Origin of the sequence: Frankia sp. Cppng1_Ct_nod (genome assembly GCF_920656135.1) — a bacterium.
GTDB lineage: Bacteria > Actinomycetota > Actinomycetes > Frankiales > Frankiaceae > Protofrankia > Protofrankia meridionalis.
Window position 1 is genome coordinate 1 of the sequence record NZ_CAKKTK010000009.1, and the last position, 57,671, is coordinate 57,671.

Sequence of the window (57,671 nt, forward strand, 5' to 3'; positions counted from 1 at the left end):
CCGTCCTGACCGGATGGCGGGAGGCGGCGCTGCGCCGGGGGGAGGCATGCCTGCACGCGCTGCTACACAACGCCCATGACGTCGTTCTCGCCGTCGAGGCGGACGGGCGCATCAGCTTTGTCAGCTCCGCCGTCGAGGTGATCCTTGGTTGGCGGGCCGCGTCCTGCGTCGGTCGTAAGCTGCCCGACGCGGCCCACCCGGACGAGGCGGTCACCCTTGCGGAGTTCCTGCGTTCGGCCGGGGATGTCGGGACCGCCGGCGTCCGTGACATCCGACTGCGGGCACAGGACGGTAGCTACCGCTGGTTCGACATCGAGGCGACCGACCTGCGTGCCCAGCCGGAGGTGGCCGCCATCCTGCTGACCTGTCACGAGATCGGTGAGCGCAGGGCTTTGCAGGATGAGTTGCACTACCAGGCCCGCCATGATGCTCTCACCGGACTGCCCAACCGGGCAGCGTTCCTGCACCGGCTCAACGCTGTTGCCGCGGATCAGGAAACTTCGACGTTCGCGGTCCTGTTCATTGATCTTGATCGGTTCAAGCCGCTCAACGACACCCACGGTCATGCCGCCGGCGACGAGGTACTACGGATCATCGGTGCCCGTCTCGCCAGGGCGGGCACCGAGACGAACGCCAAGGAGGCGGGCGCCAGGGAGACGGACACCGGGCAGCCGGACATGGTCTGCCGGATCGGTGGCGACGAGTTCGCCGTCGTTCTGCGCGACGCCGACGGTGTCCGGGCCCGCGACGTTGCCGACCGGCTACTCGACGCCATCCGACAGCCGATCTCCGTGGACGGCATGTCCGTCACCGTCGATGCCGCCATCGGAATCGCCATGGCGCAACCGGAGGACGGGCATCCCGAGGTCGTGGTCCGCAACGCGGATCTGGCCATGTACCGGGCCAAGGAAGCCGGCCGGGGCCGTCATGCCGTGTTCGTCCCCAGTGGGAGTGAGACCGGCTGACCTTCACGGACGGTCCGGCCCTAACGGACGGTCCGGCGCCGTCCACCGCGGGCACGCAGGTAGTCGCGGACGACGTACTGGCCCAGCGTGCCCGGATCGGGGGAGAGCACCCGACCACCGTTGCGGCGGGCGACCTCGTCGACGAACTGCACCAGCCGTGGTTCGTCGTCCAGCATGAACACGTTGATCGTCGCCCCGCGGCGGGTGAGTCGGTCCACTTCGGCCAGGGTCAACTCGAGGGTTTCCGGAGTCGGAGGCCAGGAGAAGGCGGGGGCGCCGTTGCGCATCAGATGGGCGGTTGGCTCACCGTCGGTCACCAGGAGCACGACCGGTTCGGAGTCCGGGTACTTCGACAGCAGCCGGCCCGCGATCATCAGCGCGTGCTGCAGGTTCGTGCCCTGCACGACCTCGGAGTCGAGTCCCGCCAGCTCCACCGGACGCAGCTGGCGGGCATAGTCCGAGAAGCCGACCAGATGGATCGTGTCCTGCGGGAACTTCGTGCTGATCAGAGTGTGTAGCGCGAGCGCCGTCGACTTCGCCACGCCCCAGGTGCCACGTAGTGCCATCGAATAGGACAGGTCGACGAGTAGGCAGACCGCGGCCGACGTCCGACGTTCGGTCTCGGCCACTTCGAAGTCGCCGACCTCCAGACTGACGGCACCGCTCGGGCCGACCGGGCCGGCACGCAGCACAGCGTTACGGACCGTGCGGACCACATCGATCGGCTGGGTGTCGCCGAAGTGCCACGGCCGCGACGTGCCGGTGAGCTCACCGGCGGCACCGGCGTCGGTGGAGTCGTGGTCACCGCGTCCACGGGTGTCCAGGCGACGGAAGATACGCGCCAGCGCGGTCTGGCCGATCCGCCGGACCGCCCGTGGGGTCAGCTCCAACCTGCCGGCGCTGCGGGTCAGGAAGCCCTGGCGTTCCAGCTCCTTCTCGATCTGTTGCAGGGTGCGCAGATCGTCCACGGCCTCACGGCCCAGCGCCCGTGCGACCGCGTCCGTGTCGATGTCGTCGAGGGACGCCCCGGCGTAGTCCTGCGACAGGGCGGCCGCCAGCTCGTCGAGCTCGGCCAGCTCCTCCAGCGCGCTGGTGGCATCGCCGAGCCCGAGCGGTGTGTCGCCGGTCATCGCGTCGCGGAACCGGCCGCGTCCGGGCTGGCCCCAGCCGAGGTCCGGACGGGCGGACCGCAGCGCCTGCTGCAGCCGGGACAGCTCGGCCGCCATGCCCATGTCCGCCATGGCGGACGCCATGAGGTCGGTCAGTTCCTGGCGTTGCTGTGGGGACAGTCCCGCCATCAGCCGCGCGGCGGCCGCGGCGCGGCGCGCCAACGAGTCGACCAGCTCTTCCAGCGACTGCGGGTTCTCCGGGAAGAAGTCGCCGAACGAACGCATGAAGTCCTCGAAAGCGGCGTCGGTGTGTTCGCCACGGGCGTCGGCCTCGACCATGTTGTTCAGCGCGTTCAGCATGTCCTTCACCCGGGTCATGTCCTCGGGTGTGGCGTTCTCCAATGCCTGCTTCATGCCGCGGAACTGCGTGTCGAGCACCTCGCGGCGCAGCAGGTCGGAAATCTTCTCGAACGTCTCGCGGGCCTGCGGCGAACGCCACTCGTAGTCGGACAGCGCGTTCACGGCCCGAGCCGGGTCGTTCGGCAGTGAGTCGAGTTCGGCCTCGCGCAGCCGGGCGTCGTCGGACGGGTCGGGGAACAGTTCCGCCCGCTCCTGGCCGACGGCCGTGTCCAGGAGCTCGCGGATCTGCTCCAGGGTGCCGTCCAGCCGACCGCGGGAGCGGGCCTCCCGCCGTCGGCGTTCCACCTGCCGGCGCAGGTCCTCCAGCCCGCGGCGGCTGTGCGTACCGCGGCGCAGCAACGCGTCCAGAGCCTCGCGCGGGGTGCGGCCGTCAAGGATGTGCTCGGACATCTCGTCCAGCGCGTTCGCCACGTCGAACGGGTCGGCGAGGGGGTCGGGGCCATCGTCCCAGGGGCCGTACCGGAAGCCCGCCGACCCGGTTCCGGCACTCATGTGCCGTACACCGTCCGGCCCGGTAGCTCCTCTTTGGCGAGGCGCCGGTTGAGGTGCAGCCCTTCCATCGCCAGCTCCAGCCCGGCCGCGGCGAGGCCCGGTGACTCCGCGCCGTCGATGCCGAGTTTGGTCAGGATCGCGGCCAGCCCCGGTACCGGGCCCACCCGCCGCAGCAGTTCCCCGGCGGGGACGAGGTCACCGGTCTCGACCGGGCCGTCCACTTCAAAACGTCGTTGCAGGCCGGCGAGGTCGGTTCCGGCGAGCCGGGCACGGAACGTCTCGGCGACCGCCCGGCGCAGCAGGTGCGCGAGGATGTCGTCCTCCCGCCCCTCCTCAAGCTGGTCGAACTCGACCTTGCCGCGTACCGCCGGTACGATCGCCGCGAGGTCGACGACCCTGGCCGTCGGGATGTCCTCCCCGGTGAGGGCCGCGCGGCGCACCGCCGAGGCGGCGACGGTCTCCGCGGCGGCCACGGAGAGCCGGGCCGACACACCGGAACGCCGGTCGACCTGAGGAGCGTCGCGGACCAGCCGGGTGAAACGTGCCACCACCTCGAGTAGATGCTCCGGGATGGCGGGGAAGCCCAGCGGCGACCCTGCCCAGTCCAACTCCGCCTCCTGCCCGATCAGGGCCAGCTCGTCATCGAGGCGGAGCGGGTAGTGCGTGCGGACCTCGGCCCCGAAGCGGTCCTTGAGCGGGGTGATGATCCGTCCGCGGTTCGTGTAGTCCTCCGGGTTCGCCGAGGCGACCAGGAACAGGTCAAGCGGGAGCCGCAGGATGTAGCCACGGACCTGGATGTCACGTTCCTCCAGCACGTTCAGGAGCGACACCTGGATGCGTTCGGCCAGGTCGGGTAGCTCGTTCACGCTGAAGATGCCGCGGTTGGTCCGCGGGATCAGGCCGTAGTGGACGGTTTCCGGATCACCGAGGGTGCGGCCCTGTGCGACCTTCACCGGGTCCACATCGCCGATCAGGTCGCCGACGCTGGTGTCCGGGGTGGCGAGCTTCTCGCCGAACCGTTCGGAGCGGTGCTTCCACGTGACCGCGATGTCGTCACCGAACTCGGCGAGCAGTAGCCGGCAGCGGGTGCACACCGGCGCATAGGGATGATCGTTGATCTCGCAGCCGGCGATGACCGGCGTCCATTCGTCCAGCAGACCGACGAGGGTGCGGATCAGGCGGGTCTTCCCCTGGCCGCGTTCGCCGAGGAAGACGATGTCGTGGCCGGCGAGCAGGGCACGCTCGACCTGGGGGAGCACGGTGTCCTCGAAGCCGATGATGCCGGGAAACCGGTCCTGTCCGCCCGTCATGCGGGCGAGGGTGTTATCCCGCAGTTCGGTGCGCACGGACCGGTGTCGGTGGCCGGAACCGCGCAGGACACCCAGAGTTGTCGGTTCGGGGGACTGCGGGGGCTGAGACCCTGACAGATCGAGCACTAGCCGACGGTACGTCCCCGCGCTCTGGCGCGCAGGGAAGTCGCGCAGGGAAGTCGTGGGATTTCCGCGAAAGCCCAGGCCAAACAAAGAGGACTTCTCCCCCTCCCGGCGGGCGTTCGTCGGGGGGAGAAGTCCTCTTGATCCTGGAGCGCCCGAGGGTCGGGCCGTCCCGAAAGGTTCAGTGGGAGTAGGGCTCCACCGCGACGATCCGGACCGTGGCGGGACGACCGTTGGGCAGGTTGTACGTCACGGTGTCACCCGCCTTGTGCCCGGTGACCGCGCCGCCGAGCGGCGACTGCGCGGAGTAGACGTCAAGCGATGTGCTGTGGTCCTCGCGGGATCCGATCAGGAACTTCTCGATGTCGTCGTCGTCGCCGGCGAAGCGGACCTCTACCACGGTGCCCGGACCCGCCGCACCGTTGAACTGCGGCGCCTCACCAACCCGGGCGTCGCGCAGGAGGTCGGTGAGCTGGCGGATGCGCGACTCCATCTTGCCCTGCTCTTCCTTGGCCGCGTGGTAACCGCCGTTCTCCTTGAGGTCGCCCTCCTCGCGAGCAGCTTCGATCTTGTTGGCGATCTCGACACGACCGGTCCCGGTGAGGTGGTCGAGCTCCCCGCGGAGCTGGTCGTACGCCTCCTGGGTCAGCCACGTCTGCTGCGACACGCGTCACGCTCCTAGATTTCTGAGGGTCTCCGGAGGCGCGGGAAGAAGCATGATCGCGCCTCCTTCGGCCGCTGGTACTTCGATGGCCGCACGAATATGGCCCGACCACGGTGAGGTCGGCCATATCCCGATTGGACCCTCATCGGGCCCGTCGTGGGCCCTTCGACGGGGACAGTGGGGTGGGATGCTGGAAATTGTGAGGATGGTGGGGACAGGGGCAAACGCCCAGCCTAACAGTTGACAATTCAAGCCGGAACAACGTCGCGTGGACGAGCGTCGCTGCTCGCCGCGCGAGACGAACCCAGGCACAACAGCTCCCGGGTTACTCGCCAGGGGTCCCGCGCGGCGTCAGCCGGTACGGATGATCTGACAGTCCTCGACCTCGACCACGTTCGCTTCCTGGGACGTGGGCAGCGTGACCGTCAGGGTCATGACCCGTTGGCCGTTCGTAGCCGGACCGACAACGATGTCGGTGCGCCGGCCGACGACCTGGTCGTCTCGGGAGCGTGCGCGGACAGTGCATTGTGCCACGGCGTTGGGTGACTTTTCCACATCGAACGTCAGCTGCGCCTGCGTCGCGCTGATCCGATAGGCGCGGGTCCCGTAGTTCAGACGTCCCGGACGGCTCTGGACCCACCCGGCCCCGACCGCGGCGACCGTCACGATGGTGACCGCCGCCAGCAGGAACCAGGGGGCGACCCGGATGCCGCCGAGCCAGGGGATGTCAAACCACCGTCGCAGGATGCCGGACACACCCGGCATCCCTGGTGGGGCCTTGCCCGGCGTCGCTGTGGACCTGCTTGTCGATGGCATCGGGAACAATGGTGGCATGTCCAAGCCGACCAACGGGGGTGGCCTGCGGCTCATGGCAGTGCACGCCCACCCCGACGACGAGTCCAGCAAGGGCGCGGCCAGCATGGCGCGCTACGTCCGTGAGGGTGTCGACGTCCTCGTCGTGACCTGCACCGGCGGTGAGGCCGGCAGCGTGCTGAACCCCGCGCTGGACCGTCCCGACGTCCACGCGCGCCTGCGGGAACTGCGGAAGGCCGAAATGGACGAGGCGTGCCGCATTCTCGGAGTACGGCAGGTCTGGCTGGGTTTCCTCGACTCCGGCCTGCCCGAGGGCGACCCGCCCCCGCCGCTTCCTGACGGGTGCTTCGCGCTCACGCCGGTCGTCGATGCGGCCAGACCGCTCGTCAGGCTGATCCGGGAGTTTCAGCCACAGGTCATGATCACCTATGACGAGAACGGCGGCTATCCACATCCCGACCACATCATGAACCACAAGATCACAGTCGAGGCGTTCGAGGCCGCGGGCCACCCCGAGCGCTATCGGGAGGTGGGCGAGGACGTCGGGCTGTCGCCCTGGCAGCCGCTCAAGCTCTACTACCATCTGACGTTCCACAAGCTGCGGATGCTCGCCCTGCACGAGGCGATGCTCGCGAGCGGCCGCGAGTCGCCCTACACCGAACTGCTCGCGAAGTGGGCGGATCGCGCGGAGGACTCCGGCCGGGTCACCACCAGGGTGGCGTGCGGTGAGTTCTTCGAGACCCGGGACCGCGCGCTGCTGGCGCACGCCAGTCAGGTCGACCCGAACGGCCCGTGGTTTCGCATCCCGATGGAGATCCAGCGCGAGGCATGGCCCACCGAGGACTACCAGCTCGCCCGGTCGCTGCTCGAGGTCGGGACGCTGCCCGAAAGCGATCTGTTCACCGGTATCCGGTGACAGGCATCTGCTTTGGGCGGACACCCGGTGATCCGGGCACGGTCGCGTCGCATCGGTCGTTGCTGGTGACAGGATGACTGTCACCATGGGCAGCTGAGACTGTGCACGCTTCAACGGTCCGGGTGGCACGTCAACGGGTCGGACACAGGTCAACGGCTGAGGAGATCATGTCATGGCGATCTGGGATCGTCTGCGCACCAGCACAGAGTCGATGCAGCAGCAACTGAACGCCAAGAAGAACGATCTTAAAAGTGGTGCCTTCCGGGACGCGAGCATGGCCATGTGCGCGTTGGTGGCCGCTGCCGACGGCAGCATCGACGCGGACGAACGCCGCAAGGTTGCCGCGCTCATCGCGTCCAACGAGGTGCTGAGCAACTTCCCGGCGGAGCAGCTGCAGCAGAAGTTCAACGACTACTGCTCCAAGCTGCAGGCCGACTTCGACTTCGGCAAGGTCGGCGTCATCCAGGACATCGGCAAGACGAAGAAGAAGCCTGCCGAGGCCCGCGCGGTGATCCAGATCGGGATCGTCATCGGAGGCGCCGACGGCAACTTCGACAAGTCCGAGCAGCAGGTCGTCCGCGACGCCTGTTATGCGGTTGGGCTGGACCCGAACGAATTCGATCTTTAGTCGCCGGGTCCCGGCCGGTGGGCGGCGACGTAGGGTTGGGGCGTGACTTCTGCGGGACAGACCCTGGCGCTCGAGGTCAGCGGGGGTGCTGGCGGGTTCCTTGTGGTGGTGCTGCTGGGCCTTGCCGCCGCTGGCCTCTTCACGATGATGTCGCGCAGCCTCGGCCGGATGCGCAGCAACGTCGCCGGCGGGCGGTTCGGTGAGCGTGCGGCGGCCGGGAAGAGGCAATCCGGGCGTGCGGACGCCGACGGCGACATCCCGTCCCAGGACTCGTCCGGCCGCGATTAGCGCACCCGGGACGGACACGGCCTAATGCTGTGCGAACTGGGCTGACGTCGACTGCACGGTGCCGGGGGTCAAGGTGATCCCGGAACTGATCAGTTGCTCACCGTAGATGTCGGTGAGCCTGACGGTGAAGGGACCTTTGCCGAGACCGGCAGGTGTCGGGAGGAAGTAGTTCCACATCTGCCTCTCCAGGACCTGCCATTTTCCGTTCACGCTGATCTCGAGAGAGGCCACCGGATTACGGTGGTTGCGCGGCTGGATGGCCAGGTACCACTCGGACGAGCCGTTTCTGACGACATACTCGACGTTTCCGATGTCGGCCGGGCTGACGAGATGCCAGGAGATCGGGACCTCGCCGAGCTGCGGGTCCCCGGCGATCCGGGTGAACGCCTGCTTGCTGAAGTCGATCTGTCCGGGTGCGCACGGCAGGGGGCACCGGTCAACGATCTTCACCCGGATGGTGCCCTTCGGCCCGGTCGCCTCGATGTAGGCGCCGCACATCCGCGCGGTCTCGTAGTCGGTTTCGTTCATGGCGGCGAATGCGCCGGACGGATCCTGGAGGGCATTGTCGTAGAGGCAGTTCCCGGTGGGGTTGTCCGGCGTGTACCAGGTGCCCTTGCCGCTGTAGGTGCCACCCGGTCCGATCCGGCCGGGGCACTGGTTGCTGGAGCGGTCACCGATGTCGGTGAAGACGTCGGGGTCAGGGTGGCGTCGGTGGCCTGGCATCCGGTGACGGCACCAAAGGCCACACCGACACCGAGTAGAAGGGCTGCGGTACGCCGGGGCAGCGCCGGCAGCAGGGGCACAACCACCCTGAAAAGCCGTGGGGTCGAGGTACTGGCAGGTGGTGACTCGCTCACGAGCTCTCCACGGTCAGGGACGGGAACGCGAGGCTCTCGCCGTTGTCGATCCCCTCCCAGCGGTACGACCGTAGCTACGGCTGTTTGTCCGTGTCCAGGTATTCGGTCCAGTTTTGTGCGGTTCGTGGGAATTCCGTCGAGGGGTGTTGATCGCGCGGCCCGGAGCCTTCACGCGGCCCGGAGCCTTCGACACCCGCCTACGGGCCTGCGATCAGTCATCAGGGTTGGCGCGGCGCTCGCGCTTGACCTGCGCGCGGTGCTTCTTGCCCGCGATGCGCCGCTGCACCGCGCCGGCGGACGGACGGGTCGGGCGCCGTGCCCGCGGCGGGGGATCGCTCGCCGTCCGCAGGATCGTCACCAGCCGGGCGAGGGCAGCCTCCCGGTTACGAAGCTGTGAGCGGTGCTCGCTGGACGTGACGGTGAGGATGCCGTCGACCAACCGGCCATCCAACCGCTCCAGCGTCCGCCCGCGCAGCCGTTCGGGTAGCGATGCCGACCGGCGGACGTCGAAGGACACCTCGACCCTGCTGTCGGCGGTGTTCACCCCCTGCCCGCCGGGCCCGCTCGACCGGGAGAACCTCCAGGTCAGATCGGACTCACGGAGCATGAAACCCGGGCGGACCTGAAACGGTGGAAACGTCACCGTCCCATGGTGGCCGTTTCCGGTGTCACCGCCAGTGGTTTTTGTGATCGCCCCCGGCACCTCGATGATCAGCCGCTGATCCTGCGACGACCGCATGTGACGGTGCCCTGGGCTAGGTTCACAGCTGTTTGGAAGGGTGTGGTCCGGTGTGGCTGACGTCCGAAGGGGGAGGCGTCGACTGTGAACCGCCCACACCTTGACGATCTACTCGGCGGGCTGCTGGACGTCGGCAGCTGGAGCTCCTGGGATCGCGTCCCGGCGCAGCCGCCGGCGAGCGCCGCCTACCGGCGGGACCTGGCTCGGGCCGCTGAACGAAGTGGCGCGGACGAGTCGGTCCGGACCGGCGAGGGACTCCTCGGCGGCCACGGGGTCGCCGTCGTGGCCAGCGAGTACGCCTTCCTCGGTGGCAGCGTAGGGCTTGCCGCCGCTCGGCGGGCCACCTCCGCGATCGAACGGGCCACCGCTGAGGGACGGGTGCTCCTCGCACTGCCCGCCAGCGGGGGCACCCGGATCCAGGAGGGTACCCCCGCGTTCCTGCAGATGCTGACGATCAGTGGTGCCATTGCCGAGCACCGGGCAGCCGGCCTGCCCTACCTCGTCTACCTGCGCCATCCCACGACTGGTGGGGTGCTCGCGTCGTGGGCATCGCTCGGGCACGTCACGTTCGCCGAACCCGGCGCGTTGGTCGGCTTTCTCGGGCCTCGGGTGGTCGAGGCGCTCACCGGAACGGCGCCCGGGAGGGACGCGCAGAGTCCCGAGGCACTGCACCGGGCCGGTGCGGTGGACGCTGTCGTCACCCCCGGTGACCTGCGGGAAGCCGTCCGCCGGGTGCTGAACGTCCTCACCGCCGCTGCCACCGCCACCGGCCCCGCCGAGGCGGCTGTGCATCCGGCCGTACCGGCCGGTGCCGGGCCGGTTGCCGGGCCAGTTGAGGCGCCGGACCCGTGGGCGTCGGTGCTGGCGACGCGAGCCCCCGATCGCCTCGGGCTGCGCGACTTCCTCGCAGCTTCGGCCAGTGACGTCACGCTGCTCGGTGCGTCCGATCTGAGGGAGGGGACGGATGCGCAAGGTACGCCGATCGTCACCGCGCTCGCTCTTCTGCGGGGGACGCCGTGCGTCGTCGTTGGGCAGGACCGACTGGCGCAGCGTCACCGGCCTATCGGTGTACGCGATCTACGTGCGGCACGACATGCGATCCAACGTGCGACGGAGCTTCGGCTGCCGGTGCTGACCGTGATCGACACGCCGGGCGCGGAGCTGTCCGACGAGGCGGAACGCGCGGGCCTTGCCGCGGCGATCGCGCACTGCCTGGCAGTGCTGCTCGCGACGCCGGTGCCTACCGTGAGCGTGTTACTCGGGCAGGGCGCGGGCGGCGCGGCGCTCGCTCTGCTGCCGGCGGACGCAGTGGTCGCGGCCGAGGACGCCTGGCTTGCCCCGCTGCCGCCCGAGGGCGCTTCCATGATCATGCATCACAGTGTCGACCATGCCGCCGACATGGCTCGTGGGCAGCGCATCACTGCCGGTGACCTGTGCCGGCTCGGCGCGGTTGACCTGGTGGTCCCCGGCGTCCGGGACCGGATGGCCGGGCTCGGCGAGGCTGTTGCGGCATGCCTGCGGACCGTCTCGGGGCATGACTCCGTGACGAGGCTCGCGGCCCGCCGTGACCGCCATCGCCGCCTGTCGCTGTGACTCTCCGGTCGGTGCCGCGTCCTGACCGAACGCCCCGTCCCCGAACGCCCCGCCCCCGAACGCTCTCGCCCGGGGCGACGGCGATGCTTTCAGCCGACGGCGATGTTGACGATCCGGCCGGGAACGACGATCACTCGCTTCACGGTCCGGTCAACGGTGTGCCGCGCGTACTCCTCGTTGCCGGTCAGGACGGCTCGGACGGTCTGTTCGTCGGCGCCCGCGGGGACCTCGATGGTGAACCGCACCTTGCCGTTGACCTGTACCGGCAGCGTCACGGTGGATTCGGCCGCCAGCGACTCGTCGGCCGGTGGGAAGGGATGCAGCGCGAGGGAGGTCTCGTGACCCAACCGGGCCCACAGCTCCTCGGCGATGTGCGGGGCCAGCGGCGCGACCATGAGCACAAGCGCCTCGGCGAGCTCGCGCGGCAGCTCGCCCGAACCGCCGTAGCGCTTGCTCACGAAGTTGGTGAGCTCGATGAGGCGAGCGACCGCGGTGTTGAAACGCAGGCCCGCGTAGTCCGCCTGCACCGCCAGGATCGTGCGGTGCAGCGTCCGTGCCGCGTCGGTGTCCAGCCCGGCGTCCGAAACGGCCGCCACGCCGGTCGCCTCGTCGACGATGTTGCGCCACAACCGTTGCAGGAAGCGGTGGGAGCCGACGATGTCGTCGGTGTGCCACGGACGGTCGGCGTCCAACGGCCCCATCGCCATCTCGTAGACCCGCAGGGTGTCCGCGCCGAAGCTGTCGTACATCTCGTCCGGGCTGACGCTGTTCTTCAGGCTCTTGCCCATCTTCCCGGAGCGTCGGTTCACCGGTTCGCCCTCGTGGGTGAACCCACCGTCGGCCGTGCGGACGACATCCGCCGCCGGCACGTACATGCCGCGGGCATCGGTGAAGGCGTCCGCCTGGATGTAACCCTGGTTGAACAGCCGCTTGAACGGTTCCTTCGTCGACACCAGACCCAGGTCGTAGAGGACCTTGTGCCAGAACCTCGCATACAGCAGGTGCAGGACGGCGTGCTCGACTCCACCGACGTAGAGCCCGACGCCGCCGTCTCCGGGCGGGCCGGACGGCGTGTGCATCCAGTACCGCTCGACCTCGGGGTCGACGAAGCGTTCGCTGTTCGTCGGGTCGAGGTAACGCAGGTAGTACCAGCATGAGCCGGCCCACTGCGGCATCGTGTTGGTCTCACGCCGGTAGGTCTTCGGCCCGTCGCCCAGATCGAGGGTCACACCGACCCAGTCGGACACCCGGGCCAGCGGCGGCACCGGGTCGCTGACGTCGTCGTCGGCCATGGCCGCCGGTCTGAAGTCGGTCATCTCCGGCAGGGTGACGGGCAGCAGTTCGTCGGGGAGCGCGACCGGTAGCCCGTCGTCGTCGAACACGATCGGGAACGGTTCACCCCAGTACCGCTGCCGGGAGAACAGCCAGTCCCGCAGCCGGTAGGAACGCGCGGCGCGGCCGGCGCCGACGTCCTCCAGCCAGCGGACCGTCGACTTGATCGCGTCCGGCTTCGACAGCCCGACCAGGGACGGTGCGACACCGGACGACGCCAGGTACTCGCCCTCGCCGGCAAACGCCTCCGGCCAGGCGTCCGGTGCGGTACCTGTGGGCACCGTGTGTTCGTCGAGCCATTCGGCGTTCGGGGCGAGAACGGCGGGGATGGGCAGTCCGAGCGTGCGGGCGAGGGAGAAGTCGCGTTGGTCGTGCGCGGGCACCGCCATGATCGCGCCTGTCCCGTAGCCCATCAGGACGTAGTCGGCGAGGAACACCGGGATCGCGGTGCCGGTCACGGGATTGGTCACGTATGCACCGGTGAACACACCGGTGCGGGGGATCTCGTCGGTGCCGCGCTGGCGGTCCCCCAGACGTGCCGCGTAGTCCTGGTAGGCGGCCACCGCCGCGCGCGGCGTCCAGTCTGGCGCCGGCCCGCCGCTGTTGGAACCGCCGCTGTTGGAACCGCCGCTGTTGGAACCGCCGCTGTCGGCAGCATTCTGGCCGGCGTCGGTGAACGTCCACGCCGCCGGGGTCCCCGGCGGCCACGCATCGGGTGTGAGGGTGTCGACGAACGGGTGTTCCGGCGCCAGCACCATGAAGGTGGCACCGGCCAGAGTGTCGGGACGGGTCGTGAACACCTCGACGCGGACGTCGGAGCCGACGGCGTCGAACTCGACCGAGGCGCCGTCGCTCGGACCGATCCAGTTCCGCTGCATCTGCTTGATCGAGTCCGGCCAGTCGACCAGGTCGAGGTCGGCGATCAGGCGTTCGGCGTAGGCGGTGATCCGCATCATCCACTGGCGTAGCGGGCGCCGGAAGACCGGATAGTTGCCGATGTCGCTGCGTCCCTCGGCGGTGACCTCCTCGTTCGCGAGCACCGTGCCGAGACCCGGGCACCAGTTGACCAGTTGTTCGGAGATGAAGGCCAGTCGGTGTCCGTCGACGACCCGTCGGCGTTCGGTCGTGCTCAGGGCCGACCACGGCCGGTTGTGCGGGTTGGCGTCCCCGCGAGGTTGCCGGGTACCGGTTTCGAGTTCGGTGACGAGTTCGTCGATGGGGCGGGCGCGGTCGGCCTGGTCGTCGTACCAGCTGTTGAAGATCCGCAAAAAGATCCACTGGGTCCACCGGTAGTACTCGACGTCCGTGGTGGCGATTTCACGCCGGGCGTCGTGGCCCAGCCCCAGCCGTCCCAACTGACGCCGCATGTTGTCGATGTTGGCCTCGGTCGTGACCCGCGGGTGCTGCCCGGTGTTGATGGCGTACTGCTCGGCAGGCAGGCCGAAGGCATCGTAACCGAATGGGTGCAAGACGTGATGACCGGTCATTCGCAGGTAGCGGGCGAACACGTCCGTGCCGATGTAGCCGAGTGGATGGCCGACGTGCAGACCGACACCGGACGGGTAGGGGAACATGTCCATGACGAAAACCGGGGGGCGTTCGGCGACCCGGTCGAACCCGTCCGACAGCGGGCCGCGCGGGTTCGGGGAGTGGAACGTGCCCCGCTCGGACCATGCCTGCTGCCAGCGGCGCTCGATGTCGCCGGCAAGCCGGGCACCGTAGCGGAACGGCAGATCCACGGCCGGGACGGTGCCTGTCTGCCGGGCGCCCGTGGCGGTTGTGGTTGCGGTACCCGCGCCGGTTGCGGTGCCGGTGTGCTCGGAGCTGCTGATCATCCCTCATCATCCTCAGGTCGTTGCGACCCGACCCGCGGACCCCGCGGGAACCCGCGGATCATGACAGCAGTACCGACGGCAGGCTCACGCGGATGGTGTCGATCGTTGTCCCGAGCCTATCGGGAGACCGCGAGTACGAAGGTACTGGGCGCATACCAGGCCGAGCAGCGCGGCGACGACATGGCCGGCCGCGGTGAAGTCGGGCGCGTATGCCATGGCGAGGGCGAGCGCCGCGAGCAGGCCACCGGTGACGAGCCAGCGTCGGTGGGTGGGCAGCGTGGCTGCGAGCACGGCGGCGCAGGCGACCAGTCCGTAGCTGGTGCCGACGTCGACGGCGTCGCAGACCTGGCTGTCGACCAGTCGCATGGCCCGGCCGATGACCAGGCCCGCGGCGACGAGCAGGCTTGCTCCGATGTGCCCGGTTGCGAACACGCCGAGTGTCCGCCGGGATCCGATCTGTTGTTCGAGGGGGGTGAGGACGGCGGCCACAAGACCCGCCGACCGGAAGAAGGTGAAGCCCTCGAGCCAGAAGGCACTGGCCACCAGGACGTAGAGCGGACGGTTACGCAACCCCGTCAGGTTGGTGGACCGGGCCACCAGCAGACGATGGTAAAGATCGCGGTCGAGGGTGTAGGCGACCGCGAGCACGGCCGAGGTGAAGGCCAGGATCGCTATATAGATCATCGCGAGCGGTGCGACCTGCCATGCCCTGCGGATCAACCTGCGTTGGGTGCGAAACCTCGGCGGTGACCACCGGGTGGTCACCCTCGGCGGCGTGTCGGTGCGCTGGCGGGGAACTTCGACGCCCGTCGGGTCGGCCACGGACGGGAGGACTCGACGCGGGACCGGCCACGGACGTTCGCCGGTACATCGGACCTGGGTCACATCCTCAGCGTCGCTCGTCGGTGCGGCAACCGCGTACTGTTTGCGGTCCGAGTCGGAAAGTTCGTTGTCGGCGTATCCGGATCACGTTCGACAAGCTGTTTTTCTCCGGGATTCGACCGGGATGGGATGCGGGGCCGGGGAGCGGCCGCGCTGTCATGGGCCTCGGGGTGATCCAGATCTCCGACGATGACGAGCTCACGTTTCCTCACTCGTCAGGCACCGCAATGCTGGGAAGATGCCGAACCGTCTTGCCGACCAGACCTCGCCATACCTGCTCCAACACGCAGACAACCCGGTTGACTGGTGGCCGTGGGGCCCAGCCGCGTTTGCCGAGGCCATCGATCGGGGCGTCCCGGTCCTGTTGTCCGTGGGCTACGCGTCCTGCCACTGGTGTCACGTGATGGCGCACGAGTCCTTCGAGGACGAGACCACCGCGGCGCTGATGAACGAGCACTTCGTCAACATCAAGGTCGACCGTGAGGAGCGGCCCGATGTCGATGCCGTCTACATGGACGTCACCGTTGCCCTGACCGGTCACGGCGGCTGGCCCATGACGGTCTTCCTCACCCCGGCGGGTGAGCCGTTCTACGCCGGCACCTACTTCCCGCCGACGCCGCGGGCGGGGATGGGATCGTTCCGCCAGTTGCTCGAGGCGGTCACGAGTGCGTGGCGGACGCGGCGGGACGAGGTGGAGGCATCCGGCGCGGACATCGCGCGCGAGGTTGCCGCGGCGGCGCGCGCATCCGGCGGACCGGCGGCGACGCTCACCGCCGAGCTGCTGGCCGGCGCGGTCGAGAAGGTTGCCCGGGCGTTCGACCCGGTGCATGCGGGCTTCGGGCCGGCGCCGAAGTTCCCGCCGTCGGCACTGCTGGAGATGCTGTTGCGGCACTGGGCCCGCACCGGGGACGACGCCAGCCTGCGCATGGTCACCGCCACCTGCGAGCGGATGGCCCGTGGCGGGATCTACGACCAGCTCGCCGGCGGGTTCGCCCGCTACAGCGTGGACGCCACCTGGACCGTCCCCCACTTCGAGAAGATGCTCTACGACAACGCCCAGTTGCTGCGGGTGTACCTGCATCTGTGGCGGGCGACCGGGTCGCCGCTGGCCGAGCGGGTTGCCCGCGAGACCGCGTCCTTCCTGCTCACCGATCTGCGGACCGCTGAAGGCGGGTTCGCCTCGGCGCTGGACGCGGACACCGTCGTACCGACGTCGGACACTGTCGGCGCGCATGGTGGGAGTGGCCACAGCGTGGAGGGCGCCACCTATGTGTGGACACCGGCCGAGCTGGTCGACGTCCTCGGTCCGGACGACGGGGCCTGGGCCGCGGGAGTCTTCGGCGTCACTCACGCGGGCACGTTCGAGCACGGGACGTCCGTGCTCGAGCTGGGTGCGGACGCGGACGATCCAGTCAGGTTCACCCGGGTGCGTGCCGCGCTTGCGGCGGTCCGGGCGGGACGACCACAGCCCGCCCGCGACGACAAGATCGTTGCTGCCTGGAACGGGCTGGCGATCGCGTCCCTCGCCGAGGCCGGAGCACTGTTCGCCGAAGCGTCCTGGGTGGCGGCGGCCGTGGATGCCGCGACGCTGCTGCGTGACGTCCACCTGGTGGACGGCCGGCTGCGCCGCACGAGCCGGCATGGACGGGTCGGATCGAACGCCGGGGTCCTGGAGGACTACGGGGATGTCGCCGAGGGACTGCTGGTTCTGCACCAGGTCACCGGTGACGCGCAGTGGCTGGAACTGGCGAGCGACCTGCTCGGCGTTGTCCGTGGGCACTTCGCCGCGGACGACGGGGGCTTCTTCGACACCGCGGACGATGCGGAGCGGTTGTTGCGCCGGCCACGGGACCCTTCGGACTCGCCGACGCCGTCCGGCCAGGCCGCGGTTGCGGGCGCGTTGCTGACCTGTGCCGCGCTGACGGGTTCGGCGGAGCATCGCCGTGCCGCCGAGCGCGCCGTCGACGTGCTCACCCCGTTGCTGGCCGTCAACGCGTCCTTTGCGGGGTGGGCCGGGGCGGTGGCCGAGGCGCTTTTGGCCGGGCCCGCCGAGGTTGCCGTTGTCGACCGTCCGGACCTCGAACGGCTGGCCCGTCTTGCCACGGCGCCGGGCGCGGTCGTGGTCACCTCCGGCCCGCTGGCCCGGGGACGGGCGGCGGCCGGGGTCTACGTGTGCCGGGGCTTCGTCTGTGAGCGGCCGGCGACCACCGTCGAGGAGGTGCGCGCCCAGCTCGGCGTCCAGGTGGCCCTGGTCTCGGCCGGCTGACCGACCTGGCGCGTGGCGGTACGTCCATGGAATGTCGGCTACTCGACGTCCGTTGCTCCTGTATTGATGTAAGTGTGTAATCAAGCAGGAGGTATCCGATGTACACGAGCCCATACCCTGAGCGGGCTGCGAGGAGGCACGGCATGGCTGGGTCGCGCGGACGGGGCTACGGCCGTTGGGGCGAGCGCGAGCAGGCGCCGTCCGCTGACGATGCGGCGGCATGGTTCACCGGTCGACTGCCCGACGACTGGTTCACCGGTCCGCCCACTGTGACCGTCGACCGCGATGAGATCATCGTGGTCGGCGTGATCCCGGCTCCGGAGCTCGAGACCGCCGATGCGGGCGCGGCCACCGCGGTCACCGCGGCCGAGTCGGGCCGCATCCGCCGGTTCCGTGAGCAGACCAGGGACGCCCGGATAGCGATTGCCGAGGAAGCCGAACGCCGTTATGTACGGAAGGTGGCATGGGGGGTGACAGCGGGTGGTACAACCGAGCTGTTCACTACACTGTCTGTTCCGGTGATGACCAGGCTTCGGCAGCCGGAGCGTCACGTTCTCGACACCCTGGTGGATTCGGGGGTCGCGCGCAGCCGCAGTGATGCGCTCGCGTGGTGCGTCCGTCTGGTCGGCGACAATGCACAGCCGTGGCTGGCCCGCCTGCGGGAGGCGATGGAGAAGGTCGAGCAGGTTCGTGCCGAGGGGCCCGAACTGTAGAAAAACCGGTTGTGTGCCGGTGAGGCTGTGTGCCGGTGAGGTTGTGATGCCGCCGCTACCGGCACGACCGCTACCGGCCGACGGGGGAAGCGTACCCGACCGATTTCCCTGGGTACGGTTCCCCCCCGGCCGGGACCGCCATCCACTCACTCCCTCCCTGGCTGCCGGCGGCGCCTGATTTTTCGGCGGCGGATGCGGCTATGTCGCACAGATCGCCAGAATAACCGCGGTGTAATGGCATGCCGCGGCAACAATTGTGAACGCGTGGAAAACCTCGTGATATCCGAATGTCTCCGGGGACGGGTTCGGCCGTCGGGTGGCGTAGACGACCGCCCCGAGGCTGTACAGGACGCCACCGACGAGGATCAGCACCATCGTCGTGACACCTGCGGTGTGCAGCAGTTGGGGTATGACGAAGACCGCCACCCAGCCCAACGCGATGTACAGCGGTACCAGCAGGAACCGGGGTGAGTGCAGCCAGAGCATCCGTAGCACGATCCCGATTGCGGCGCCGCTCCAGACCACCGCGAGGATCGTCCGTGCGGTCTTCGGGGGCAGTGCCAGCAGGGTCAGCGGAGTGTAGGTCCCGGCGATGAAAACAAAGATCATGGAATGGTCGAGCCGTTTCATCAGCGATCTGGCACGTGATGTCGACCACATTTTCCGGTGGTAAAGCGCGCTGGTGCCGAACAGAAGGGCGATGCTCAGCGCATAAATTCCCACCGCGACGCGTGCGCGGAACGTGGTGGCCAGGGCTACGGCGATGACGCCGAGTGCCAGGCTGACCGGGAAGGCGCCAGCATGTAGCCAACCACGCATCCGTGGTCGCACTAGGTCGCGGGGATGGTTACGGATGCCGTGCCCAGGTGCGGTCGTGGTCACGCGGTTACCGTATCCGGCGATGGTTGTGGTTACCAGCCACCGTGTGCAGCCGGGGGTCTTGTTCAACTTCGGAGCGTGACGAATGTGTGAGTTCTTTGCCACTCGACCGCGCGACTGTCGGAAGCTCCCACGGTAGAGTCGAAAGATCCTGTACACGGCCTCGAAACGCCCGAGCCGTGGTGGATCCGCGATGTAGTGGACGGTGACTCGTCGGCGCGTTATTGCGGGTTCACTGCGTATGCGTTCCGCGTTCCCGAACACGAGTGGGCCTTCCACGACCGGGACGTATGGCGACACAGCGCGAGGCCGTGGTGGGCTCAACTCAAGCGGAGGTGGGAGCTGTGACGACCGCGGCGCAGATTCCGGGGCTGGATGCCGCCCCGACCAGGCATACCAGGCTGACCGCCTGGGTGCGAGAGATTGCCGAACTCACCCGACCGGAGCGTATCCAGTGGTGTGATGGTTCCGACGCGGAGTACGCGGAACTCGCGCAATTGCTGGTCGACAAGGGCACGTTCGTCCCGCTGGACCCGCAGAAGCGGCCGGGCAGTTTCTACGCGGCATCCGATCCCACCGATGTCGCCCGGGTCGAGGACCGTACCTACATCTGCTCACGCGATCCCGCGGACGCCGGGCCGACCAACAACTGGCTGGACCCGGACGAGATGCGGGTCAAGTTGCAGGGCCTGTTCGAGGGCAGCATGCGGGGGCGAACGATGTATGTCGTCCCGTTCTGCATGGGTCCGCTCGGCTCGCGGATCTCCGCGCTCGGCGTGGAGATAACCGACTCGCCATATGTTGTCGCGTCAATGCGGACGATGACGCGAATGGGCGCCCCGGCGCTCGAGCAACTGGGCGAGGACGGATTCTTCGTCCCATGTGTGCACTCTTTGGGTGCACCGCTCGAGCCCGGTCAGGCCGATGTTCCGTGGCCGTGCAACTCGACCAAGTACATCACGCACTTCCCGGAGACCCGGGAGATCTGGTCCTACGGGTCGGGTTATGGCGGGAACGCCCTTTTGGGCAAGAAATGCTATGCCCTGCGGATTGCCTCGGTAATGGCCCGGGACGAGGGCTGGCTCGCCGAGCACATGCTCATCCTCAAACTGACCTCGCCTGCGGGGAAGGTTCACTTCGTCGCGGCAGCGTTCCCGTCGGCGTGCGGCAAGACCAACCTCGCAATGATTATTCCGACCCTGCCGGGCTGGAAAGCGGAGACTGTCGGTGACGACATCGCCTGGATGCGGTTCGGGGAGGACGGCAGGCTGTACGCGGTGAACCCCGAGGCCGGGTTCTTCGGTGTCGCGCCCGGCACCGGCGTCGAGACCAACCCGAACGCGGTCGCGACCCTGTGGGGCAACACGGTCTTCACCAACGTCGCTCGCACCGACGAGGGCGACGTGTGGTGGGAGGGGCTGACCAGGGACAAGCCGGCTCACCTCCTCGACTGGAAGGGTCGGGACTGGACGCCGCAGGCCACTGAGCCGGCGGCTCATCCCAACGCCCGCTTCACCGTCCCCGCGAGCCAGTGCCCGACGATGGCGGCCGAATGGGAGGACCCGAAGGGCGTTCCGATCTCGGCGATCCTGTTCGGTGGGCGGCGGGCGACCGCCGTCCCGCTGGTGACCGAGGCGCCGACGTGGCAGCGCGGGGTGTTCTTCGGCTCGATCGTCGCGTCCGAGACGACCGCGGCGCAGGCCGGGGCGATCGGCAACCTGCGGCGCGACCCCTTCGCGATGCTGCCGTTCTGTGGCTACAACATGGCCGACTACTTCGAGCACTGGCTGTCGATCGGGCGCAAGTCCGACCCGGAGAAGCTGCCGCGGATCTACTACGTCAACTGGTTCCGCAAGAACGCGCAGGGTCGGTTCCTGTGGCCTGGCTTCGGCGAGAACAGCCGGGTCCTCGCCTGGATCGTCGGCCGGTTGGAAGGTGAGGCCGACGGCGTGGAAACGCCGCTCGGCGTGCTGCCGACGCCCGAGGCCCTGCCGACCGACGGACTCGACGTCGCGCCCGAGGACCTGGAAACGTTGCTCACCCTTGACACCGATGTGTGGAGGCAGGAGGCGGAGCTGATCCCCGAGCACTACCAGAACCTCGGTGACGGGCTGCCCGCCGAGCTGTGGGCCGAGCAGGAGGCGTTGGTCAGCCGTCTAAAGGACTGACGGCCGGTCGCTCCAGGACGTTGGTTGTAGGACGGCCGGGGTCGGCGTCCGGGAGACACCCCGGATGCCGACCCCGGCCGTCGTCCGTTCGGGCTGCTGGCCGTTCGGGCTCTGATGGTCAGGCACCATCCGTTCGGGCCCGAGGATCGGTCCGAACGGCGTTTCGTTACCCGAAATCGGGTGTGACCGGCATATGAACAGAAGGCCACGCAGTTGTCTGCAACCACTCATGCCGGATTAGGTGATCACCCTAGTTGTGTCTGAGGTGCAGGCACTTTCACGCTGCGCATCACCTTGTGCCCGCTGATCGTCGCGGAGCGTGTTGTGCGAAGATGGTCGCGCTTTCGATGCCGGGGAGCTAACGTGTGACCCTGGGTTGTCTGGTGGAAGTCGTCAAAGAGCGATCTACACGGCGGATCCAGATGGCCCAAGTTGTGGTCCGGCACTGGGCTGGGCCACTCGGGAGGCCTCTCGGTGCCGCATTCGCGACAACGTCAGGAGGCCGGTACCCGGCCTCCTTCGGGGGGCTCGGTCCCGGACTTCCTCCGAGTAAGCGGGTGGGCGTGTGCCACGAACGCATGTCGTCGACACAAGCGTGCTCCTGTCTGATCCTGGTGCGCTGCTGCGGTTTGCGGAGCACAGTGTTGTGCTTCCCCTGGTTGTCGTAGGGGAGTTGGAAGGGAAGCGGAACCATCCCGAACTGGGCTGGTTCGCTAGAGAAGCCCTTCGTTTCCTCGACGACCTCCGAATCCGCCATGGGCGACTGGATCAGCCGTTGCCGTTGGATGCCGGTGGAACCCTGCGGGTTGAACTTAACCACAGTGACCCATCGGTACTTCCACCGGGGTTCCGGGTGGATGACAACGACTCGCGTATTCTCGCTGTCGCGCTCAACCTTGCTCGGGAGGGTAACGACGTAGTCCTGGTGACCAAGGACCTGCCGCTGCGGGTGAAGGCATCCGCGGTGGGGCTCGACGCCGAGGAGTACCGGGCGCAGACCCCGGTCGACTCGGGCTGGAGTGGCATGGCGGAACTGGCTGTCACCCAGGACGATCTGGACCGCCTCTACGCCCGCGAAACGATCGAGATCCCGGATGCCGCTGGCATGCCCTGCCATACCGGGCTGGTGCTGACCGCCTCCGGCGGCAGCGCGTCCGCGCTCGGCCGGGTGACCCCGGACAAGAAGGTGTGCCTCGTCCGGGGCGACCGGGAGGCGTTCGGCCTGCACGGACGCTCCGCGGAGCAGCGCGTTGCACTGGACCTGCTGCTCGACCCCGACGTCGGGATCGTCTCCCTTGGCGGCCGGGCCGGTACCGGGAAGTCCGCGCTGGCACTGTGCGCCGGGCTGGAAGCGGTGATGGAACGGCGGCTGCACCGCCGGGTCGTGGTGTTCCGACCGTTGTACGCGGTCGGTGGCCAGGATCTCGGCTACCTGCCGGGCAGCGAGAACGAGAAGATGGCGCCCTGGGCGCAGGCCGTCTTCGACACGCTCGGTGCGTTGGTCTCCCAGGACGTCATCGAGGAGATTGCCGACCGCGGCATGCTTGAGGTGCTGCCGCTCACCCACATCCGCGGCCGGTCGCTGCATGACGCCTTCGTCATCGTGGACGAGGCACAGTCGCTGGAACGTGGGGTGCTACTCACCGTGCTGTCGCGTCTGGGGCAGGGATCGCGGGTGGTACTCACCCATGATGTTGCGCAGCGTGACAATCTGCGGGTCGGGCGGCACGACGGAGTCGCGTCCGTGATCGAGACCCTGAAGGGGCATCCGCTGTTTGCGCATGTCACCCTGACCCGCTCTGAGCGGTCACCGATCGCAGCCCTGGTCACCACCATGCTGGAGGATCTTGTCCTCTAGGGCGCCCATCAGGGCGTTCGGTCCTGCGTTTCATGACAACTACCCGGCCGGCCATCACAGCCGGCCGGGTAGCACGCCTATAACCGCCGTAGTCGGGGAACGGATCCGGGACGGGGGCGGTTGACGTTTCTGGTGCCGTCGCTACGGGGTCTCCGGCGGCGCCGGACGTCATTATCGCCTCGCCGTCGACTCGGAGAAGCCCTGGAGGTTTTTCGATCATGCTGTTCGCTCGTGGCAAGTCGGCTCTGCCTACCGCCCAGCAGGCGTTGCCGGGCCGTCCGGTACCGGCCTTCACCGTCCCGGAGCGGCACGCCGTCCTCGACACCCCGCTGCGCGGCCCGTTCCCGGACGGCCTGGCGACCGCGGTGTTCGGGCTCGGCTGTTTCTGGGGTGCGGAGCGGAAGTTCTGGCAGACCCCGGGGGTGTATTCCACCGCTGTCGGCTACGCGGGCGGGATCACCCCGAACCCGACATATGAGGAGACCTGCTCGGGTCTGACCGGGCACACCGAGGCCGTTCAGGTCGTGTTCGACCCGGCGGTGGTGAGCTTCGAGGAGCTGCTGAAGGTCTTCTGGGAGACGCACGACCCGACGCAGGGCATGCGCCAGGGCAACGACGTCGGTACCCAGTACCGGTCGGCGATCTACACGTTCTCGGACGGGCAGCTGGCGGCGGCCGAGCGCAGCCGGGACGCCTTCCAGGCTGTTCTCGACAAGGCCGGCTTCGGCCCGATCACCACGGAGATCGCCCCGGCGGGTCCGTTCTACTTTGCCGAGGAGTACCACCAGCAGTACCTGCACAAGGTCCCGAGCGGCTACTGCGGCCTCGGTGGCACCGGGGTGTCCTGCCCTGTCGGGGTGGCCCCGGCCGACGCCGGCTGAGTCCGTGCATTCGCGGAAAGCCTGGTAGGCGCTTCTCGGCGTCGCACGACAGGAGGAGGACTCCCGGGCGCTGTGCGAGCGTCCGGTGGAAACGGCGGACACCGTGATGGCTTGGCACCGGACAGTACTCGCGAACCGGTTCGCAGTCGTGTAGCGCCTCCTCGAGGTGACTCGCTTCCCGCTGACACGCCTGATGGGTCACGGTGGTGTAGCGCGTCGCCCCTACCGCTCGAAGATGTCGTGGGTGCCGATCCGCAACCAGATGATGTGTGGGCCGGGCTTGCCCGGGATCGGGTCGCCGTACCGCCACAGCGCCCGACCATCGCGCGCCCACGTCATCTCGAACATCCCGGACTCGGACTTGTAACCCTTCACCCGTAGCCTCGGATGGAACGAGCCCGACTCCAGTCCCTCACGGAACAGCGAGACAGCACGCAGGAAGGCGGCCTGCTGCGCGGGGGAGAGCCGATGGAACTCCGCGAGGAAGCGGGCAACCGGCTCGTACGTGGGCACGGCCGCAACAATAGGACGAAGAGTGAGTGCCCCTCCGAGGGGTCAGCTTGCCTTCGACTGCGGGGCTGTGGACAGCTCATGGAGAAGCGCGTCGAACGCGGCATCACTGGTACAGATGACCGATCGTCCCGCGGTGAGGTCCTCGATCGCTTCGTCGATCGCCTGCTGAGTGGCGGGGTCCGGCGCGTCGACCCACTCGTGAGGCTCCGGGACGGTCACACCGTAGATCTCCACGTACCCACTCTAACCCAGGTTGGGGCGCCGCGCGGATCCCCCGACGTCTGCCATGGGCGGAGTGGTACGCGCGGATCCTACCCCCGGGTGGTTGGCTGATCGAGGTTCGCCGAACGCGCCGCGCACAGGTCACATAGGCGAATGCTCGGTGGTACCGGGGTGTCCTGCCCCGTCGGTGTGGCCAAACCCGGCGAATACCGGCTCAACCGCCGGGTCGCTGCGGCGATCGAAGCTCACGCCGGTGGCCGTCAGGTGTACCTGGAGCACGGACGGACCGCTGGTCTCTCGGCGAGCGGCACGTTCTGAGTTGGCGCCTGCCGATCGCAACGTGACGCCTGGAGAACGCGCAGAGGCCCGACCGGGAGGCATCCGGTCGGGCCTTTTTATTGCGGGCACGGGTCGTGTAGCGCGTGGCCCCTACTGCTCGAAGATGTCGTGGGTGCCGATCCGCAACCAGATGATGTGTGGGCCGGGCTTGTCCGGGATCGGGTCGCCGTAGCGCCACAGCGCCACAGCGCCCGGCCGTCGGGTGCCCAGGTCATCTCGTAGGCGCCGGAGATCGCCTTGAAGCGCTTGACACGGAGCCGGGGATGGAATCGACCGCCGTTTGTGAGTCCTTCGATGAACAGCCTGCGGGCGGCGCGGAACGTGGCCTGTTCCGCGGTGCTGAGGCGCCCGTACTCCGCGAGGAAGCGAGTGGCGGCGTCGAAGGTGGGCACGCGCTCACTTTAGGCGCGGATACGGCGATTCCCGGAGGTGCCTGCTGTTGCCTTGTGTCGCCGCTTGGGCGTCTGTCAACTCGCTTTGGACTGGGCGGCGAACTGGTTGAGCAGAGCGTCGAACTCATCTTCCCCATAGCAACGGACAAACCGGCTGGCGGCGATGTCCTCGTCCGCTTCGGCGATCATGCGGGCGGTCTCGGGGTCCGCGTCGATCTCTTCGGCGTTGGCGAGGATCGGGGGAAGCGTGGATTCGTCCATACCGACCTCCCGTGACCTGAAATCCGACCGGTTCGCACGACATCGCACGATATACGCACGCCGCTTCACAACGCGTACACAACGCGTACACAACGCGTACACAACGCGTACACAACTCACCGTACCGCAGGTGATGACGCGAGACGTCATCAGGCCCGGTGATCTTCATCGCCCCCATCGGCGTGCCATGCGGGCGCGTCCCATGGGCGCTGCGGTGGCAGTCCGTTCGGCCCAGACCGGCCGCCGGGCGTGAGGCTCTCGCCGGCGAACCATCCGGGACCTTCCGGTTACGGATAGGTGATCATTGAGTGGTTTACCAGGTCGAGGACGGCCGGGTCGTGGTGACGGCGGTCCGGGTGGTGCATCGTCGAGAGGTCTACCGTGGCTCGTATCGCACCTCGTCGGCGGCTCACACCATCAGGGGAAGTCGATTCTGGCTCTGAGCCAAGACCTGTGTCACCGGGTTGACATGGCTCGGCGTGCAGTGGACGTCCGCCGGGAACCCATGGTGACAGTGGGATTCCTCGGTGGGGAGAGTGCGGGATAGCCGATAGGGCTTGTGCTTTTTGTGCTTCTTGCCGCGCGTGACGCCATGGACGGCTGTCTCGGGCGAGCGCGCATCCTCAGGCGGTGCGGAACGAACCACCGGGAATCACGTGGGCACAGGCCCCGTACATCTCGGTCGGGTTCGATGGATCACCTGTGCCGCGTTGTCGCGGTGCCTTGCGGACGTGCCTGCGGATGATGAAGAGTGTGGGTGTGAGGACCTTTCCGCCGCGACAGCCGTTGCTACCAGATCTTGAAGGCGGTCGCATCCTGCGGACGGCACGGCCTGTCGGGGACCCGTCATGAAGGGTCGGCGTCGGGTCTTTCTGGTGACCCAGAGGTCCGCGGCGCCGCCGTCCGCGGTGTTCGAACTGCTCGCGGATGGCGCGGGCTGGTCACGCTGGGCGCGTCCGCTGGTCTTCCGGTCCGTCTGGGAGCAGGAAGGCACGCCCGCGCCGGGCGGAGTGGGCGCGGTACGCAGGTTGGGGCGGGCACCGCTGTCCACCCGGGAGGAGGTCGTGGAGTACGTCCCCGACCGGCGGCACGCCTACCGGATACGTTCGGGCCTGCCCGTGCGGGACTACCTGGGGACGGTGGATCTGTCACCGGTCGACGGCGGCGGCACCGAGATCGTATGGCAGGGCAGCTTTGTCGCGCTCGTCCCCGGGACGGGCGCGGTGCTCGCGACGGGCTCCAGGTTCTTCATCACGTGGCTCGCCCGCCGTCTCGCCGGGGCGGCGGCTGCCACCACGGACACCAGGCCGTCGGCCGACGCCTGACCCGTACGGCTCTACGGCTCCTTGACCAGCAGGAGTGCCAGCGCCGGGCAGTCGGTCGCGGCCCGGCGGGCGAGTTTCTTCAGCCCCGGTGGTACCGGGGCGTCGGCGATGACGGGGTAGCCCCACTCGTCCAGGGTGATGTGTTCGCCGAGCAGTTCGGCGCACAGGCCGTGCCCGGCGCAGGTGATCGGGTTGACGCGCAGCCGCAGGCTCATCGGGTTCATCTCCAGTCGTGTTCGCCGGTGGGCACGCCGGCGGGAATGGGCAGAAAGGGCTGCGAGCTGCGTGCGCCGCACCACCCGTCACGGTGCCGGTCGATCTCCGGACCGAACAGGACGAGCGCGCTGCGGACCAGGCGGACCGTGCCGTCGGGGTGGTGGCAGGCGCCGCGGCGTTCCACCAGACCCGCCCAGCGTTCGAGGTCGCGGCGGGTTCCCTCGTCCGGGTTCAGGCTCGCGAGCGTGCCCAGCGCGGCGGCGATGCGGGGCAGCCCGTTCAGGCACGGCCCGCACTGCCCGGCGGACTCGAGCGCGAGATACCGGACCACCCGTGCGGTTTCGACCAGGCCGCAGTGGCTGGCGGGGAGCGCGGCCAGCACCCCCGCTCCGACGGCGGCGCCGAGCGGTCGCAGGGCGGCGTTCGACAGCTTCAGGCCGCGGGCGCGTTCCACCGGTAGCCAGACGCCGTGGTAGCCGCCGACAAGGACGGCCTGAACCCGCGTGGTGAGGTTCAGGAGATCGGCCAGGGGCGTTCCGATGGCGGTTTCCACGACGGTGGGGGTTCCGTCCGCCTGATGGCAGGACGTCAGCATGCTGCCGGGCTCGACGGGCGTGCCGACGGCCCGGAACCAGCCGGCACCGTGGCGGGCGATGAGCGCAAGGTGGGCGAGGGTCTCCACGTTCTGGACCAGGGTCGGCGCGCCGCCCACACCGGACTCGGACACCCGGTGTGGGGTGAACCGGGGGATGGCCTCCCCGCCGTCGATCACGTTGACCAGGGCGGACTCCTCCCCGGCGAGAAACCGGGGCGGGGCCGCGACGAGGGTGACCGGTATCCGGTCGGTGCCGGCGACGGCGCGTTCCGCCAAGGCGGCCCGAAGCCGCCCGTGCAGCTTTTCGTCACGGTGGACGTAGAGGAAGGCCTCCGCGGAGCCGACCGTCTCCGCGGCCAGCTGGACACCGTCGAGCACCAGGTGCGGCGAGGTCCACAGCAACAGCTTGTCCTTGCCACTGGCCGGTTCGCCTTCCGCGCCGTTGGCCACCACCACCGCCCGGCGGCCGGCGTCGGCTACGGCGGCGAGCTTGCGGGCGACGGGGAAGGCCGCGCCTCCACGTCCGGTCAGGCCGGCGGCGTGGACGGTGTCGAGCAGAAGACGCGGGCGACCGCGGTAGGGCAACGGTCCGTGACGGGTGAGGTGTCCGGCCAGGTCCACAGCCATGGTTGCGCCGGCGCTGGTTGCGGCGGTCGGCAGCAACCGTGGCAGAGCGGTAATACCCGACGTGGTTGCTGCCACGGGGAGGACGGTGGGTGTCATCGGGAGGGGGCCTTTCGGTGCGAGGCTGCGGGAGTGCGCCGATCCGCGGTGACAGCGGGTGCGCGGAAGGCGCTCAGCACGGCAGCCACCCGCTGCGGGCGGGGCAGCGCATGACCGGCTTCCGCGAGCCGGTGGCCGATGGCCGCGCAGACGGCGCAGGCGCAGCAGACCGTGAGCGCGAGCAGCCAGCCGGAACGAAGATCGCTGCTGGCACCGATACCGTGGACGAGGGCGACCGGGTAGGCCGCATAGGCGAGCCAGTGCACCCCGCGCCAGACGCGGTGGCCGAGCCGGAGTCTCAGCAGGCTGGTCACGACGACGGTGATGATCAGATCGAGGGAGATCGCGCCGAGACCCAGCCAGAACGTCTCGTAACTTGAAGTGAACGGGACGATGGCGGCGATCAGTCGGATGCTGACGTAGGGGTCGGCGACCGCGGTGAGTATGTGCAACGCGAGGTAGATCACAACGAGCAGCGAAAGGGTGCGGTGCAGACCGGTCACCGCGAACCGGGGGAGGCCGGGCAGCCGACCCTTGCGGTTGACCAGCACGCCAAGTACTACCACCGCGGAGAGCATGACCAGGGAAATGATCCCGGTGGCGCGGCTGGTGTACCACAGGGCGGTGCTGGAGGTGATCGTGTTCATGCTGCCGCTATCTCCTTCGTCTCGTCCCGTTCCGTCTCGTCCGACATTGCTTCCTGCGGCTCCTGCGGCTCCCGCGGCCAGCCTGCGACGGTGTGGATCGTGCCGGTGTGTTCCACGAGCCGGGCGTGCAGGTCGAGCCGGGCCAGCCAGCCGAGCGCGGGCCAGCCGCGGATGATCGAGGTGGTGGCGGCGATGTTCGCGTCCAGGCAGGTGGCGGCGGCGACCGACACGGTCCGCCAGACCGGGGCGGCGGGCAGGCCGCTGCGCGGGTCGAGAATGTGGTGCAGCATGTCCCCGCCTCGCCGCCAGCGACGCGCGCCGGTACCGGATGTCGCCAGCCCGCCCTCACTTATCGTGATCGCAGCTGATGGTCCGGTCGCCGGGGCGTCAGGATGCCCGGTGACGTCCTGCACCCGGATCCGCCAGCCGCCGGTGGGCGGCTGCCCCGCAACCGCGATGTCCCCGCCGAGGCTCACCAGGACACCGCAGCCGACAGCTTCGGCGAGTCGGACGGCGGCCCGGTCGGCCGCCCACGCCTTCGCGGTGGCGCCCAGGTCCAGCCGCACCCTCGCCGGGACGGTGAGCTGCCCGGTCGTCCGGTCGAGGACGATCTGCCGCCAGCCGGGGACGTGGCGCACGGTCATTGGCGCCGGTGGGCCTGTCGGTGGGACCAGCGGGAAGTCACGGTCGTAGCCGATCTCGGCGAGGGCTCCGCCCACCGTCGGATCAAGATCACCGTTGGTGAGTGCCGCCGCGTGGAGCGCCACCGCGACCGCTTCGGCGAGCAGCGGACTCACCATGACGGGCCGGCCGTCCGCATGGTTGACGGCGACGAGTTCGGAGTCGGGGCGGAACCTGCTGCACGAGACATCCAGGGCGGCGATGTCCGCGGCGAGCATCAGGCGCGCCTCGGACAACCGGGACGGGTCGGTGACGACCACCCGGACGGTGGTACCGATCGCCTTCCATTCGGCGTCCGCCACGGTGCTCATGACGTCGCGCCCGAGGTGGCGTGCGAGCTGCCTGACGACGAGGACGACGAGGACGATGAGGATGACGGCGCGGACGAGGACGACGATGAGGATGACGGCGCGGACGAGGACGATGAGGATGACGGCGCGGACGAGGACTGCAACTGCGACGAACCGGACGTGGTGTCGCTGGTGCTGTTCGAACCGCTCAACGAGGTTGTGCCGCTACCTGTGCCTGACGTGCTGGATGAGGTCGTGCCGCCATCGGTGCTGGCGGTCGTCACGGAGGCCGTGGAGCCGGGCAGGGAGAAGAAGACCACACCCGCTCCCAGCACGCTGGCAACGCCGACCCCGGCGGTGACTCTGGTCAGTCGGGACATGCCGGTCTGGCGGCTCGTCCCGGGGTTCGCTGCTTGATCGGACCGGCTGGCAGTCATGTGGGGTCCTTCCCGGATCGGGTAGTGGTGTCCGGTAGGGGGCTTCGGCCGGTTGGCGGCGGCCTGCACGAACACCGTGCCCGCGAGCCTTAGCGCTGGCCTTGGCGTCAGCTTTGAGTTCCCTGTGAAGCGGACCTCGCGTGGTTGTGCCTGCGGTGGGCGCGTCGCGTGAGATGATCGCGGTGGCATTGTTCGCGAGGTGCCCCGGGAGGCCGGGGATGATCGGACACCGGCCTCGCACGTGTGCCGCCCGTCGATGGTCGGGCGGCCGGACAGCGGGAGCTTGCCATACCTGCGGATCTCTATGACGTGATCTACCGGCGACGTGACGTGCGTGCCCAGTTCACCGGGGCGCCGGTCCCGGAGGACGTCCTGGAACGGGTGCTTGCGGCGGCCCACGCCGCACCCAGCGTCGGCCTGAGCCAGCCCTGGGATTTCATCGTGATCGAAAGTGTCCGGACCCGGAAGGCGTTCTCTGATCATGTCGGGCATGAGCGTGCGCTCTTTGCCTCGACTCTGAGCGGGGACCGGGCCGCCCGCTTCACCCAGATCAAGATTGACGGCGTGATGGAGTCGACGCTGTCCGTCGTGGTGACCTACGACTCCCAGCGCGGCGCACCGGGCGTCCTGGGCCGGCATTCCATCGCGGATGCGGGGCTGTACTCGGCGTGTCTGGCGATCGAGAATCTGTGGCTGGCGGCAACCGCCGAAGGGCTCGGCGTCGGTTGGGTGTCCTTCTACCGTGAGCGGATGGTCCAGGACCTTCTCGGGATTCCCGACGGCATCCGCCCGGTCGCGTGGTTGTGTCTGGGGCCGGTCACCCATCACGAGGCCGTTCCCGATCTGGAACGGCACAGCTGGGCACACCGTCGTCCGCTGCGTCAGGCGGTCCATCGCGAGGCGTGGCGGCCCGCCGGTCAGGGGCGCGCCGCGGGTCCCGCCTGATCTGGATCAGTCGGGTTCGGTCTGCGCCTGCGGGGATGCCGGTAACGATGCCGGTAACGATGCCGGTAACAGCGCGTCGGTCAGTGTCCGGCACAGCCACGCCTCGTACTGTGCGGCCGTCCACTGCCAGGTAACCCGGAGCATGTGGTGGACCTCGGGCGTGGTGAGTGTCCACAGGATGGCCGCAGCCTCGTCGATGGGCGTCCGGTCGCGCAGCGGGCCGCGCTCGGCGATCCAGCCCGCCACTGTGATCATTGATTGTCGTCGCCGGCGTAAGTGCTGGTCGTCCCGGATCTCGGCGACCTCACGGTCGGCGGCCGCGGCGCCCCGCAGGATGTCGTCGAGCGGCCGGGTACGTTCGAGCAGGCGGGACGTGCCCGCGGCAAAGATCTCGATCTGTCGTTGTTGGTCGGTTTCCCGACGGATCGCGTGCGGGTCCTCGGCTCCGCTCACCAGGTGATCGCCGTCCGTGCCACCGCCGTCCGTGCCACCGCCGTCCGTGCCACCGCTCGGATGGATGCCCGTGCCCACGGCGGCGTTGTCGATGAGTTCCTTGAGCAATCCTCGTTTCGACCGGAAGGCGTCGTACACGGTGTCGGGCGAGACGCCGGCCGCCCTGCTGATCGCACTGATCGTGGTCGTCGCGTAGCCGTGGGCGTGGAAGAGCTCACTGGCCGCTTCCAGGATGCGCAGCCGGGTCCGGAGGGCCTGCTCGGCGCGCAGGGGGGAGTGGTACGTGCGGCGCCTGACGGGGTCAGTCATCGGACCGCTCCAACACCGCTCATCCCAGCGGAGTCGAAGCCGGCCCCAGCGGGCCGAGGGCCGGCGGGAAGGCTGCCGGTGTGGATCCGGTCGCGGAGCGGTCGCGGTTTGACGACTGCCACCCGGCGGCGCCGGCGACCGCCCTTTGGCACTCTTTGGTCATATTTAAACCATATAGCGCAATGTGCGCGGTTGGCGACCGGATCAGACTGTTGGTTGAAGCGTTCGTCGACTGTTGAAATGATCGCGAAAGTCGCACCCCGACAGCTTCAGGTGATGACTTGACGGCGATCCATCACTATTTTTTGTGATCTAGTTGTGCCGGTGCTTCCGGGTGGATCTATTGTTTACTGAAGGTGATGACCGTGCGATTGGTCGAACCAATGCCTGCCGCACCGATATCGCCGGTCACCCCGTGCCCCTTGAACCCGATCGCGGTGGCCAGTCCGGCTATCTGGTTGTCACTGGTGATCGTGTAGCCGGCGGCTGGCAGCGCCTGGCGGTAGAACGTGGCCACCGCGCTGTCGGAGACACCACTCAACGTCACCGTGGACTTGTTGCCGCTGGACGCGCCATTCTCCACCTTGGCACCCGGCGGGATCGGGAACCCGGCCGGGACGTTGGCCCCTTTCAGCGCGTCGTTACCGGTGGCCACCTGCCCGCCGGGCAGGGACGTCGGCAGGGACGTCGGTAGGGACGTCGGTAGGGACGTCGGTAGGCCGGACGGCAGCGAGGTCGGCAACCCCGAGATGGTCGCCGACGGTGACGCCCCGGTGGTGCCGGCCGATCCGCCGCACCCTGCGACCAGTAGCAGCATCAGGCCACCTCCCGCGGCTGCCGCGGCCAGCCGGGACGGCCCGGAGCCGACGGGACTCTCGCAGGCACCCACCCTGCTGTCACTCTTCACGGAACTCCCCCTTCGCGGACTCGGCCGCCACCGTGCGTCAGAGATGGCCTGCCGTGGCTGCCGATCCGATGTGATATTCGCCATTGATACCGGTCCGAACACCATAAGCGGCCAACCCCGGGGAGTAGCTGGGTTGTCGTCGTCCTGTCAGTGCGTCCGCACAGGGCTCCTGCCTGGCGGTCGGTGGCGGCGTGACCCCGGAGTGGTGTTACTCACCGCCAGGCTCCCCACGCGGTCTGTTTCGCGCTCGGGCCGGTCCCGACATGCCCCGGAGCGCCCAGGATCAGGTTCTCAGCGGTACCGTGATGTGCCGTGGCAGTGAGCAACAATACGGTTGCCGGGGTGGTTCTCAACTACCTTGATGACAATCCTGGTGAGATCGAGACGTTGGGTCCGCTGGTACTGGCGTCGATGGCCGGGCCGAAGCCTGTTACGGACCGTTCCACGATGCCGGCGCATGTCACATGCGGCGCGGTCGCGGTCACGGCCGACTGGCGGGTGCTGCATGTCCAGCACCGGCGTCTGGAGCGCTGGCTGCTCCCCGGAGGGCACCTTGAGCCTTCCGACCGGTCCCTTCTCGGCGCCGCCCTGCGTGAACTCGCCGAGGAGACCGGAATCGCCGCGAACACGGTGATTCCGGACGCCGTCCGACCGGTTGACATCGACGCGCACGTCATCCCCGAGAACCCCGACCGGGGAGAACCAGCCCATATACACTATGATGTTCGTTTCCTGCTGCACGTCCCCAATCGTGCGGTGGAACTGCGCTCCGAGGAGGTCTCCGACCATCGCTGGGTTCGGTTAGGCGACCTGATGGGGACTTTGGGTGACAAGTTGCGTGCCCGCCGTGCCCTCCCCGGGCCGGCGCGCCTCGCGTACTGACCCGGTCGGTCAGGTTCCGGGCTGGATCAGCTACTGAAACGGGCGATGGCACGCATCTTGTTCATCGCGTCCAGCGCGGCCACCTTGTAGGACTCGGCGAGTGTCGGGTAGTTGAACACGGCGTCGACCAGGTAGTCGACCGTGCCGTTGCAGCCCATCACGGTCTGGCCGATGTGGACGAGTTCGGTCGCACCCGTGCCGAAGACGTGGACGCCGAGCAGCGTGCGGTCGATCGAGCTGACGAGCAGCTTCAGCATGCCGTAGGAGTCTCCGACGATCTGGCCGCGGGCGAGCTCCCGATAGCGGGCGACCCCCACCTCGAACGGCACGGCCCGCTCGGTGAGCTCGTCCTCGGTGCTGCCGACGTAGGAGATCTCGGGGATGGTGTAGATCCCGATGGGCATCAGATCGTGCCGCATCACGTGGACGTCCTCACCGCAGGCGGAGTAGGCGGCGAGCCGGCCCTGCTCCATGGAGGTGGCGGCCAGCGCGGGGAAACCGATGACGTCGCCGACCGCGTAGATGTGGTCGACCTCGGTCCGGAAGTCCGAACCCACCTTGATACGGCCGCGGTTGTCGGCGCTGAGGCCCGCGTTGACGAGATTGAGTGCGGTCGTGAGCCCCTGGCGGCCGGCCGAGTACATCACGGTATCGGCGGGAAGTTTCTTGCCGCTCTCCAACAATGTCAGAGTGCCGCCGTTGTGGCGCTCGACGGAAACCACCGACTCGCGAAACCTGAATGTAACCGCCAGGTCTCTCAGGTGGTACTTCAGGGCCTCGACGATCTCCACGTCGCAGAAGTCGAGCATCCGGTCGCGGCGTTCCACCACGGTCACCTTGGTGCCGAGTGCGGCGAACATGGAGGCGTATTCGATACCGATCACACCGGCGCCGACGACGACCATCGAGCCGGGAATCTTGTCCAGCGCCAGGATCTGGTCGCTGTCCACCACGGTGCGGCCGTCGAAGTCGACCGTGTCCGGCCGGGCCGGCCTGGTCCCGGTCGCGATGATGATGTTCTCCGCCCGGACCCGCCGCTCCTCGACCTCGTCGGGGCCGACGATTTTGATGGTGTGCGGGTCAACGAAACTGGCGGTCCCGATAAGCAGCGCGACCCGGTTACGGCTGAGCTGGCTGCGAATGACGTCGATCTCACGTCCGATGACGTGCTGAGTACGGGAGGACAGGTCGGCGACCGTGATGTCGTCCTTGAGCCGGTAACTCTGCCCGTACATCTCCCGTTGGGTCATACCGGTGAGGTAGAGCACGGTCTCACGCAGTGTTTTGGACGGGATCGTGCCGGTGTTGATACAGACCCCGCCGACCATGTCACGGCGGTCGACGATCGCAACGCTGCGGCCGAGCTTCGCGGCGGCGATGGCTGCTTTCTGCCCGCCCGGACCGGATCCGATGACAAGGAGGTCGTAGTCGTACATCGTCACCTCCTCACGTCAATACTCCGAAATTGATTACTGCGAGGCTAGCTGGCCGGGACGGTCGCGGTACCGGGATCGTGAGGTTGTCACTTCCTCTTCTGCCGGGACTTCCGGACCTCTCCGGACGGCTCGCCAGGGGTGGTCGGACGGGTGCGCGGCCGGTGTGCGGCCGGTGTGTGGCCGGAGCGGGGCCGGGATGCGGGGCCGGGATGCGGGGCCGGGATGCGGGGCCGGGATGCGGGGCCGGGCGGTGCCCCCGTGCCGGCCGTCCGAGGCCCGGGAAAAATCTTCCAGGTGCCCCGTAACCTCCGCCGGAGTGTCTCGTTGAACCAGGTGCGGGGGTCGTGGGGGCTTGCTGGGGGGTCTTCCACGGCCCCCCGCCGTTCGACGGGACGAACGGCGGGGGGTTTCTCGGCCACAGCGATTGGTCCGGTGGTTTCCGGGCCTTTCGGACGGGTCTTTCCGGGGCTTTCGGACGTTCGTCCGTGGCCGCGCCGGCCTAAGCGCGTGTCGTTCCTACGGGTGCGTCATCGACAGGACGTCCAGCGCGGCGTCGAGCTGCGCCTCGGTAAGCGTGCCGGCGGCCACATAGCCACGTTCGAGGACGACCTCGCGGATTGTCTTCTCCTCGGCGAGGGACTGCTTGACGACCTTGGCGGCCTCCTCGTAGCCGATATAGCGGTTCAGCGGCGTCACGATGGATGGGGAGGACTCGGCGAACCGCCGGCAGCGCTCGACGTCCGCGATGATGCCGTCGACGCAGCGGTCCGCGAACAGCCGGCTGATGGTGGACAGGATGTGGATCGACTCGAGCAGGTTGCGGGCGATCACCGGCAACATCACATTCAGCTCGAAGTTACCCGCGGACCCGCCGAACGCCACGGCCGCGTCGTTACCGACCACCTGGGCGACGACCTGGCAGACGGCCTCGGGGATGACCGGGTTCACCTTGCCGGGCATGATCGACGAACCTGGCTGGAGGTCGGGCAGGCGGATCTCCCCGAGCCCGGCGCGCGGACCCGACGACGCCCACCGCAGGTCGTTGGAAATCTTGTAGAGTGACAGCGCGATGACCCGCAGCACACCGGACGCCTCGACCAGGCCGTCGCGGGACGCCTGGGCCTCGAAGTGGTTGCGGGCCTCGGACAGCGGTAGCCCGGTGGACACCGCGAGCTGCTCGATGACCGCCGCGGAGAAACCGGGCGGGGTGTTGATGCCGGTGCCCACGGCGGTGCCGCCCAGCGGCAGCTCACCGATCCGGGGCAGGGCCGCACGCAGCCGCTCGACGCCGTAGCGAACCGCCGCCGCGTACCCGCCGAACTCCTGGCCGAGGGTCACCGGTGTCGCGTCCATCAGATGGGTACGCCCGGATTTCACGACCTCGGCGAACTCGACGCTCTTGCGTTCCAGGGACGCGCCCAGGTGGTCGAGCGCCGGGATCAGCTCGGAGACGATCGCCTGCGTCGCCGCGACGTGGATCGAGGACGGGAACACATCGTTGGACGACTGCGAGGCGTTGACGTGGTCGTTCGGATGCACCGGCCGGCCGAGCCGCTCGGTGGCCAGGGTCGCCAGCACCTCGTTGGTGTTCATGTTGGACGACGTCCCGCTGCCGGTCTGGAACACGTCGATGGGGAAGTGGTCGTCCCAGGCGCCGTCGGCGACCTCGGCGGCGGCCTCGCTGATCGCGGTGGCGATCTCGTCGTCGAGGACGCCGAGCTTGGCGTTGACGGTTGCCGCCGCGGCCTTGATCCGCGCCAGGGCGGCGATGTGGGCCCGGGAGATCCGCTGGCCCGACACCGGGAAGTTCTCGACCGCACGCTGGGTCTGCGCCCGCCACCTGGCCGTGGCCGGTACGCGTACCTCGCCCATGGAATCGTGCTCGATGCGGTAGTCCTGCTCGCTCATGTGCTCCCGCTCCCACCGGTCGTTACCCGTTCGACATCTACCTTCCGTTCTGGAGGTTAGGGGCAACGCGGCGGGCGCGTGGGCGGGTGGGCCCGGAGCTCCCGCCCGGACGGACGGACGGCCCGGTTGCGCGGACGGGGCCGCCGCGCGTGTGATCGCGACCGCCACGCCTGATATCCGAGCCCGGGCCGCGGTCGCGGCGTCCGTGCCTCCGTGGAACCCGCCGGCGGGGCTAATCGCTGACTTATTAATACCGCTTGATTGTCCGCTATTTGTCTTCCTGGGTGCGGCCGAAATCTCATCGGATCCGCCGTCTTACGCTGCTAGCGTGGTCATCGGGGACATGAATGGTTGCGCGGTAACGGCTGGGGTCGTCCGCATGGACATGTGAAATGGCGGCAGTCATGCGTTCCGGTCCCGGCCGTCGTCTTCTTGTGCGTTCCACGGCCTTGGCCCTCACCCTGGTCGCGAGCGCCTGCGCGCATGGTAATTCACCGGCGCGCGGGAGTTCTTCGGCCATATCCGTGGGCACGGAAAACGTCCAGGTCACCGGGCGGTCGACAGCGGGGCCGACCCCGTCCCAGGCTCCTTCCGTGACCGCCGCCGACGGTGGTGCGCCGCTGGCGCGACAGATGGCCATCGCTGGGCTGGATGCGGGCGCGGCCGGGTCGCTCGGGACAGCCGCGGCGTCGGCACCGACGCCCACCACGGCTTCCTCGACGGCGGACGCGATCCTGAGCGCGCAGGTGTCGACCGGGTCGGCCCCGGCGTCCCCGGCCGGCTGGGGGAGCCCGGTCCTCGTCGAGAACTTCGACGGTGTCCTGAACACGTCAAAGTGGAATGTTTACAATTCCCCGACCGCGGATAAACTTCCACGCCGGGCTTCGAACACGTCGGTGAGCGGCGGTTCGTTGCGGCTGGCCGGCAGCTATGATGCGGCGGGACGTAACATTTCCTCGGGGGTGGCCAACACCGTCAACCAGCTGTACGGGCGATGGGAGGTCCGGTTCCGGGTCGAGGCGGGGGCCGGTTACTCCGCGGTCGCGTTGTTGTGGCCACGGACGGATAAATGGCCGACCGACGGCGAGGTCGATCTCTTCCAGATCGGGTCGGCCGACCGGGCGACGGCCGGAGCCTTTGTGCACAACGGTCCGGACAACAACTCCACCGGATATACGATCAAGGCTGATTTCACGAAGTGGCACACGGTCGCCGTCGAATGGCTGCCATACCGGCTGACCTATTTCCTCGACAACCAGCCGGTGTGGACCGTGAGCAAGTCCACAGCGGGCGGTAACCTCATCCCGAGCACATCTCCGATGCACCTGGCGCTACAGCTCGACGCCGGCTGCGCCGGGGGTGTGACGTGTCGTGAGGCGAGCACTCCCGCCCGGGTGAACATGTACGTTGACCAGGTTCGGGTGTGGGCCGCGCCACCCGGGCTGATCGGGTAGGCGGCTGATCGGGTAGGCGGTTGCTCGGGCAGGTGTCAGTGGGCCGGCGCGTGGGTCGCGGTCGGAGAGATCGGGACGGAGTCCCGCGGCGGGTTCGTGCCCAGCACGATGTCCCCGATGTTGGACGTCACGCCCAGCCAGTAGTGCTCGTTGCGGAAGTGGTGCAGGCGGTGGTTGCGCCACACCCGCCGGTACAGGACTGTCCGTGGCTGATAGCCGCTGTGGATGACGAAGTGCGTCCAGTCGTAGGCGATCATCCCGAGGCCCACGCACAGTGCCGCGGTCGATGCCGGGAGCGACCCGAACACGGCGACGGCCAGCCCGAGCGTGCCGCCGCCGAGGACCTCCTGTGGGCGCAGGAACATCGTGTCCATGCTGGTCGGGTCCTGATGGTGCTGTTCGTGGCCCCAGCCGGCGGTCCGGTAGAAGAAACGGCCGACGGGGCCGGACGGCCGGGCGTGCAGGATCCCGCGGTGGATCGACCATTCGACGAACGGCTGCGCGGCCAGCATGGAAGCGGCGACCGTGGCGTCCGCCCGGCTGAAGCGCCCGCGGGCGAGCCGCACGGTCGCGACGCTCGCGACGGTGCCCAGCAGCACCGGCGGGCGGGGATGGGCCAGGAAACGGCGGGCGGCATCGCCGAGGGTGGTGACCTCGGACGCCCGGCCGTGCGGACCGGGCCTGTCCAAGCGGGCGACGGCCGTGGTGGCGGCCGTGGTGGCGGAGCCGACGGCCGTGGTCGCGGCCGTGGTGATGGCGCGGACGATCCCGACCGTCGTCCGGGCCGGGGAAGGCGTCGTCGGCGTGCTCAGAACGGCACCGTCGAGTACGCCTGGAGTTTGGTCAGCTGATGCTGGCTGTCCACCCGGCGGACCGTCCCGCTGCGGGAACGCATCACGAGAGAAGAGGTGTTCGCCCCGCCCGGCCGGTAGCGGACCCCGGCCAGCAGCTCGCCGTCGGTGATGCCGGTGGCGACGAAGAAGACGTTGTCGCTGTCGACGAGTTCGCGGGTGGTCAGGACACGTTTCGGGTCGTGGCCGGCGTCGAAGACCTTCAGCTGCTCGTCGGGGTCCCGCGGCCACAGGCGTCCCTGGATGACCCCGCCGATGCAGGCCACCGCACATGCGGCGATGATCCCTTCGGGTGTGCCGCCGATGCCGAGCAGCAGGTCGGCGCCGGTGTCGGCGGACGCGGCCATGACCGCTCCGGCGACGTCCCCGTCGGAGATGAGCTTCACCCGGGCGCCGGCCGCGCGGATCTGCTCGACAAGCTCGGCGTGGCGTGGGCGTTCCAGCACGACGACGGTCACGTCGCGGGGGTGCACGCTCTTGGCCTTGGCGACGGCGCGGATGTTGTCCTCGACAGGCGCGGTGATGTCCACCACGCCGGCGGCTTCGGGGCCGGTGACGAGCTTCTCCATGTAGAAGCAGGCGCTCGCGTCGTACATGGACCCGCGTTCGGACACGGCCATGACCGCGATCGCGTTGTTCATGCCCTTGGCAGTGAGGGTGGTGCCGTCCACCGGGTCGACGGCGACGTCGCATTCGGGACCTTCGCCCGAGCCGACCTCCTCGCCGTTAAAGAGCATGGGGGCTTCGTCCTTCTCGCCCTCACCGATGACGACGACGCCGCGCATCGACACCGTGCCGACGAGCCGTCGCATCGCGTCGACGGCGGCCTGGTCGGCGCCGTTCTTGTCGCCGCGCCCGACCCACCGGGCGGCGGCGAGTGCCGCGGCCTCGGTCACCCGGACGAGTTCGAGGGCGAGGTTACGGTCGGGGGCCTGCCCCTGGACCGCGAGATGATCAGGAAGACCTGTGCTGTCTGCTGCCACAGTTCCCCACAGTAGTTGCAGACGGGTTCATCCGCCCGCGCGAACACCCACCCGCCGCGCCGGGGCCGACGCCTTGGGCGCGGGCGCGATCATACAGCGTGATCATGCGGTGCAAGGTGTCGGGTGTCATACACCGCGGAGGTGGTTCATGGTGCAACCTTGGCTGACAGGCAAGCGTCCAACCTGTACGTATAGGCGACCGGCACGCGGAGGGGGCGTGCCGGGCGCCTGTTCATTGTTTACCGGCGGTTGATCGCCTGGCGTTTGGCCGCGCCGGTTGCGCCCTGTTAGTTGGGTTACCCCGGTCCCGTGGTTGGGCCGCCCGGCCGGTCCCGCCGCCCGTGAGAGTCCGGCGGGGCGTCAGGATGGACGGGTGGCACGACGACGCGGGCAGGAGACGATCCGGGACATGACGCTGTCCCTCGGCGTGGTGATGGCAGGGGTGCTGCTGTTCGCCCTGTTCATGCCGCGGGGCGGGGGGGACGCGGTGAAGGCGGTGGACACGGCCGCCCCGGTCACCGCCTTCGCGCGTTCGGCGCCGTTCGCCGTGGTGGCGCCGGTGGGCCTGCCCGGTTTCTGGAAGGCCACGTCGATCCGGACGGACGCGCCATCGGGTGCGTCGCGTACACAGACGGTCGAGCTGACCATCGGGTACGTCGTCGACCGGTCGGGTAACCGGACGTACGCGCAGCTCAACGAGGGCAACGCCTCGGACGCGGTAAAACGCATCCTGGCCGACCGGCCGGTGACGGGGGCCGTCGAGGTGGCGGGGGAGTCGTGGCAGGAGAGGCGGGACGACGCCGGCCATCTGGCGTTGACCCGCCAGGCCGGTGATGTCGTTCTGATCGTCTCGGATGGCGGTGGCAAGGGCGGCGCGTCCCCCGCCGACCTGAGCACCCTCGCCGCCTCCCTGCGTCCGCACACCGCCTGACCACCGGCGACCCCGAGGCTGCACCGTTTCGTGTGTCAGCCCGTCCGGACACATCGACGATAAAAACATGGACAGGACCACGGACCGGACGGAATACCGGGTTGACTCGTGAGCAGATTTCCTGTTGGTGATCGTTGTTAATTTAGATCATTTTGGGATTCACGGAAATATAATGCTGAATCCAGGCGGATTGGTTCTTTCTGAGCCGTGGTATCGCTGGAACCGTTGACCGAACGGGTGCCCGACCGACATGCACGCCCGCGAAGGCTGGTGACGTTTGACACGGCTACGGGGTGGAGCGTCAGGGCCGTTGCGGCATGTGATGAGATGATGCTGTGGTTCTACTCCAGTCGCTCGCCGTCGCGGGGACGGATTTGTGTTGAGTCGGACGTTGTCTTTTCCGCGACTCGAGAAACTGGTGTTTTCACCCAGGTGGCGTAGGGCTGTCGTGGTGGCGCTGGTCGCGGTTCTGCTGTTCGGCGTCGCGACGGTGCGGCTGTTCATCCTTCCTGCCACCAACGCGCCGGCCAAGGTCGACGCCATCGTCATGCTTGACGGCAACATGACACATGAGCGGCGCGACCGGGCCATCGAGCTGGCCCGAGTCGGTTACGCGCCGGTGCTTGTCGTCTCCACGCCACACGGCAAGAAATGCCCGGTGAACGCCGTACCAACGGTTCGTGTCATCTGCTTCGACCCTGAGCCTGTCACCACCCAGGGTGAAGCGAGGGGAACAGCGGAGCTGGCGTCGCGGTACGGCTGGAAGACCATCCTGGTGGTTGCCAGCCGGCAGCAGGACACGCGGGCAAGAATTCGATTTGAACGCTGCTACAACGACCGGGTACTCGTCGATGTCGTAACCCCGCGGCTGCGTGACTGGCCCTACCTCATCGCCTACGAATGGGGCGCACTGGGCAAGGCGATGATCCTGCAACGGGGCTGCTGAACCGAAGGAAGACGTGCCGGCCGGGGGAGTCACGGCGCGACAGCGGCATCCGAGAAGATCAGGCTGATGTCGACGTCCCCACCGAAATGGATGAGCTGGGAACGCCCCGGAGCGGCCAGCATCCTGCGGACGCACTGGCCGACGGTCATCGACTCGCTCAGGGTGATCTCATACAGATCCTTGCTGCTCCGCGGGCGGCGGCAATACCAGGAACTTTAGGTTCTGGTATTGGGGGCCCGGTCCGCTCGGCATCGAGCTGCGGTTACGGCGCCGCGAGGCCACACTGAGCCAGCACGAGGTCGGCAGGCGCGCACACTGCTGCCCGTCCTACATCTCGAAGATCGAACGGGAGACGGAATTCCCCACGGTCGCTCTCGTTCACAACCTTGACCAGGTACTGGACGCCGGTGGCGCGATCATTGCCGCCCGCGCCGCCGACACGCGGGCGAGACCATCACGCTCACCGGCCATGGCGTGCCTGACGTGCCTGTGCAGCGGCTGATCGGGGAGGCTGCCACGAACCGCCGGGATCTCCTCGAAGCACTTGCCGCAACGGCCGGGCTGACGGTCGCCGGGGTGGCGGTCGCATCCGCGCTCACCCCGCTGGACAGGCTGCTGGCCCTGGACAGGACCGCCTCCGGCTCGGGTGGGCTGGCCCTCGTCGACGCCCAGCTGGAAAGCATCGTCGCGGACTACCCGACAACCCCGCCGACCGTGCTGCTCGGGCGGATCGCCGAGATGCAGCAGGTCACCGACGCCCTCGGGCAGCTCAGCCTGCGCCCCGCCGACCAGGCCCGGCTCTGGAAGACCCGCAGCTCATGGCGTGGACCCGGTACATGCAGTCGGTCGTCGAGGACTACGCGGGCAACCCCCGCGGCGCCGAGGAGTACGCGCTCGACGGATTGCGCTATGCACCGTCCGGGCCGCAGCGGGCGATCCTCCTCGCCGACGGCCTCACGGGGGTACGGGCCGCGCTCGGCGATGCGGACGGTGTCGTGGCCGCGGTCGACGAAGCCGGGGCGATCGTCGCATCCCTGGCCCCGCAACAGCGCGGCCCGCTGCACGCCACCATCGTCCATGACCTGGACAGCTACCATCCGGTCAATTTCGGCTCGAACGCCGCGACAGCTTTCGCCCGCCTGGGGCGGCCCGACGACGTCCGGGAGTTCAACGCCCTGGTCACACCGCTCGCCGAAGCGGAAGGCTCACACCAGCGCTCCTACGTCCGCCTCGACGAGGCCGCCTCGACGAGGCCATGGCCGTGATCCGCAGCAAGGACCCGGACCCGGCACGTGTCTCGGCGCTCGCCCTCGAAGGGCTGGACCTCGCCACCCCGTTCCAGACCGCGCACGTCGGCAGACGGCTCGACCTCATCCTCACCGACGCCCGTCCGTTCGCCTCCGACCTGGCCATCCGCGACCTCACCGACGCGGTCACCACCTGGCGCAACACCCCGGCCCTCGCCTCCTGAACGCGGTTCGTAGGCTGGTGCTCACCAAGACACGCCAGCCATACGGGGGCTTTGATGGAACACAACCTGGCGACCTCGGCGGACAGCGCCGACTACCTGGTCGACCTCTCCAACATCGTGCGCGAGCAGTCGATCGGGGGGCCGGGTCTGCGCTCCCTGCGCCGGCTCGACCTCGTGGTGGCGGCGCTGGTGACACTCACCGGGGACCCGGGCGTCCGCGTCTACCTGATCGCCGACGCCAGCCTGCTCGGCGGCCACAGGGAGTTCACCGATCAGGCCGACGTCCGCAAGCTCCGCCGCTGGGTCGCCGACGGCCTGGTCGAAGAGGTCCCCGACGCGGACGACCGGGTTCTTGAAATCGCCGGCATGACCCGCGTCCCCGTCATCACCGGGGACCGCTACGACGCCTACCGCACCGAGCACACCTGGATCCAGGGGAATACCTCGCAGTTCCTCAAACCCACACCCGGCCCTGGCGGCACCGTCGCACTCGTCCCGCTGGACATGGGCGTCCGCACCCCGGCCCAGATCTCCCGCCGTGAGGAACTCGCCGCGCTCAAGAAGCAGGGTCTGCTCGGCCCCAACCAGACCCCGCTGATCGAGGTGCTCACCCGGGCCTGGCGCTGCCCGGAACGGCGCTGTTCGCTCTATGACATTCACAGCGGCGACCGGGTGCTCCTACCCCGCATGCGACGGGGCGCACCCACCTGCCAGCAGCATCAGATACCCCTGCGCGACGACGGCCCGCGCCCGGCCACCGCCCAGCTCAAGGCCGTCATCAACGGCACCGTCACCCGTTACACCCTGGCCGAGGACTCGGTGACGCCGGTGGGACGCTACCCCGACCCCGGAATCGCGCTGTTCAGCCTGCTGGACCAGGATGCCGCGGCCAGGGTCAGCCGCGAACACGTCGTCGTCTCGCTCCAGAAGGGGCTCGTCCTCGTCCGCGACGTCAGCAGCTACGGCTCCCGGATGCGCACCGTCGACAAGCGGGGGCGGCCGGGGCACTGGGAGCAGATGACCCCCCAGGCCGACCGGCGTTTCCGCCCCGGCGACGAGGTCGAACTCGCCCCCGGCGTGATCCTCACCCGCAGCGGCCGGATCTTCCCCGCCGAACTTCCCGACGGCTGGCGGACCGGTGCCCCGCAGGCCCCCGTCCCACCCGGCGCCGCCGCACCCACCATGTCGACCTGACCCCTGGTACCGACCTGACCCCTGGTACCGGCCTGGCTACGGTGTCGGCCCGCGGGTGGGGGTGTCGGTCCGACTCCGGCTGGTGATGGTTAGAATCACCGCAGTGCGCAGGGGGGGATGATGGCCGGTTTTGTGTCGGTAGGGATCGGGATCATCGCCATCCGGCGGCCATCCGCGCATGTTTGTCGTTGACCGGGAGCGGATAGCCGCCGCATTACCCCAGTACGAACTGGGCCCTGGGCTGGGCTCCGGCGGGTTCGCGCATGTGCTGGCGGGCCGGCACCGCCGCCTGGAACGTGACGTCGCGATCAAGGTGTTGTCCTCGGCGAAGGAGGACGCCCCCGCCGGTTTTGTCGCGGAGGCGCGACTGCTCGCCAATTTTGATCATCCGCATGTGGTCCGGGTCCACGACTACGTCGAGGACGACGACGGCCTCTGCCTCATCGTCATGGAGCTGCTGGCAGGGGGCACCCTGACCAGCCGGCGGGCAGGTATCCAGGCCGAAGGCGCCTGTGCGGTCGGCCTGGCCGTCGCAGAGGCGCTGACCTGTGCACATTCCCAGGGAGTGCTGCACCGCGACATCAAACCGGACAACATCCTGTTCGACGCCGCCGGTCTGGTGAAGGTGACCGACTTCGGGATCGCGAAGATCCTCGACGGATCGGCGGCCAACGCGAGCCGGATCATCGGGACGGCGCAGTACATGGCACCCGAACAGATCCTCGAGGGCCGACTGGGGCCGGCCACCGACCTGTACGCGCTCGGTCTGCTCCTGTACGAGCTCCTCTCCGGGGCGCCGCCGTTCGACCCGACCCTGCCGCTGCTCGCGCAGCTGCGGCACCACCTCGACACCGCCCCCGAACCGCCCGCCGGGGTCCCCGCCCCGGTCGCGGAGGTGGTCATGCGGGCCCTCGCCAAGGACCCGGCCGCCCGCCAGCCGTCCGCCCGCGCCTTCGCCCTCGATCTCGCCCGCGCCGCCTGCCTCGTCTACGGCCCGCGGTGGATCGCCCGTTCCGGCGTCGGTCTGCGCCTCGACGACGACATCCGCGAGGCCGCCGACCGTCCCCCGGAGCCGGAGCCTGCCGAGCGCCCCCAGCCGCAACCGGCCGGCCGCGCTCTTCCGCCGCAGCCGGTCGAGCGCCAGCCGCAGCCGCAGCCAGTGCCCGTCGGCCGGACCCCTCAACCCGCCCAGCGGGCGCCGGCTCCCGGCCTCCGCCCCTCCGGTCGGCCGCTGATCGGCCATATCAGCTCGGTGTTCTCGGTGGTGTTCTCCCCGGATGGCAAGGTCCTGGCCAGCGCGGGCAACGACACGACGGTGCGGTTGTGGGATGCGGCCGGCCCGTCGGCTCCCCGTCCGTTGGGTGGGCCGTTGCCCGGCCATATCGGCCCGGTGCGGTCGGTGGCGTTCGCCCCGAACGGCACGATCCTGGCCAGTGCCGGTGACGACAAAGCGGTGCGGTTGTGGGATGTGGCCAGCCCGTCCGTCCCCCGTCCACTCGGCGAGCCGCTGACCGGCCACACCAGGATGGACACGGTGGTGTTCTCCCCGGACGGCCGCACCCTGGCCAGCGCCGGCAATGACGGGAAGGTGCGGTTGTGGGATGTGGCCGACGACCTGTCCGTCCCCCGAGCGTTCGGCCCGCCACTGACCGGCCACACCGGCGCCGTGCTCTACGTGGTGTTCTCCCCGGACAGCCAGACCTTGGCCAGCGCGGGCAAGGACGGGACGGTGCTGTTGTGGGATGTGATCGACCGGTCGGCTCCCCGCCTGCTCGGCGAGCCCCTGGTCGGTCACACCGGCCGGGTGTGGTCGGTGGCCTTCTCCCCGGACGGCACGATTCTGGCCAGCGCCGGGGCGAACAACGCGGTGCGGTTGTGGGATGTGACCGACCCATCCGCCCCCCGGCCGATCGGTGAGCCGCTGACCGGTCACACCAACCGGGTGCGGTCGGTGGTGTTCTCCCCGGACGGCCGCACCCTGGCCAGTGCCGGTGACGACAAAGTGGTGCGGTTGTGGGATGTGGCCGACCCCTTGGTCCCCCGTCCGGTCGGCGAGCCGCTGACCGGTCACACCAGCATCGTGAACGCGGTGGTGTTCTCCCCGGACGGCAGCACCCTCGCCGCTGCCGGCGCGGATCACACCGTGCGGCTGTGGGGTTACGAGCTGCCCGCGCCGGCCCCGGCACCCCCCGCCAAGGCCCCGGCGCCGCCGGCCTTGGCGGTGGCCCCGACGGTGGCCCCCGTACCGGCGGCGAAGCCGGCCGCGCCACCCCCCGCCAAGGCCCCGGCCGTCCGACCGCCGTCCTCCTCCGCTCCCGGCCCCCGCCCGCTCGGCCGACCGCTGACCGGCCACACCAGCCCCGTGTTCTCGGTGGTGTTCTCCCCGGACGGCAGGATTCTGGCCAGCGCCGGCGGCGACAAGACGGTGCGGTTGTGGGATGTGGCCGACCCGTCCGCCCCCCGCCTGCTCGGCGAACCCCTGACCGGCTATCTCAACCAGGTGCGGTCGGTGGCGTTCGCCCCGGACGGCACGATCCTGGCCAGCGCCGGCGCTGACCGGAAGGTGCGGTTGTGGGATGTGGCCGACCCATCCGATCCCCGTCCGCTCGGCCAGCCCCTGACCGGCCACACCGACGCGGTCCTCGCGGTGGCCTTCTCCCCGGCCGGCCGCATATTGGCCACTGCCAGCGCTGTCAACGACAAGACCGTGCGGTTGTGGGATGTGGCCGACCGGACCGCACCCCGCCCGATGGGTGGGCCGCTGATCGGTCATACCGATTCGGTGTTCTCGGTGGCGTTCTCTCCGGACGGCGCGATCCTGGCCAGCGCCGGCAACGACAAGACCGTGCGGCTGTGGGATGTGGCCGACCCGTCCGATCCCCGCCTGCTCGGCGATCCCCTGACCGGCCACACGAACCGGGTGCTGTCGGTGGCGTTCTCCCCGGACGGCACGATCCTGGCCAGTGCGGGCAGTGACAAGACGGTGCGCCTGTGGAAGCTGACCGGCCGGGCTGCTCCCCGTCCGCTCGGCGATCCCCTGACCGGCCACACGAACCAGGTGCGGTCGGTAGTGTTCTCCCCGGACGGCGCCACGCTGGCCACCGGCAGCATCGACAAGACGGTGCGGTTGTGGGATGTGGCCGACCCCTCGGCCCCCCGTCCGCTCGGTGCGCCGTTGTCCGGCCATACCGACACCGTGTGGTCGGTAGTGTTCGCCCCGGACGGCCGCACCCTCGCCAGCGCCGGCGATGACAGGACCGTGCGGCTGTGGGACTGCGGGTCGCTCGTGCTGAAGCACCGCCAGGTCGACATCATCCCCGCACCGCCCGCGAAGAAGCCGGCGGCCCCAGCCCCCGCGGCGAAGGTGGCCGCGCCGGCTCCCGCGAAGAAGCCGGCGGTCCCAGCCCCTGCGGCGAAGGTGGCCGCGCCGGCTCCCGCGAAGAAGCCGGCGGCCCCAGCCCCTGCGGCGAAGGTGGCCGCGCCGGCTCCCGCGAAGAAGCCGGCGGCCCCAGCCCCCCGGAAGGCGTCCGCTCCCGACCCCCGCAGCCTCGGCCAGCGGTTGACCGGCCACACCGGCTGGGTGATCTCGGTGGCGTTCTCCCCGAACGGCCGCACCCTGGCCAGCGCCGGCGCGGACCACATGGTGCGGTTGTGGAATGTGGCCGACCGGACCGCTCCCCGCTCGTTCGGCGCGCTGCTGGCCCACACCGACCGGGTGGACGCGGTGGCCTTCTCCCCGGACGGCACGATCCTGGCCAGCGCCGGCGCGGACCGGAAGGTGCGGCTGTGGGACATGACCGCCGGCGGCCCGCGCCTGCTCGGCGAGCCGTTGACCGGCCACACCGACCGGGTGTGGTCGGTGGTGTTCCTGTCGGACGGACGCGCCCTGGCCAGCGCGGGCAAGGACGGGACGGTGCGGTTGTGGGATGTGGCCGACCGGTTGGCACCCCGCCCGGTCGGCCCGCCCCTGGCCGGCTCCATCGGCCCGGTGCGGTCGGTGGCGTTCACTCCGGACAACCGCATCCTCGCCAGCGCCAGTGCTGACATCAGCGGTGATGGCCCGGTGCGGCTGTGGGACGTGACCGCCCGCAGTCCCCGCCCGCTCGACCCGCCGCTGACCGGCCACACCGGCGACGTGTGGGCGGTGGAGTTCTCCCCGGACGGCCGAACCGTGGCCACCTCCGGCGTCGACCGGACGGTGCGGCTCTGGGACATCACGGCCCCCCGTCCCCGCCTGCTCGCCCCGCTGACCGGCCACGGCGCCCGCAGCCCCCGCCTGCTCGCCCCGCCGCTGACCGGTCACACCGGCCGGGTGGGGGCGGTGGCGTTCTCCCCGGACTGCCTCACCCTGGCCAGCGCCGGTGACGACAGGACCGTGCGGCTGTGGGACATCACCGCGCGGTCCGCCCCCCGCCCGCTCAGCCCGCCGCTGACCGGCCACACCGGCTGGGTGAAAGCGGTGGCGTTCTCCCCGGACGGCCGCACCCTCGCCACTGCCGGTGACGACACGACGGTGCGGCTGTGGGATGTGCGCTGACAGTGGTACCGGTGTCGCGTCCCGGCCGGGGTGAGGTCTTGACCCGGGCGGCGGTCGTGGGACTGTGCTCAGGTGGCCGCCAGACATCGACCGTTACCCGCGGTCCGTCCGTGGTCGGCGGTGGCGTCGAGATACCGCTACACCGTCCGTGACACCACCGTCCGTGACACCACTGTCCGCGACGCCATCCTTGGCGACACAGACCACGACACCGGGGGACAGACGTCCGTCCTGATGGTCTGCACCGGGAACATCTGCCGGTCCCCGATCGCGGAACGGCTGTTCGCGGCGCGGCTCGCCCACCGGCTCGGCCGTGCCTACCGTGGGGTTACCGTGGCAAGCGCCGGTGTACGCGCGGTGACCGGATCGTCGATGGAGCCCCATGCCGAACGGGTCCTCACGGAGCTGCGCGTCAACCCGGCCGGCTTCATCGCGCGGGACCTGACGGCCGGCATGATCGAACGTGCTGACCTCATCCTCTGTGCCGCGCGCGAGCACCGGTCGGCCGTCGTGACCATGGCGCCGCGGGCTCTGCGCCGCACCTTCACCCTCCGCGAGTTCGCGCGGCTGCTCGCGGACGTCCCCGCACAGGAGATCGCCGGCCCGACGCCCGCCGAACAGATGTCATCCCTGGTGTGGGCCGCTTCGCACCGGCGTGGGTACCGGCCACCGGTCGCGCCGGGGCGCGACGACGTGGCGGATCCCTTCGGTCAGCCGCTCGACGCCTTCCGCCAGTGTGCGCAGCTCATCGAGCGGTGCCTGGCCCGCCCGCTCGACCTGCTCGCGTACGCCGCCGGGTCGCCGGCCCCCGGCGTTGCCGCCCGTCCATGATCCCAGCGACTGATCCCAGCAGCTAATCCCAGCGACTGATCCCAGCGACTTTGTCCATATGTAAGCTTTTCGGCTGGATGGGCGTGCACATCGACAAAGTCACGCCGATCTCATCGGCGGTCGGTACCCACTGACGCCGGCCGCCTGTTGTCAGGTTACGTACGGTCACACGGGCAGTGCCTTATCCGGTGTCGGGCCGTCCACCTTTGGGCTGCGTACCTTCGGGCTGGGCCGCGTTGAGGCGGGCGCGGGCACCGTCGAGAAAAGCCTGACATGTCCTCGCGAGCGCCTCACCGCGTTCCCACAGCGACAGCGACTCCTCCAGGGTGATGTTGCCGGCTTCCAGGCGGCGGACGACGTCCTCCAGTTCCCCCCGGGCTCGCTCGTACGTCGGCGGAGCCTCCTGCGTCGGCGGAGCCTCCTGCGTCGGCGGAGCCTCCTGCGTCGGCGGAGCCTCGTGCCGCGCCGGTGCATCCTGCGAACCTGACACCGATACCTCCTGGGGGTCGACCGCGGCGAACCGGCATCACCGGGGACACGGCGAACCTACGCGGGATGCGCCTACGAGCAGAGCACCGCATCAGGTCGGCAATCAACGTGCGGCCGGCGGATCCGTACAACAGCCGGCGGGCATCGTTGTGATCTTGCTTGACGTGGATGGGCGCGGTCCGCGATCGTCTCCGGACATGCGACAGGGCGATGCGCGACAGGGCGATGCGCGACAGGGCGATGCGCGAGAGGGCACCATCGACCGGGCCACCGACGAGGAGTTCGTCGACGCCCTGCCCAAGGTGGAACTCCACGTCCACCTGGAGGGGTCCATGCATCCGCGGACCCTGCTCGCCCTCGCCCGCCGCCACGGCGTCGACGGTCTGCCCACCGACCTCGACGGTGTGGCGAAGTTCTACGAGTTCCGCGACTTCGACCATTTCATCGACGTCTACCTGGCCGCCGTCCGCGTCCTGCGCGACGCCTCCGACTTCGCGCTCCTCGCCCGGGAGACGGCCCTGGGGCTCGCCGCCCAGGGCGTCCGGTACGCCGAGATCACCTTCACGCCGTTCCTGCACATCGAGCGCGGCATCGACCCGTCCGAGGTGTTTGCCGGAGTCGAGCAGGGCCGCCGCGAAGCCGAGGAGGCAACCGGCATCCAGATCCGGTGGATCGCCGACATTCCGGGCCTACCCGACATGGATCTGCGTCCCGCGTCCGAGGGCACGATCGAGTTCGCGCTGAACCACCGCGAGTCCGTGATCGCGCTCGGGCTCGGCGGGCCCGAGGTCGGCGTGCCCCGGCCGCAGTTCGCGGACGTGTTCACCGCCGCCCGCGACGCCGGGCTGCACCGCATCCCGCATGCCGGCGAGACGACCGGGCCGCGCACGATCTGGGACTCCCTCGAGTACCTGCACGCCGAACGCATCGGCCACGGCATCCGTGCCCTGGACGACCCTGCCCTTGTCGACCACCTGCGGGCCGCGCGCATCCCGCTGGAGGTGTGCCCCACGTCGAACCTGCGCACCGGCGTCGTCGCTGACTACCCGGAGCACCCGCTGCCCAGGATGATCGAACTGGATCTGCCGGTCAGCCTCAACAGCGATGATCCGCCCATGTTCGGCACCACGCTGCGCGACGAGTACCTGCATGCGCTGCGCAGCCTGGGCCTGAGCCGCGGTCAGGTCGCGGACCTGGCCGCAGCCGCGATCGACCACTCGTTCGCTCCCGCGGCGGTCAAGGACGCCATCCGCGCCGAGCTCGACGCCGTCACCGACCGCCTTGCGGATGCTACCGACCGCTGAGCAGGTCCGGCTACGTCAAGCGGAGAGAACGTCAAGCGGAGATCTTGTGCAGGTCGGGCGGAGTGGCCTGCGTGGCCGCCGGATCCTGGCTCGGGACATCAGGAGCGGGGACATCAGGAGCGGGGACATCAGGAGCGGGGACATCAGGGGCGGGGACATCCACCGGCGGGATCCCCTCGGGCGCGGCAACCGGAGCGCCGCCTGCGGTGGGTACCGGCGAGAAGGTGGTGCGTACCGCGGCAACGAGAAAACCGGCGACTGTCGTCGTCGTTCCCACCACGATCATCCCGGCGCGCGCGAGGCCCGCGGGTCGTCCCCGTAGGAAAGCGCCGACGCCGTCCGCAACACCCCGCGGCAACACCCTGAGGATGAAGTCCCGTTCGGGTCCGAGGGGGCCGCGTGCTTTGTCGTTCTGGCCCGCGCACAAACGTCGCAGTGTTGCCTTTGACGCGCCTTCCGCCCAGCAGCGACGCACGATATAGGACGGCCGTTGCCGCTGGGAATGCACTTGGTGATGAATAACCGCGGCCGGTTCGTGAACGAATCGCCCGCCGGGCACTCGGGACGATGCCCGGATGCACAGCTCTGTTTCCTCGCAGCCCGACGCACCGCGGACCTGGCGGCCGAGGCGCGTGTCAAAACCGCCGGCTTCGGTGAACAGGCTCCTGCGGAACAGGGCGCAGCCACCGAAGACGTTACGAACGGTCGTCTGCCGCGTCGGCAGCCCGCGATGGCTGCAGCCGACCGTCCAGAGCAGTTCCTCGGGGAACCAGCCGGGCTTCTTCCCACCCCAGTCGGGCAGCACCCATCCACCGACCCCCAGTACGTCGGCGTCGCCGGCGGCGACCTCCGTGAGGGAGGACAGCCAGGTCGGGTCGGCGACCGCGTCGTCGTCCAGGAAGGCGACGAACTCGCTGTCGACCGCGGCAATTCCGACATTACGCGCGTTGGAGAGCCCGGTGCGGCCACCGGTACTCAGCACGAGCTCGTTCCCGGCCCGTTCGTGCAGCCGGGCGAGCAGCTCGTCGTCGCCGTCGACGACGACGACGACCTGGTACGGCACCAGCTTCTGCTCGCGTAGCGAGTCGAGGGCCCGCATCAGTTGTGGCCATCGCTCCACCAGATGGCTGCACACCACAACGCTGACGCTGGTCACGATCTCCTCCAGGAGCTGTGTCGGGCGGTCCGGGCGGTCCGGGCCGCCCGGAAAATGCGCCACGCGGTCCGACTTCCGCGTCGCAGGTGCGGAGTGATCCCCGGCTGACCGTTCCGGACCAGTGCCAGGGTCTGTTCGGGACTGGTCGAACCGGTGACAATGAGCCGACTCACGGACAACGGTGACGCGTCGGGTCGGTGAATGCGGTATCCCACCTCGCATGCGGAGGTGAAGCCCGTATCGGCCACTGCCTTCCGTACGGTTCGGGTGTGATAACCGAACGGATAGCAGAAGCTCCGCGGCTGGTATTGCAGTTCTTCCTCGAGCAGGCGTCGGCTGGTCTCAAGGTCACGGCGAAGTTCATGGCCTTCGAGAATGTCGAGTTCGGCATGCTGATGACTGTGTGACCCGATCTCGTAACCGGCGCCGTGCAGTTCTCGCAATTCGGCCCAGGTAAGCAGGGCCGAGGCGGCATCCGGGTATCCGGACAGCCAGCTCGCCCGGCCGCCGACGTAGGCGGTGGGGACGTAGAGCGTCGCGCCCGCGTCCGCCTTTTTGAGCTCGGGAACCGCGTGGCTGGCAAAGTCCGCGAAGGCATCGTCAAAGGTGAGCGCAACGTTCTTCTCGTCCGGACGGGAAAGAGCGTCGGACAGACTCCGTAACCGGTAGCCACCCGCGGTGAGGCAGGCGAGCTGGTCGGCAAAGAGCGCCGGTGGAACCTGCCACCGCCGGAATGCCCTGCTCGCACCGTGACCGATGCTGTGGAACATCAGCACGGGAAGCGGACGAAGGCGATCCATCATGTTTGACTTGAGGGACGGAATAATGTGTCAATATCAGCGGAAGAACTGTCAGGCAAACGGCCGCGCGCCGACATCGCCTCCGCCAACGTAGTCCCCCCAGATGGCGTTCGGAGTTACGTGGGGGGATCGTAGCACTGTGAGTGTGAAGTTGGCGTGGTTTCCTTATTGGGTGCTTAATAGTTACGTTCAGTATCCAATTAAATACAGTATGCGATTTTTTGGCTCTGGTGCGCGGCGAGGCCGGTCCGTCAGCCGGTCGAGGTGTTCGGCGGCGCGGCGGCTGTCGCGAGGAACGAACCGGCAGCGACACGGACGGTGAGGTCGTCGCCAGCGTCCACCTGTGCCGGATCGCGTACGACAGCGCCGTCGGAGGCCTTGCGGACCAGGGCGTAACCGCGGTCCAGGGTTGCGGCTGGTGACAGTGCGTGTACCCGAGCGGACGCGTGTGCCAGGTCGTGCTCCGCTCGCTCGATCACGTGCGCCACACGGCGCCGCCCGCGTGACCGCAGCGCGTCCACGTACTCACCCTGACGGTCGAGCTCGCGTCCGGGCGCTACCAGGACCGGACGGCTACGCAGGTCCGCCAGTGCCCGAGCCTCCCTGTCCAGGCGATGCTCGATGACCCGTCGGGACCGCCCGCGCAAGGTCGCCACCAGCGTCAGCTGCTCGGCGACGTCCGGTACCACCTTCTTCGCCGCGTCCGTCGGGGTGGACGCGCGGACGTCGGCGACGAAGTCGAGCAGGGGAGCGTCCTGCTCATGGCCGATCGCGGACACCACCGCCGTGCGCGCCGCGGCCACGGCCCGCACCAGCGCCTCGTCGGAGAACGGCAGCAGGTCCTCCAGCGATCCGCCACCACGGGCGATCACGATGACGTCCACCTCGGGGATGCGGTCGAGTTCGCGCAGCGCGTCGATGACCTGCCCGACCGCGAGCGGTCCCTGCACCGCCACCTCCCGCAGCACGATGCGCACCGCGGGCCAGCGGCGGCGGGCGTTGTCCACCACGTCCCGCTCGGCCGCGCTCGCCCGGCCGGTGATCAGTCCGACGGCCCGGGGCAAGAACGGGGGCCGGCGCTTGCGGGACGCCGCGAACAGCCCCTCGGCCGCGAGCACGCCACGCAGCTGCTCGAGCCGGGCGAGCAGGGCGCCCGCGCCGAGCGGGCGGATCTCCACGACGGACAGCGCGAGCGTCCCGCGCGCGGGGTGGAACGACGGCTTGCCCCAGACCACCACCCGCGCACCGTCGACGAGACCCGCGCCCACCGCATCGCACACCGCCCGCGGACAGGTCAGCCGGAGCGAGACGTCGGCGACCGGGTCGCGCAGGGTGAGAAACACCGTGGCGAGGCCAGGCCGGCGGACGATCTCGGTGACCTGGCCCTCCACCCACACCCGCCCGAGCCGGTTGACCCAGTCGCCGATCGCCCGGGAAATCGTCCGGACCGGCAGCGGTTGCTCCGGCGACGAGGTGAGGGTCACCAGGCAACCGTAACGACCCGAACTGTCGATCCATGCACAAAGCTCGCCGAGCGTCCGTGCAGGTTGCCGGCATGTGACGGTTATCGTTTCCGCACCGGCGTCGGTCCCGGGCCGCGTAGACTTCCGGGCATGGGGCGGATCCTGTTGGCCAATCCGCGCGGGTACTGCGCTGGCGTCGACCGAGCCGTGCTGACGGTTGAGAAGACGCTGGAGCTGTACGGCGCTCCGGTCTACGTCCGCAAGCAGATCGTGCACAATGCCCACGTCGTCAAGACGCTGGAGGCAAAGGGCGCGATCTTTGTGGACGAGACGTACGAGGTTCCTACCGGGGCGACGGTGGTGTTTTCTGCCCACGGTGTCGCGCCGTCCGTCCACGAGGAGGCGAAGTCCCGCGAGCTGCGAACGATCGACGCTACGTGCCCGCTAGTGACCAAGGTCCATGGCGAGGCGCGCCGATTCGCCAAGGAAGACTTCGACATCCTGCTCATCGGTCACGAGGGCCACGAGGAGGTTGTCGGTACCACGGGCCAGGCGCCCGACCGCATCCACCTTGTAGACGGCGTGGAGGATGCGGCAGCTGTCACCGTCCGTGACACTTCCAGAGTCGCCTATCTCTCGCAGACCACCCTGTCGGTCGACGAGACCGAGACCACGGTGCTTGCGCTGCGTGAGCGGTTCCCGCTGTTGCAGGGGCCGCCGAGCGCTGACATCTGCTACGCCACCCAGAACCGCCAGGTCGCGGTCAAGGAGATCGCCAATCAGGTCGAGCTGATCCTTGTGGTCGGGTCGCCCAACTCGTCGAACTCGGTGCGCCTGGTCGAGGTCGCTCTTGACCACGGGGTACCCGCCGCCTATCTGGTGGACGATGCCAGCCAGGTCGATCCGGCGTGGCTCGACGGGGTCGAGACGATCGGCGTGACCAGCGGGGCATCCGTGCCCGAGGAGCTGGTGACCGAAGTTGTCGCCTGGCTCGCCGAACGCGGGTTCGACGATGTCCAGCAGGTCACCTCGGCCGAGGAGCATCTGCTGTTCGCGCTGCCGCCGGAGCTCCGTCGTGAGATCAGTGCCCGGGAGCGCGCGCTCCGGGGTTAGGACGTCGGGTTCCCGCGGTTGCCGTTCGCGGGTTCGCGGAAGGATCGGAGGCGCTGCCTCCGCACTACTGTTCTTGCTGGTGGCATGTGGATCAAGCGGTGCGTCGGAGCGAAAGATAGACTCCCGCGCACCGCTGGTTCAACGCTGGGCAGCTGGAACATCCGCGTACACCGACGTCCGTGGCCTGGTCTGGCAACCCGACACGGCTGTCGCTGACGGTGGCGAGCTGAGCACATCCTCGGGGTCGATCCAGGCAACCGGTAATCCCGGCCTCTACCAGCGGGAACGCCGGGGTGTGCGATCCTATCGGCTGCCCGTACCCAGACAGGGTACGTACGCGGTCGTCCTGTACCTCGCCGAGACCGCGGGTACCCCCGTGGGCGGGCGGGTGATGACCATCCGTGCCGAGGGCACGACGATCGCCACCGGAGTGGACCTGGCGAAACTGGCCGGTGACCTGCACGCCTACCAGGTGGTCGGGACAACGGTCGTGGCCGACGGCGTCCTCAGCCTCGACCTGGTCGCCGACCACGGGCAGTCGGCGGTGAGCGCGGTCAGCGTGTCCTTCGTCCGGCCCGGTACCAGCGGGCCGAGCTCGCTGTTCATCGACGAGTTCGACGGCGCTGCGGGTGCCGCTCCCGACCGGCACCGGTGGGAGGCGTCGACCGGGACGCGCTGGGCTCCGCGGGAGCTGCAGACCTACACCAACCGGACGGAGAATGCCGCGACCGACGGCAGGGGCAATTTGGTGATCAAAGCCAGGCGGGAAAATTTCGCGGCTGGTGACGGGGTCGTCAAACCGTTCACCTCAGCTCGATTGATCACACAGCGTTCCTTTTCTTTTACCTATGGGCATGCTGAGGCGCGGATCCGGATGCCGGCCGGGGTTGGTCTGCTTCCGGCGTTCTGGATGATGGGCGACAACGAGAACACGGT

52 protein-coding genes (1 of these 52 running past the window's edge) are annotated in these 57,671 nt (G+C 69.0%); 26 read left to right on the forward strand and 26 right to left on the reverse strand.

Annotated features, from left to right (window positions below; translation table 11 throughout):
- Positions 1-965, forward strand: a 965-nt coding sequence (locus tag NBW77_RS04585; RefSeq protein ID WP_250279327.1) for a diguanylate cyclase domain-containing protein, incomplete at its 5' end; no start/stop codon positions are given.
- 20 nt (positions 966-985) lie between these two features.
- On the opposite strand, the gene NBW77_RS04590 is transcribed toward NBW77_RS04585, so the two are convergent.
- The 4 genes from NBW77_RS04590 to NBW77_RS04605 form a co-directional block, all read right to left on the reverse strand.
- Positions 986-2,986, reverse strand: coding sequence for a vWA domain-containing protein (locus tag NBW77_RS04590; protein ID WP_250279328.1), 2,001 nt, complete (start codon positions 2,984-2,986; stop codon positions 986-988).
- Positions 2,983-4,422: a magnesium chelatase ATPase subunit I gene (locus tag NBW77_RS04595; RefSeq protein ID WP_131745398.1), complete on the reverse strand. Its 1,440-nt coding sequence runs from the start codon at positions 4,420-4,422 to the stop codon at positions 2,983-2,985. Before NBW77_RS04595 ends, NBW77_RS04590 begins: the two co-directional genes overlap by 4 nt.
- A 178-nt stretch (positions 4,423-4,600) precedes the next feature.
- Positions 4,601-5,086: a transcription elongation factor GreA gene (gene greA, locus NBW77_RS04600; protein ID WP_131745351.1), complete on the reverse strand. Its 486-nt coding sequence runs from the start codon at positions 5,084-5,086 to the stop codon at positions 4,601-4,603.
- A 348-nt stretch (positions 5,087-5,434) separates the two neighbouring features.
- Complete coding sequence (locus tag NBW77_RS04605; protein ID WP_165485832.1) at positions 5,435-5,839, reverse strand: DUF4307 domain-containing protein; 405 nt, start codon at positions 5,837-5,839, stop codon at positions 5,435-5,437.
- A gap of 76 nt (positions 5,840-5,915) precedes the next feature.
- Here NBW77_RS04605 and mca point away from each other — a divergent pair, with 76 nt between their 5' ends.
- The 3 genes from mca to NBW77_RS04620 all read left to right on the forward strand — a co-directional run bounded on the left by mca (position 5,916) and on the right by NBW77_RS04620 (position 7,728).
- Complete coding sequence (mca, locus tag NBW77_RS04610) at positions 5,916-6,812, forward strand: mycothiol conjugate amidase Mca (RefSeq protein ID WP_131745353.1); 897 nt, start codon at positions 5,916-5,918, stop codon at positions 6,810-6,812.
- Positions 6,813-6,984: 172 nt separating this feature from the next.
- A complete protein-coding gene (locus NBW77_RS04615; protein ID WP_131745354.1) occupies positions 6,985-7,440 on the forward strand; it encodes a tellurite resistance TerB family protein in 456 nt (151 codons plus the stop codon).
- A gap of 42 nt (positions 7,441-7,482) precedes the next feature.
- The gene (locus NBW77_RS04620) at positions 7,483-7,728 is read left to right on the forward strand and encodes a hypothetical protein (protein ID WP_131745355.1); all 246 of its coding nucleotides are present in this window, start codon (positions 7,483-7,485) and stop codon (positions 7,726-7,728) included.
- Between the two features lie 21 nt (positions 7,729-7,749).
- Here the strand turns inward: NBW77_RS04620 and NBW77_RS04625 are convergent, their stop codons facing one another.
- Both NBW77_RS04625 and arfB read right to left on the reverse strand, forming a co-directional pair.
- Positions 7,750-8,451 (reverse strand): expansin EXLX1 family cellulose-binding protein, encoded by a 702-nt coding sequence (locus NBW77_RS04625; protein ID WP_131745356.1) that lies wholly within the window; start codon positions 8,449-8,451, stop codon positions 7,750-7,752.
- Between the two features lie 345 nt (positions 8,452-8,796).
- Positions 8,797-9,324 carry an alternative ribosome rescue aminoacyl-tRNA hydrolase ArfB gene (gene arfB / locus NBW77_RS04630; protein ID WP_131745357.1) on the reverse strand — a complete coding sequence of 176 codons (528 nt, stop codon included), beginning with the start codon at positions 9,322-9,324 and terminating at the stop codon, positions 8,797-8,799.
- Positions 9,325-9,408: 84 nt separating this feature from the next.
- Here arfB and NBW77_RS04635 point away from each other — a divergent pair, with 84 nt between their 5' ends.
- A complete protein-coding gene (locus NBW77_RS04635) occupies positions 9,409-10,917 on the forward strand; it encodes a carboxyl transferase domain-containing protein (RefSeq protein ID WP_250279329.1) in 1,509 nt (502 codons plus the stop codon).
- A gap of 89 nt (positions 10,918-11,006) precedes the next feature.
- On the opposite strand, the gene NBW77_RS04640 is transcribed toward NBW77_RS04635, so the two are convergent.
- Complete coding sequence (locus NBW77_RS04640; protein ID WP_131745358.1) at positions 11,007-14,084, reverse strand: leucine--tRNA ligase; 3,078 nt, start codon at positions 14,082-14,084, stop codon at positions 11,007-11,009.
- An 84-nt stretch (positions 14,085-14,168) separates the two neighbouring features.
- Positions 14,169-14,906, reverse strand: coding sequence for a rhomboid-like protein (locus NBW77_RS04645; protein WP_131745359.1), 738 nt, complete (start codon positions 14,904-14,906; stop codon positions 14,169-14,171).
- 298 nt (positions 14,907-15,204) lie between these two features.
- Here NBW77_RS04645 and NBW77_RS04650 point away from each other — a divergent pair, with 298 nt between their 5' ends.
- Both NBW77_RS04650 and abmR read left to right on the forward strand, forming a co-directional pair.
- Positions 15,205-17,232 (forward strand): thioredoxin domain-containing protein, encoded by a 2,028-nt coding sequence (locus NBW77_RS04650; protein WP_250279330.1) that lies wholly within the window; start codon positions 15,205-15,207, stop codon positions 17,230-17,232.
- A gap of 143 nt (positions 17,233-17,375) precedes the next feature.
- Positions 17,376-17,945, forward strand: coding sequence for an ATP-binding transcription factor AbmR (gene abmR, locus NBW77_RS04655; protein WP_131745360.1), 570 nt, complete (start codon positions 17,376-17,378; stop codon positions 17,943-17,945).
- A 198-nt stretch (positions 17,946-18,143) separates the two neighbouring features.
- Here the strand turns inward: abmR and trhA are convergent, their stop codons facing one another.
- Entirely contained in the window at positions 18,144-18,827 is a 684-nt protein-coding gene (gene trhA, locus NBW77_RS04660) for a PAQR family membrane homeostasis protein TrhA (protein ID WP_242605568.1), read from the reverse strand.
- A 341-nt stretch (positions 18,828-19,168) separates the two neighbouring features.
- Here trhA and NBW77_RS04665 point away from each other — a divergent pair, with 341 nt between their 5' ends.
- The 3 genes from NBW77_RS04665 to msrA all read left to right on the forward strand — a co-directional run bounded on the left by NBW77_RS04665 (position 19,169) and on the right by msrA (position 23,731).
- Positions 19,169-20,992, forward strand: coding sequence for a phosphoenolpyruvate carboxykinase (GTP) (locus NBW77_RS04665; RefSeq protein WP_131745361.1), 1,824 nt, complete (start codon positions 19,169-19,171; stop codon positions 20,990-20,992).
- A 565-nt stretch (positions 20,993-21,557) separates the two neighbouring features.
- Positions 21,558-22,850, forward strand: coding sequence for an RNA 5'-3' helicase PhoH2 (phoH2, locus tag NBW77_RS04670; protein ID WP_131745362.1), 1,293 nt, complete (start codon positions 21,558-21,560; stop codon positions 22,848-22,850).
- Between the two features lie 218 nt (positions 22,851-23,068).
- The gene (gene msrA, locus NBW77_RS04675) at positions 23,069-23,731 is read left to right on the forward strand and encodes a peptide-methionine (S)-S-oxide reductase MsrA (RefSeq protein WP_250279331.1); all 663 of its coding nucleotides are present in this window, start codon (positions 23,069-23,071) and stop codon (positions 23,729-23,731) included.
- A gap of 222 nt (positions 23,732-23,953) precedes the next feature.
- On the opposite strand, the gene NBW77_RS04680 is transcribed toward msrA, so the two are convergent.
- From NBW77_RS04680 to NBW77_RS04690, 3 genes are all read right to left on the reverse strand, one after another.
- Positions 23,954-24,244: a hypothetical protein gene (locus tag NBW77_RS04680; RefSeq protein WP_131745363.1), complete on the reverse strand. Its 291-nt coding sequence runs from the start codon at positions 24,242-24,244 to the stop codon at positions 23,954-23,956.
- A 42-nt stretch (positions 24,245-24,286) separates the two neighbouring features.
- Complete coding sequence (locus NBW77_RS04685) at positions 24,287-24,463, reverse strand: hypothetical protein (RefSeq protein WP_250279332.1); 177 nt, start codon at positions 24,461-24,463, stop codon at positions 24,287-24,289.
- Between the two features lie 809 nt (positions 24,464-25,272).
- Positions 25,273-25,458 carry a hypothetical protein gene (locus NBW77_RS04690; protein ID WP_131745365.1) on the reverse strand — a complete coding sequence of 62 codons (186 nt, stop codon included), beginning with the start codon at positions 25,456-25,458 and terminating at the stop codon, positions 25,273-25,275.
- A gap of 848 nt (positions 25,459-26,306) precedes the next feature.
- Between NBW77_RS04690 and NBW77_RS04695 the strand changes: the two genes are divergently transcribed.
- Entirely contained in the window at positions 26,307-26,783 is a 477-nt protein-coding gene (locus NBW77_RS04695; RefSeq protein ID WP_250279333.1) for an SRPBCC family protein, read from the forward strand.
- A gap of 11 nt (positions 26,784-26,794) precedes the next feature.
- Here the strand turns inward: NBW77_RS04695 and NBW77_RS04700 are convergent, their stop codons facing one another.
- Genes NBW77_RS04700 through NBW77_RS04715 form a run of 4 tightly spaced genes read right to left on the reverse strand, consistent with a single transcriptional unit; the run spans position 26,795 to position 29,956 of the window.
- Positions 26,795-26,998 carry a ferredoxin gene (locus tag NBW77_RS04700; protein WP_131745366.1) on the reverse strand — a complete coding sequence of 68 codons (204 nt, stop codon included), beginning with the start codon at positions 26,996-26,998 and terminating at the stop codon, positions 26,795-26,797.
- Positions 26,999-27,003: 5 nt separating this feature from the next.
- Positions 27,004-28,317, reverse strand: a complete 1,314-nt coding sequence (locus tag NBW77_RS04705; protein ID WP_250279334.1) for an NADH-ubiquinone oxidoreductase-F iron-sulfur binding region domain-containing protein — start codon at positions 28,315-28,317, stop codon at positions 27,004-27,006.
- On the reverse strand, positions 28,314-28,964 hold the full coding sequence (locus tag NBW77_RS04710; RefSeq protein WP_131745367.1) for a ferric reductase-like transmembrane domain-containing protein: 651 nt from the start codon (positions 28,962-28,964) through the stop codon (positions 28,314-28,316). Before NBW77_RS04710 ends, NBW77_RS04705 begins: the two co-directional genes overlap by 4 nt.
- On the reverse strand, positions 28,961-29,956 hold the full coding sequence (locus NBW77_RS04715) for an FAD:protein FMN transferase (RefSeq protein ID WP_250279335.1): 996 nt from the start codon (positions 29,954-29,956) through the stop codon (positions 28,961-28,963). Before NBW77_RS04715 ends, NBW77_RS04710 begins: the two co-directional genes overlap by 4 nt.
- Before the next feature lie 15 nt (positions 29,957-29,971).
- On the opposite strand from NBW77_RS04715, the gene NBW77_RS04720 reads away from it, so the two are divergent.
- Together NBW77_RS04720 and bluB are read left to right on the forward strand one after the other, a co-directional pair.
- Positions 29,972-30,352, forward strand: coding sequence for a hypothetical protein (locus tag NBW77_RS04720; RefSeq protein WP_175324639.1), 381 nt, complete (start codon positions 29,972-29,974; stop codon positions 30,350-30,352).
- Between the two features lie 263 nt (positions 30,353-30,615).
- Complete coding sequence (bluB, locus tag NBW77_RS04725) at positions 30,616-31,317, forward strand: 5,6-dimethylbenzimidazole synthase (protein ID WP_242605569.1); 702 nt, start codon at positions 30,616-30,618, stop codon at positions 31,315-31,317.
- Positions 31,318-31,323: 6 nt separating this feature from the next.
- Here bluB and NBW77_RS04730 read toward each other — a convergent pair whose 3' ends face one another.
- Together NBW77_RS04730 and NBW77_RS04735 are read right to left on the reverse strand one after the other, a co-directional pair.
- A complete protein-coding gene (locus NBW77_RS04730; RefSeq protein WP_131745368.1) occupies positions 31,324-32,079 on the reverse strand; it encodes a TetR/AcrR family transcriptional regulator in 756 nt (251 codons plus the stop codon).
- Between the two features lie 340 nt (positions 32,080-32,419).
- Complete coding sequence (locus NBW77_RS04735) at positions 32,420-32,986, reverse strand: hypothetical protein (protein ID WP_131745369.1); 567 nt, start codon at positions 32,984-32,986, stop codon at positions 32,420-32,422.
- Between the two features lie 318 nt (positions 32,987-33,304).
- Between NBW77_RS04735 and NBW77_RS04740 the strand changes: the two genes are divergently transcribed.
- Positions 33,305-33,868 carry an NUDIX hydrolase gene (locus tag NBW77_RS04740; protein ID WP_242605570.1) on the forward strand — a complete coding sequence of 188 codons (564 nt, stop codon included), beginning with the start codon at positions 33,305-33,307 and terminating at the stop codon, positions 33,866-33,868.
- 26 nt (positions 33,869-33,894) lie between these two features.
- Here the strand turns inward: NBW77_RS04740 and sthA are convergent, their stop codons facing one another.
- Both sthA and NBW77_RS04750 read right to left on the reverse strand, forming a co-directional pair.
- Positions 33,895-35,304 carry a Si-specific NAD(P)(+) transhydrogenase gene (gene sthA, locus NBW77_RS04745; RefSeq protein WP_131745370.1) on the reverse strand — a complete coding sequence of 470 codons (1,410 nt, stop codon included), beginning with the start codon at positions 35,302-35,304 and terminating at the stop codon, positions 33,895-33,897.
- 516 nt (positions 35,305-35,820) lie between these two features.
- Positions 35,821-37,212, reverse strand: a complete 1,392-nt coding sequence (locus tag NBW77_RS04750; protein WP_131745371.1) for a class II fumarate hydratase — start codon at positions 37,210-37,212, stop codon at positions 35,821-35,823.
- A gap of 593 nt (positions 37,213-37,805) precedes the next feature.
- Between NBW77_RS04750 and NBW77_RS04755 the strand changes: the two genes are divergently transcribed.
- A complete protein-coding gene (locus tag NBW77_RS04755) occupies positions 37,806-38,666 on the forward strand; it encodes a glycoside hydrolase family 16 protein (RefSeq protein ID WP_165485835.1) in 861 nt (286 codons plus the stop codon).
- Positions 38,667-38,701: 35 nt separating this feature from the next.
- On the opposite strand, the gene NBW77_RS04760 is transcribed toward NBW77_RS04755, so the two are convergent.
- Positions 38,702-39,355: a sterol desaturase family protein gene (locus NBW77_RS04760; RefSeq protein WP_250279336.1), complete on the reverse strand. Its 654-nt coding sequence runs from the start codon at positions 39,353-39,355 to the stop codon at positions 38,702-38,704.
- A gap of 119 nt (positions 39,356-39,474) precedes the next feature.
- Positions 39,475-40,500, reverse strand: a complete 1,026-nt coding sequence (gene glpX, locus NBW77_RS04765; protein ID WP_131745373.1) for a class II fructose-bisphosphatase — start codon at positions 40,498-40,500, stop codon at positions 39,475-39,477.
- Between the two features lie 373 nt (positions 40,501-40,873).
- Here glpX and NBW77_RS04770 point away from each other — a divergent pair, with 373 nt between their 5' ends.
- The 8 genes from NBW77_RS04770 (at position 40,874) to NBW77_RS04805 (ending at position 50,410) form a co-directional block, all read left to right on the forward strand.
- Complete coding sequence (locus tag NBW77_RS04770; RefSeq protein ID WP_131745374.1) at positions 40,874-41,431, forward strand: DUF4245 domain-containing protein; 558 nt, start codon at positions 40,874-40,876, stop codon at positions 41,429-41,431.
- A 418-nt stretch (positions 41,432-41,849) separates the two neighbouring features.
- Positions 41,850-42,377: a YdcF family protein gene (locus tag NBW77_RS04775; protein WP_242605572.1), complete on the forward strand. Its 528-nt coding sequence runs from the start codon at positions 41,850-41,852 to the stop codon at positions 42,375-42,377.
- A gap of 256 nt (positions 42,378-42,633) precedes the next feature.
- Entirely contained in the window at positions 42,634-42,879 is a 246-nt protein-coding gene (locus NBW77_RS22260; RefSeq protein ID WP_349816965.1) for a helix-turn-helix domain-containing protein, read from the forward strand.
- 316 nt (positions 42,880-43,195) lie between these two features.
- Positions 43,196-43,642 (forward strand): hypothetical protein, encoded by a 447-nt coding sequence (locus NBW77_RS04780; RefSeq protein WP_131745375.1) that lies wholly within the window; start codon positions 43,196-43,198, stop codon positions 43,640-43,642.
- Complete coding sequence (locus NBW77_RS04785) at positions 43,639-43,848, forward strand: hypothetical protein (protein ID WP_131745376.1); 210 nt, start codon at positions 43,639-43,641, stop codon at positions 43,846-43,848. Before NBW77_RS04780 ends, NBW77_RS04785 begins: the two co-directional genes overlap by 4 nt.
- 54 nt (positions 43,849-43,902) lie before the next feature.
- Entirely contained in the window at positions 43,903-45,042 is a 1,140-nt protein-coding gene (locus tag NBW77_RS04790; protein WP_131745377.1) for an FHA domain-containing protein, read from the forward strand.
- Between the two features lie 178 nt (positions 45,043-45,220).
- Positions 45,221-49,579, forward strand: a complete 4,359-nt coding sequence (locus NBW77_RS22265) for a WD40 repeat domain-containing serine/threonine protein kinase (protein ID WP_349816962.1) — start codon at positions 45,221-45,223, stop codon at positions 49,577-49,579.
- A gap of 120 nt (positions 49,580-49,699) precedes the next feature.
- Positions 49,700-50,410, forward strand: coding sequence for an arsenate reductase/protein-tyrosine-phosphatase family protein (locus NBW77_RS04805; RefSeq protein WP_207386834.1), 711 nt, complete (start codon positions 49,700-49,702; stop codon positions 50,408-50,410).
- A gap of 181 nt (positions 50,411-50,591) precedes the next feature.
- On the opposite strand, the gene NBW77_RS04810 is transcribed toward NBW77_RS04805, so the two are convergent.
- Positions 50,592-50,900, reverse strand: a complete 309-nt coding sequence (locus NBW77_RS04810; RefSeq protein ID WP_131745410.1) for an exodeoxyribonuclease VII small subunit — start codon at positions 50,898-50,900, stop codon at positions 50,592-50,594.
- A 196-nt stretch (positions 50,901-51,096) separates the two neighbouring features.
- On the opposite strand from NBW77_RS04810, the gene add reads away from it, so the two are divergent.
- Positions 51,097-52,203 (forward strand): adenosine deaminase, encoded by a 1,107-nt coding sequence (gene add / locus NBW77_RS04815; RefSeq protein WP_131745411.1) that lies wholly within the window; start codon positions 51,097-51,099, stop codon positions 52,201-52,203.
- A 31-nt stretch (positions 52,204-52,234) separates the two neighbouring features.
- On the opposite strand, the gene NBW77_RS04820 is transcribed toward add, so the two are convergent.
- The 3 genes from NBW77_RS04820 to xseA form a co-directional block, all read right to left on the reverse strand.
- Entirely contained in the window at positions 52,235-53,359 is a 1,125-nt protein-coding gene (locus NBW77_RS04820) for a glycosyltransferase (RefSeq protein WP_250279337.1), read from the reverse strand.
- On the reverse strand, positions 53,356-54,162 hold the full coding sequence (locus NBW77_RS04825; RefSeq protein ID WP_250279338.1) for a polysaccharide deacetylase family protein: 807 nt from the start codon (positions 54,160-54,162) through the stop codon (positions 53,356-53,358). The genes NBW77_RS04820 and NBW77_RS04825 overlap by 4 nt, the downstream gene beginning before the upstream one ends.
- 248 nt (positions 54,163-54,410) lie before the next feature.
- Positions 54,411-55,643, reverse strand: coding sequence for an exodeoxyribonuclease VII large subunit (xseA, locus tag NBW77_RS04830; RefSeq protein WP_131745412.1), 1,233 nt, complete (start codon positions 55,641-55,643; stop codon positions 54,411-54,413).
- Positions 55,644-55,772: 129 nt separating this feature from the next.
- Here xseA and NBW77_RS04835 point away from each other — a divergent pair, with 129 nt between their 5' ends.
- Both NBW77_RS04835 and NBW77_RS04840 read left to right on the forward strand, forming a co-directional pair.
- A complete protein-coding gene (locus NBW77_RS04835; RefSeq protein WP_131745413.1) occupies positions 55,773-56,735 on the forward strand; it encodes a 4-hydroxy-3-methylbut-2-enyl diphosphate reductase in 963 nt (320 codons plus the stop codon).
- Positions 56,635-57,671 carry the 5' portion of a family 16 glycosylhydrolase gene (locus NBW77_RS04840; RefSeq protein ID WP_250279339.1) on the forward strand. Its footprint extends 382 nt past the window's final position, so the window shows 1,037 of its 1,419 coding nt (coding positions 1-1,037); the start codon lies at positions 56,635-56,637; the stop codon falls past the right edge of the window. The genes NBW77_RS04835 and NBW77_RS04840 overlap by 101 nt, the downstream gene beginning before the upstream one ends.

Bases quoted from the DNA above. Each gene is read 5' to 3' on its own strand.
- NBW77_RS04715 (WP_250279335.1), bottom strand. From the start codon at position 29,956: ATGAGCACCGTGGCGGACGCCGAATGGAAGGCGATCGGTACCACCGTC.
- NBW77_RS04690 (WP_131745365.1), bottom strand. From the start codon at position 25,458: ATGGACGAATCCACGCTTCCCCCGATCCTCGCCAACGCCGAAGAGATC.
- NBW77_RS04730 (WP_131745368.1), bottom strand. From the start codon at position 32,079: ATGACTGACCCCGTCAGGCGCCGCACGTACCACTCCCCCCTGCGCGCC.
- sthA (WP_131745370.1), bottom strand. From the start codon at position 35,304: ATGTACGACTACGACCTCCTTGTCATCGGATCCGGTCCGGGCGGGCAG.
- NBW77_RS04780 (WP_131745375.1), top strand. From the start codon at position 43,196: ATGGCGTGGACCCGGTACATGCAGTCGGTCGTCGAGGACTACGCGGGC.
- NBW77_RS04700 (WP_131745366.1), bottom strand. From the start codon at position 26,998: ATGAGCCTGCGGCTGCGCGTCAACCCGATCACCTGCGCCGGGCACGGC.
- NBW77_RS04835 (WP_131745413.1), top strand. From the start codon at position 55,773: ATGGGGCGGATCCTGTTGGCCAATCCGCGCGGGTACTGCGCTGGCGTC.
- abmR (WP_131745360.1), top strand. From the start codon at position 17,376: ATGGCTGGGTCGCGCGGACGGGGCTACGGCCGTTGGGGCGAGCGCGAG.
- arfB (WP_131745357.1), bottom strand. From the start codon at position 9,324: ATGCGGTCGTCGCAGGATCAGCGGCTGATCATCGAGGTGCCGGGGGCG.
- NBW77_RS04615 (WP_131745354.1), top strand. From the start codon at position 6,985: ATGGCGATCTGGGATCGTCTGCGCACCAGCACAGAGTCGATGCAGCAG.
- NBW77_RS04650 (WP_250279330.1), top strand. From the start codon at position 15,205: ATGCCGAACCGTCTTGCCGACCAGACCTCGCCATACCTGCTCCAACAC.
- NBW77_RS04825 (WP_250279338.1), bottom strand. From the start codon at position 54,162: ATGATGGATCGCCTTCGTCCGCTTCCCGTGCTGATGTTCCACAGCATC.
- add (WP_131745411.1), top strand. From the start codon at position 51,097: ATGCGACAGGGCGATGCGCGACAGGGCGATGCGCGACAGGGCGATGCG.
- NBW77_RS04695 (WP_250279333.1), top strand. From the start codon at position 26,307: ATGAAGGGTCGGCGTCGGGTCTTTCTGGTGACCCAGAGGTCCGCGGCG.
- NBW77_RS04705 (WP_250279334.1), bottom strand. From the start codon at position 28,317: ATGACACCCACCGTCCTCCCCGTGGCAGCAACCACGTCGGGTATTACC.
- NBW77_RS04625 (WP_131745356.1), bottom strand. From the start codon at position 8,451: ATGCCAGGCCACCGACGCCACCCTGACCCCGACGTCTTCACCGACATC.
- NBW77_RS04750 (WP_131745371.1), bottom strand. From the start codon at position 37,212: ATGAGCGAGCAGGACTACCGCATCGAGCACGATTCCATGGGCGAGGTA.
- mca (WP_131745353.1), top strand. From the start codon at position 5,916: ATGTCCAAGCCGACCAACGGGGGTGGCCTGCGGCTCATGGCAGTGCAC.
- NBW77_RS04710 (WP_131745367.1), bottom strand. From the start codon at position 28,964: ATGAACACGATCACCTCCAGCACCGCCCTGTGGTACACCAGCCGCGCC.
- NBW77_RS04790 (WP_131745377.1), top strand. From the start codon at position 43,903: ATGGAACACAACCTGGCGACCTCGGCGGACAGCGCCGACTACCTGGTC.
- NBW77_RS22265 (WP_349816962.1), top strand. From the start codon at position 45,221: ATGTTTGTCGTTGACCGGGAGCGGATAGCCGCCGCATTACCCCAGTAC.
- NBW77_RS04640 (WP_131745358.1), bottom strand. From the start codon at position 14,084: ATGATCAGCAGCTCCGAGCACACCGGCACCGCAACCGGCGCGGGTACC.
- msrA (WP_250279331.1), top strand. From the start codon at position 23,069: ATGCTGTTCGCTCGTGGCAAGTCGGCTCTGCCTACCGCCCAGCAGGCG.
- NBW77_RS04590 (WP_250279328.1), bottom strand. From the start codon at position 2,986: ATGAGTGCCGGAACCGGGTCGGCGGGCTTCCGGTACGGCCCCTGGGAC.